Raw genomic sequence first — 53,268 nt, 5'->3', positions numbered from 1 at the left:
AAAACTAGCGGTGTAGCAAAAAGGAGAGGGAGAGGAGAGGGAAACAAACAATTGGAAACATTCAGTAGCGAGCTAACCAAATAGCCCGCTGGCAATCTCGTGTCCCAAAGTGTACCCATTTACAATAATTGTGGTATTCAGTAGCTTATAAATAGATAAAAAAGACAAAGACCAATCTCCAAAACAGCCAAACACCTCCCAAAATACAGCAAAGAGCACCCCAAAGTACCCCCAAATACTACCCCCAACAGCGCCGATCTATACTTTGCGGAATCTAGGAGGGTATTAGAAAAAGGCAAGAGATATAACTACGCTAATGTACCCTATTACGGACTGAATATAGGGCGAAACAGTAGTGGGTTTTCGTTAGCCACGCTTGAACTGAGGAATGGATCCAAAGCCCCCTTTAGGGGGTTTGGGGGCTGAAGGAGGGCGTGGATAAGATGAGCCCCCTCCCTCCACCTTACCTATGGGCTCCCCCTTTAGGGGGCTGGGGGGCTTTAGCTTCAATGTATAGGATAGATAAAACCAAAATAACCTGAAAAAACTCTTGCTGAAAAAAAATATTATTCGTAACTTTGAGGCACTCAAGCATCCCAATAAAGATGGAGGGCTTACCGAGCAAGGCAATGTAAAATGACGAAAGTCGTATAGTTATATAATATGGATAACAAGATTCAGGAATTAGCCGAAAAGATCTACAAAGATGGAGTAGAGAAAGCCAATAGCCAAGCAGAGCAAATAGTAGCTAAGGCGGAATCTCAAGGACGTGACGCCCTAGAGAAGGCCAAGAGTGAAGCGGAGCGCATCGTAACTGAGGCTCGTGAGGAAGCTGAACGCCTCAAGACTCAGTCTGAGACAGAGGTCAGGAATATGGTCTCTAGCGCTGAGGATGCTCTTCAACTCAAAATCACAAGCATGATTAATAGCGCTGCGGTAAATAAGGCTATCGATGCAGCCTTTGCCAAGCCAGAGGCTCTTTATGGTGTGGTACTACAGATGGCTAAGCAACTATCTGGTGGCGTAGAGATTTCGACCAGTGATGCGAAGGGGCTAGAGGAGTATTTCCGTGCGGAAGCTCAGGATGTGCTCAATCAGGGGGTTAAGATCACTGAGGTGGCAGGTAAGTCGGCTAATTTTGACATCTCTCCAGAGGGTGCAGACTACAAGATCAATGTAAGTAAGGAGGCATTCGCTGAGTACTTCAAGGAGTTTATGCGTCCTCGTATGCGTGAAATCCTCTTTGGTGGCGAGTGATGGCGGGTTACTATACACTTGGCGCCCAGCTACCCACGCTTAAGCAGGGCGACTATCGCACGCACCAACTGACTAGTCGTGAATTTGTGACGCTTCTAAAGGAGCAGGCAACAAAGAGCGACCGTAAGCAGATAGACCTACTATTACTAAGGGAAGACAACGCTCTCCTTCTGCAAATATTACGTGGCAAGGAGGTAGTAGTCCCCGAGCACAAGATGTATGTGCTGGGGGAGGAAAAGCTACGCTTCTTGGTGGAAGCAACTAGGCAGCGACTAGAGGCGGAACGTAATGCGGTGACGGAGTATCAAGAGCTGGAGTACCCTAGGCTCCCTAAGCGTGTGTACCCTCGCTATATGGAGGAGTTTGTAACGCGCTACCTAACGGAGCAGCACGAGGGGGTAGACCAACCTTTTTTCTATGCTGATTTACTCCTGATGTCTTACGCCGAACATGTGCAGAAGGAGGGTAATGAGTTCCTCCGCAGGTGGTTCAAACTGGAGCAAGACATTGCAGCTACTCTGGCAGCAGTAACGGCAGATAAGTTTAAGCTTGATAGAAGCCTATATATATTGGGCGATCGCCCTTTGTACCAGTTGCTGAAGGCTGGAGACTGGAGCGAGATTACCTACACCCCAGAGGGCGAACTAGTGAGTGCTATGCGCAAGATTGCAGAGGAGGACAACCTCGCTGTGCGAGAGCAGAAGATCGATGATTACAAATGGCGACTTCTCGATGAAGAGACCTTTGCCGACATTTTCTCTATCAATGCGATGCTCGTCTATCTCCTGAAGCTACAAATACTGGAGCGCTGGGAGAAGCTAGACAAGGTGCAAGGAGAACAGCAGTTTAGGGAGATTGTATCTTCGCTAAATAAGGACTTCAAGCAGGAGATGGACGACTTTAAGCAATCACTCAAGAGTCATGCCAAGTCCAAAAGGGTAAGGCAAACCTCGGGAGGAGAGGATGAATAACATAAATACAAAGATTAAGACAATATACCGATGAAGACAACTGGCAAGGTGATAGGAGTGGTCTCCAACCTCGTGACCATCCTTGCAGATGGGCCTGTAGGGCAGAATGAGATCTGCTTTGTAAATGTAGGCGGCAGAAAGCTGATGGCGGAGGTGATCAAGGTAGAGGGCAATCACGCTATTGTGCAGGTATTTGAAAGCACAAGAGGTATGAGAGTGGGCGATACCGCTACCTTTGAGCAACACATGCTCGAGGTACAGCTGGGACCTGGTATGCTCTCAAGGAACTATGATGGTCTGCAAAATGACCTCGATAAGATGGAAGGGGTATTCCTCAGCCGAGGCGAATATACCGACCCCCTAGATAGAGAGAAACTATGGGCTTTCAAGCCTATTGCGGAAGTCGGCGACAGCGTAGAGGCTGCGAGTTGGCTGGGTGAGGTGGATGAGAATAATCAGCCACACAAGATTATGGTTCCCTTTGTCTTCAAAGGCTCTTACCAAGTGAAGAGTATTGTGGGAGCAGGCGAGTATACTGTAGACAGTGTGATTGCGGTGCTCACCGATGCCGAAGGCAAGGAGCATGAGGTAACCATGGTGCAGAAGTGGCCTGTGAAGAGGGCTATCACTGCGTACAGCGAGAAGCCAAGACCATTTAAGCTACTGGAGACAGGTGTGCGCGTAATAGACACCATGAATCCTATCGTGGAGGGTGGTACAGGATTTATCCCTGGTGCTTTCGGTACGGGAAAGACGGTGCTGCAGCACGCCATTAGTAAGCAAGCTGAGGCGGATATCGTTATCATAGCTGCCTGTGGAGAGCGTGCCAATGAGGTTGTGGAGATTTTCAAGGAGTTCCCTGAGCTTGTAGACCCTCATACAGGACGCAAGCTGATGGAGCGTACTATATTGGTAGCCAATACGTCTAACATGCCAGTGGCTGCCCGTGAGGCATCGGTATATACTGCTATGACTATGGCAGAGTATTATAGGAGTATGGGACTGAAGGTGCTCCTAATGGCAGACTCTACTTCTCGATGGGCTCAGGCACTTCGTGAGATGTCCAACCGACTCGAGGAGTTGCCTGGACCTGACGGCTTCCCAATGGACCTCTCGGCAATTATTGCCAACTTCTATGCTCGTGCCGGTTATGTATATCTGAATAATGGTAAGACAGGTTCGGTAACCTTTATCGGTACTGTTTCGCCAGCGGGAGGTAACCTCAAGGAGCCTGTAACGGAGAATACCCAGAAGGTGGCTCGCTGCTTCTATGCACTTGAGCAAGACCGTGCCGATAAGAAGCGTTATCCTGCGGTGAATCCTATTGAGAGCTACTCTAAGTACATCGAATACCCTGAGTTTGCCGAGGAGATTGCCAAGATCATGGGTAAAGAATGGCTAGAACTAGTAGGTGAAGCAAAGCGCCGTATGCTTCGTGGTCGTGAGGTGGCAGAGCAGATAAACATCTTGGGTGATGACGGTGTGCCACTAGACCACCATGAGACTTTCTGGAAGTCGGAGCTAATCGACTTTATCATCTACCAGCAGGATGCCTTTGATGATATTGATCAGATTACCCCACTGGAACGCCAGCAATTCATGATGGAATTGGTCATGAGTATATGTGCTAAGAACTTTGAGTTTGAAGGGTTTGAGGAGGTAGCTGACTTCTTCAAGAAACTCATCAATGTGCTCAAGCAGATGAACTACTCTGTCTTCAAGAGCGAGGAATTTGAGAAGTACCACAACGAAGCTAAGCAGATGATTGCTGCTCAGGGTGCAGAATAATAGATAAGGAGTAAGTATGGCAACTACAGCTTTTCAAAAGATATATACCAAGGTAACCAAGATTACCAAAGCGACTTGTACCCTCAATGCTAAGGATGTGGGCTTTGACGAGCTTGCGCTAGTGAATGGTAAACTAGCTCAGGTGGTGCGCATCTATGGTGAGGAAGTAACCCTACAGATCTTCCAAGGTACAGAGGATATCCCTACCGATGCCGAGGTTATCTTCCTAGGACATGCCCCTTCACTAAAGGTGAGCGATCAACTTGCTGGTCGATTCTTCAACGCTTATGGTGATCCTATTGATGGCGGCCCAGAGGTAGAGGGAAAGAGGATAGAGATTGGTGGTCCTTCGGTAAACCCTGTTCGTCGTGAACAACCTTCGGAGCTTATCGCTACAGGTATCTCTGGTATCGACCTCAATAACACCCTAGTAACAGGACAGAAGATTCCATTCTTCGCCGACCCAGACCAGCCTTACAACCAAGTGATGGCTACTGTGGCGATGCGTGCAGAGTCGGATAAAATTATCCTGGGAGGAATGGGACTAACGAATGACGACTACCTCTATTTCCGTAACACGTTCCAAAATGCGGGAGCGCTGGATCGTATCGTGAGTTTTGTGAATACCACTGAGGATCCTTCGGTAGAGCGTCTGCTTATTCCTGATATGGCACTAGCTGCGGCAGAGTATTTTGCGGTGGAGAAGAAAGAGAAGGTACTGGTACTACTCACTGACATGAGTAACTATGCCGATGCTCTTGCCATTGTATCGAATAAGATGGATCAGATTCCTTCGAAAGACTCAATGCCTGGTTCGCTCTACTCAGATCTTGCTAAGATCTACGAGAAGGCAGTGCAATTCCCTGATGGTGGTTCGATTACTATTATTGCGGTTACGACGCTATCGGGAGGAGATATCACTCATGCAGTGCCTGATAATACTGGATATATCACTGAGGGTCAGCTCTACCTACGCCAAGATAGTGAGGTGGGTAAGGTGATTGTAGACCCATTCCGTTCGCTCTCACGTCTGAAGCAGCTGGTAATTGGTAAGGAGACCCGTAAGGATCACCCACAGGTGATGAATGCTGCGGTACGTCTGTATGCCGATGCAGCCAATGCTCAGACCAAGCAAGAGAATGGTTTCGACCTCACCAACTACGACCAACGTGCGCTCGACTTCGCTCGTGAGTACTCTAAGGAACTACTTGCTATAGATGTAAACCTCGACTCTACCCAGATGTTGGACACCGCTTGGTCGCTCTTCGCTAAGCACTTCAACCAAGCAGAGGTAAATATCCGCCAGGAATTTGTGGAGAAGTACTGGCCGACCAATGCTTAAGAGATAATCGATGGCGATTAAGTTTCAATATAACAAAACCTCCCTCCAGCAACAGCGCAAGCAGCTGAAGGTGCGTGAAAGAGCCCTCCCTACTATCAAGAGCAAGGAGAGCGCCCTCCGAATGGAGGTGAAGCGCACCAAGGAGCATGTGGAAGAGATGGAGCGACAGTTGGAGGAGAGCATGCGGAGCTACGATAGCATGGTGGCACTGTGGAGCGAATTTGACCCAACTATTGTACGTGTCAACGATGTACAGGTGGAGATAAAGCGCTTTGCAGGGGTACAGATACCAGAGCTTGGTGAGATAGACTTCGAGGTACGCCCATTCAGCCTTATGACCACGCCTTCGTGGTATATGGATGGGACACAGCTCATCAAGAGTATGGCATCTATCGGTATCGAAGCTGAGGTGGGACGTATCAAGCTGGATCTACTGGATCATGCCAGGAGGAAGACTACCCAGAAGGTAAACCTTTTTGAGAAGGTACAGATCCCAGGGTACCAAGATGCTATCCGTAAGATCAAACGCTATCTGGAGGATGAGGAATCGCTCTCCAAAGCGTCACAGAAGATTATGCGCTCCAATCTGGAGGCAAAAGCCAAAAACAAAATAGGAGAAGAGCTATGATAGTACCAATGAAGAGATACTCTTACTTCGTATACGAACCAGAGTATCAGCAATTTCTCCATAAGCTCCGTGACCTAGGTGTAGTACAGGTGCGGCAGTATACCAATCCTCTGAAGGTAGAGGAGTTTGCACAAAATGTATCGCAACAAAACGATATTAAGCACCTACAGCAACGACTGAATACGGTGCGTAATGGCAATAAGCTAGAAGAGGGGCAGACACCAGACACAATAGAGCACAGCGATCTACCAGAGGGAGTAATCAATGATTACGAACTCTTTACAGCAACCTATTCGGAAACTCTGGATAAGATAGCTCAGGTAGAGAGTAAGCTCGCAGAGGTGCACAACCAGCAAAAGGAACTGGAGGTATGGGGAGACTTTGACCTTTCACTGATAAAGAAGCTAGAAGAGGCAGGCTACTTTGTCCACTTCTGGGTCGTGTCTCCAGCTCAGTTCAAAGAGGAATGGGAGCAGCAGTATGACGCTCAGGTAATTCAGAGCGAAGGGAGGTATACTTACTTCGTAACGGTGACCAGGCAAGCGACACCCCCTACCCTTGACCAAGCTGAGCTCCAAAAACTCCCAACAGCCAGCCTTAGCCAGCTAAAAGCAAAGGAGGACAAGCTAATGGATGAGAAGCGGCTACTACTCGGAAGCCGAAGCTACCTCGCTTATCACCCAGATGTATTGGCAGAGAAGGTTGTGGAGCTACAAAATAGCTTCAACATGAAGAATGCCAACTTCCAAGGCACTCGAATGTACGATGACAAGCTGGTGGTCGTAGAAGGCTGGGTACCCAAAGACCTTGCGCCCAAGATGGAGCAAGACCTGATGGATAGCGGTATCGCTTTCACTGAGCTAGAAATAGATAAGATAGAGGATGTCCCTGTAAAGCTAAAGAACAATAGGTTTACACGAGTATTTGAACCCCTTGTGGAGCTATTCTCTATGCCCAACTATGGTGAGCTTGACCCTACCCCATACATTGCCCCTTTCTTTATGGTATTCTTCGGAATATGCTTTGGTGACTCGGGCTATGGACTGATGGTATTGATAGTGGCGTCACTACTGAAGAGAAAAGCCAAACCCGCTGCCAAGAAGACGCTCGAACTAGCGCAATGGCTCGGACTCGCTGGTGTTGTTATTGGCTTCTTTAGTGGATCATTCTTCGGTGTGGAACTGGTAAAGGTACCATTCCTAGCAAGTATAAGGGAGTACTTCATCTCGTCTGAAAACATGATGATTATTGCCCCTGTTCTCGGATTTATCCAGATTATATTTGCGAAGTACATTGGTGCACTGAAGCGCACCAAACAAGTGGGCTTTACTAAAGCACTATCGTCGTATGCTTGGCCCACACTTATCATCGTACTGGCAGTACTCGTAGGGCTACCGATGATAGAAGTGAGCATCCCTCAATGGGCTACTTATGTCCTCTACGGTATTACTGGACTGTGTGTGCTCTTGGTGCTCTTCTACAATACACCAGGGAAAAACATCTTTGTCAACTTCGGTGCAGGACTATGGCACACTTATAATATTGTGTCGGGATTACTGGGAGATACCCTTTCCTACATCCGTCTCTTTGCTATCGGACTTACAGGTGCCGTACTCGGTGGAGTGTTTAATAACCTTGCTGTAATGGCAACATCAGGACTCCCAATACTATTGGCTGTCCCTGTGGGAGCATTCATCTTGGTACTCGGACACGGTATCAACTTTGGGCTAACAACAATTGGCGCCCTAGTACACCCTATCCGACTGATCTACGTAGAATACTTCAATAACTCCGACTTTGAGGGAGGTGGTATCACCTATGACCCTCTAAGGAAACTTGAAGTAGAAAAAGACTAATCAGAAGAAAGAATAATAATTTATAACTTAGATAAACGAACACTTATGGAATTAAATTTGATTTTGGCATACCTAGGCGTATTCGCAATGGTAGGCATCAGTGGCATGGGTAGTGCATTCGGCCTATTCTTCACGGGACAGGCAACGATTGGCGCTATGCGCAAAGACCCAACACAGATGGGTAAGTACATCGGCCTCTCGGCACTGCCAGCTTCCCAAGGTCTGTATGGCTTCATCGGCTTTTTCCTAGCTAAGGATCTTATCAATCCTGAGATGTCTTTCATGGCATCTGTAGCCATCCTTATGATGGGTCTATTGGTAGGTATCGTGGGTATGGCGAGTGCTAATCGCCAAGGACGTATCCTAGCTAATGGTATCGCAGCAACTGCTGATGGTCACAGTGTGCTTGCATCTACAATGGTGATGGCAGCATTCCCAGAGCTTTATGCTATCCTTGGACTGCTTGTTTCTATCCTAGTATTTGGTGGTCTAGCATAATCAGATACTCATATAATAAAGGGTAGGAACTCAGACGATTTTCTACCCTTTATTGTACCCAGTAGCTGTACCTAATCAGAGCTCATACAAGAGGTTCCGCTGAGACCATTGCAATGGTAGTGGTCACATACCTAAGGAACCAAGCTCAATTAGTTATGGGGGAAAGGTTGTTATATGGCAAGGTTTTACTTATTTCCGAGGTTAATTGGTCTATAATGGGTACCTTTACTCGCAGAAAGCAAATTCAACATATAATTTATACATTTAATAACACAGTGACGATGAAAAAGCACAATTTCTACGCTGGCCCTTCGATCTTAAATGACGGGGTAATTAAGGAAGCAGCTAAGGCTGTTGAGAACTTTGCAGGTACTGGACTCTCTCTCCTCGAGGTATCCCACAGAGGTAAGGAGTTTGTGGCTGTTATGGACGAGGCTATTGCTCTATTCAAGGAGCTTCTCGACATTCCAGAGACCCACGAGGTAGTATTTGTAGGTGGTGGTGCTAGCCTCCAGTTCTACATGGGTGCGCTCAACTTCCTCAAGACTAAGGCTGCATATCTCGATACTGGTACTTGGGCAAGCAATGCTATCAAGCAAGCTAAGTATGTAGGTGAGGTAGTAGTAGTTGGTAGCTCTAAGGAGGACAACTATACTTATATCCCTGAGTACACTGTACCAAGCGATGTAGATTACTTCCACTACACTTCCAACAATACCATCTATGGTACTGAGATTAAGAAGGATCCAATCGTAGACGTTCCACTGATTTGCGATATGTCATCAGACATCTTCAGCCGTCCAGTAGATGTATCTAAGTACGACCTTATCTATGGTGGTGCACAGAAGAACCTAGCTCCAGCAGGTGTTACCTTCGCTATCGTACGTAAGGACAAGCTAGAGCAGGTAGATCGTCCACTGCCAACAATGCTTAACTACAAGACTCACGTAGATAAGGGCAGTATGTTCAATACACCTCCTGTATTCCCTGTATACGTAGCGCTACAAACCCTCAAGTGGTACAAGAGCCTAGGTGGTATCCCTGTAATGCAGAAAATGAACGAAGAGAAGGCTGCAGTACTTTATGATGCTATCGACTCTTCTAAGATTTTCCGTGGTACTGCTCGCGAGCAGGATCGTTCGCTCATGAACATCTGCTTCGTAATGAAGGACGAGTACAAGGAGCTAGAGAAGCCATTCCTCGACCTCGCTACAGAGCGTGGTATGATGGGTATCAAGGGGCACCGCTCAGTAGGTGGTTTCCGCGCTTCTACCTACAATGCACTTCCTATCGAGAGCGTAAGAGCACTCGTAGATGTAATGAAGGAGTTTGAGAAGAATATGTAAAAACTAATGGATGTGGAGCCACGGGACACCGTGGCTCTGCATCATTATATATAAGTAGATATGCAGAAAGTATTGATCGCTACGGAGAAGCCATTTGCTCCGATAGCAGTAGAGAAGATAAGAGGTATTGTAGAGAGCAACGGACTAGAGCTAGTGCTCCTAGAGAAGTACACCGAGAAAGCTCAACTACTTGAGGCTGTAAAGGACGTTGATGCTATGATTGTTCGTAGCGACAAAGTGGATGCAGAGGTTATCGAGGCTGGTAAGAACCTCAAGATTGTGGTTCGTGCTGGTGCTGGTTATGACAATGTAGACTGCGAAGCTGCTACTAAGCACAACGTAGTTGTTATGAATACCCCTGGTCAGAACGCCAATGCTGTAGCAGAGCTTGTATTTGCAATGCTACTATTCCACATCCGCAAGGGCTTTACTGGGGCATCTGGTAGCGAGCTTATGGGCAAGCGCCTAGGCGTAATGAGCTATGGTAATATCGGTGAGAATGCTGCTCGCATCGCTCAGGGATTCGGTATGCATGTCTATGCTTACAGCCGCTCTACCCCAGCCGACTACTTCGTAAAGGATGGTTTCGAGTTCTTCGTAAACCGTAAGGCGATGTTCGAGGTATGCGACATCATGGTACTCGCTATGCCATCTGCTGCAAATACCAAGGGTATGATCAATTATGAGCTGCTCAGCTCAATGCCAAAGGGCGCTATCCTTGTAAATATCGCTCGTAAGGATCTTATCAATGAGGCAGACCTAATGAGGGTGCTCGCAGAACGTCCTGACATCAGCTACCTTACCGACGTAAAGCCAGACGCAGAGGCTGAGATCATCGAGAAGTTTGGCAAGCAGTACTTCTCTACCGACAAGAAGATGGGCGCACAGACCGCAGAGGCAAACATCAATGCTGGTATGGCTGCTGCTTCTCAGATTGCTAGCTATCTACTTACTGGTAACGAAAAGTTTAGAGTAAATAAGTAATCGCAGACACATAGTGAATGGTGAAGGGGGTATACGCCTCTTCACTATTCACTTCACACTGTTCATTATATTATAATAGATATGATTGTAAAGCCATTTAGGGGCATTCGCCCTCCAAGGAATCTTGTAGAGAAGGTCAATTCTCGCCCTTATGACGTACTCAATAGCGACGAAGCACGCAAGGAGTCTGAGGGCAATGAGATGTCACTCTATCACATCATCCGTCCCGAGATCAACTTCCCTGTAGGTAAGGACGAGCACGACGAGGATGTATATGAGATGGCAGCTACACAATTTGCCAACTTCCAGAAGAAGGGCTGGTTGGTAAAAGACGAGAAGCCTAACTACTACATTTACGCTCAGACAATGGACGGTCGTACCCAGTATGGTATCGTCCTTGGTGCTTATGTAGACGACTACATGGAGGGCCGTATCAAAAAGCATGAGCTTACTCGTAAGGATAAGGAAGAGGATCGCATGAAGCATGTACGTGTCAATAATGCCAATGTAGAGCCTGTATTCTTCGCTTTCGAGGACAATGCTACCCTACAAGCTATCATCGATAAGTACAAGGCAACTGAGCCAGAGTACAACTTCGTGGTAGACCTTGATGGCTTCGGTCATACCTTCTGGGTAATCAGCGATGAGAAGGATATCGAAACCATCACCAAGGCTTTCGAGGCTATCCCATATATGTACATCGCCGATGGTCACCACCGCTCAGCTGCAGCTGCTCTCATCGGTGACGAGAAGAGGAGAAATAATCCTAACCATACTGGCGACGAGGAGTACAACTACTTCATGGCAGTTTGTTTCCCAGCTAGTCACCTTCACATCATTGACTACAACCGTGTAGTGAAGGACCTCAATGGCAATACCCCTGAGCAGTTCTTGGAGAAGCTAGGCGAGAAGTTTACCGTAGAGGAGAAGGGTACTGAAATCTACCACCCAACAGCTCTTCACAACTTCTCTCTATACCTAGGTGGTAAGTGGTATTCACTCACTGCTAAGGAGGGCACCTACGATGACAATGATCCTATCGGGGTACTTGATGTCACCATCTCTAGCGATTACATCCTTCGTGATATCCTCGATATCCAGGACCTCCGTACCAGCAAGCGTATCGATTTCGTTGGCGGTATCCGTGGTCTTGAAGAGCTCAAGCGCCGTGTAGATAGTGGCGAGATGGTAGCAGCCCTAGCGCTCTACCCTGTAACCATGAAGCAGCTCATCAATATCGCTGATAGTGGTAATATCATGCCTCCAAAGACCACTTGGTTCGAGCCAAAGCTACGCTCTGGTCTAGTCATCCACTCACTCGAGGAGGAGAAGTAAGACATACAGACAAAATAGAAAGGGGGTACTTCTATTCACACTCGTGAAGGAAGTGCCTGCTTTCTCCATTTATAAGCTTTATACAATATATGTCACAAAATAAGAGAATCGAGAGCGACCTTCTCGGCGAAGTAGAGCTCTCAAACGAACACCTTTATGGAGTGCAGACAGCACGAGCTATCGAGAACTTCAAATTCTCTCCCTTCAAGATTAACAACTACCCCCACTTTGTAGAGGGTCTAGCGCTAACCAAGAAGGGTGCAGCGATGGCTAATCATGAGCTTGGTCTCCTCACCGACGACCAAGCTAAAGCCATTGAGCAGGCTTGCGATGAGATTATCGCTGGTCAGCACCACGAGGACTTCGTAGTGGATATGTTCCAAGGTGGCGCAGGTACGTCTACCAATATGAATGCCAATGAGGTTATCACCAACCGTGCCCTCGAGATAATGGGCTATGAGCGTGGCGATTACAAGACCCTCAGCCCCAACGACCACACCAACCTCTCACAGTCTACCAACGACGCTTACCCTACCGCTATTCACCTAGGTCTGTATCGTACCTACCTAGACATGATTCCACACATCGAGGATCTAGTAAAGAGTTTTCGCAATAAGGGTGAGGAGTTCAAGGATATCATTAAGATGGGACGTACTCAGCTCCAAGATGCGGTGCCAATGACACTTGGGCAGACCTTCAATGCGTTTGCCTCCATCCTAGAGCACGAGATACCCAACCTCAAGCACGCAGCAGACCAGCTATTGGTCAATAACATGGGTTCTACCGCCATTGGTACAGGTATCTGCTCCGTACCAGGTTACCGTGAAGCCTGTGCAAAGGCACTTAGCAAAATCACTGGTTGGGACGTCACCGCAGCCGACGACATGGTAGCAGCTACCTCAGACACCTCTCACATGATAGGTTACTCAGCTGCCCTACGCCGTATTGCAGTTAAGCTCAGCAAGATTTCCAACGACCTTCGCCTCATCTCAAGTGGTCCCCGCGCTGGTCTAGGAGAGATCAACCTCCCAGCTCGTCAGCCAGGCTCTAGCATCATGCCAGGTAAGGTCAATCCTGTAATCCCTGAAGTGGTTACCCAGGTAGCAATGAAGGTGATTGGCAATGATGTCTGTGTCACCATGGCAGGCGAAGCATCCCAGATGGAGCTCAACGCTATGGAGCCTATTATGGCACAGTGCTGCTTCGAGAGCTCACACCTACTAGTACAGGCAATGGACACCCTCCGCACCCTTTGTATCGATGGCATCACTGCTAATCCAAAGGCAACAGAGGAGAATGTACACAATAGCATCGGTGTAGTGACAGCGCTCAACCCATACATCGGGTATAAGAACTCTACTAAGATCGCTAAGGAAGCGATGGCAACTGGTCGTGGTATCGTAGATATCGTGCTAGAGAAGGGCATCCTTTCTAAGGAGCAACTCGATGAGATCCTTGCGCCTAAGAACCTCATCCAGCCAGTAAGGCTCAATATCAAGCCTCTTAAGGACTTCGAGGACTAATCCCCTCCAGCATACAAATTTATAAAGGCTTCCCCACAACACGCTATGGGGAAGCCTTTCTCTATCCTCTCAAACCATCACCCATCGTTCGACCTATTACGTAATCATAATGTACTTTCTTAGCTGCGGGGATTTTTGTAGTTTTGTATGTAATATAAGGGAGGGGCAGGCTGAGATGATACAACTCGTCTTGCCGTGCACTGACAACCATTGAGGAGAGATAGATGAGCGAAATCGTATTGAAAGGTGTGAGGGTCAATAACCTCAAAGGGGTATCACTCGAGATACCTCGTAATCAATTGGTGGTACTATCGGGGTTGAGTGGTAGTGGCAAGACCTCCCTAGCATTTGACACCCTTTATGCCGAAGGACAAAGACGATATGTGGAGAGCCTCAGCGTGTACGCTCGCCAGTTTGTCAGCAAGATGGCAAAGCCCGAAGCCGATGTGATAACAGGCATCCCTCCTGCCATTGCGATCCAGCAACGCAAATTCAATAAGAGTCCACGCTCCACTGTAGGTACCGTCACCGAGATCTACGACTACCTGCGCATGCTCTATGCACGTATTGGTCATACCATTAGCCCTGTGAGTGGCAAAGAGGTGACTCGGCATACCACCAATGATGTCCTAGCCTTTGTGAATGCCCTCCCAGAGGGGACCAAGTATATGGTATGCGCCCCCATGAGTGTCCCTCGTGGGCGCCCCCTCTTCGACCACCTACAACTTCAGCTCGCCAATGGTTTCAGCCGTCTTCTGCTTGAGGATGGCACCGTTGCCCGAATCCAAGACCTCCTGGATAGTAAAGGGCTCGATAAGATGAAAAAGAGCGGAATGCACTTGGTCATCGATCGTCTTGTGGTACAGCCCGACAACGATGCTACCAATAATAGGCTCGGCAATTCAGTAGAAACAGCATTCTTTGAGGGCGGAGGCACGGCACTGATTAAGTACGACGGCGGAGAAGAGCTATTTAGTGACCGCTTCGAACTAGATGGAATCACCTTCGAAGAGCCTACCGATAAACTCTTCAGCTTCAATAGCTCCGTAGGGGCATGTCCGACATGTGAGGGCTATAGCCAAGTAATGGGTATCGACGAAGACCTCGTGATACAGGACAAGCGTCTCTCTCTATATGAAGAGTGCGTAATGCCCTGGCGAGGGGCGAAGATGAGTGAATGGCAAAAGGACTTTATCCAAAAGACAGAGAAACTAGGATTCCCTATCCATCGTCCCTACAAAGATCTCACCGATGATGAAAAAGACCTCCTCTGGAATGGCAATCAGCTTCCCGCCCACGGCTACAGTCGTGACAAGATATACGGCATTAATGATTTCTTTGAGCACGTAGAGCAAAGACAATACAAGATGCACTACCGCATCATGCTGGCCCGCTACCGAGGGCGTTCTCTCTGCCCCACCTGTAAAGGCAAGCGACTCCGCAAGGAGGCACTATACGTACAGATAGGCGGTAAAGACATCTCCCAGCTGGTAGTGCTCCCCATCTCAGACCTCCGTATATGGCTCGACCAACTACAGCTTAGTGAGCACGACCTATTGATAGGCAAAAGGCTCCTCGACGAACTGAAGTACCGAGTGGCTTTTCTCGATGACATCGGGCTTGGCTATCTCACCCTCGACCGAGTAGCTGGCACGCTATCGGGTGGTGAGGGGCAGCGCATCCAGCTAGCCACCTCACTTGGTGGCGGTTTGATTGGCACCCTCTATATCCTCGACGAGCCCAGTATCGGACTACACGCTCGAGACACTCATCTCCTCATCAACATCATGAAAGAGCTCCGCGACATGGGTAATACAGTAGTCGTGGTAGAGCACGACGAAGAGGTGATCCGTTCGGCCGACCTAGTTATCGACATTGGTCCAGAGTCTGGCATTGGTGGAGGAGAAGTAGTATGGCAAGGAAGCCCCAACAAGCTCCCCAAGAAGTCCAATAGCTACACCGTAGAGTACCTATCGGGCAGGAAGAGCATCCCTTGGCCTAATAAGCGACGCACCTCCAAGAGTAGTATCACCGTAAAGGGAGCCTACAAGCACAATCTCAAAGGGATAGACGTCACATTCCCATTAAGAATAATCACGGTAGTGACTGGGGTCAGTGGTTCGGGAAAGAGTACATTAGTCCGCGAGATATTCTACGAAGGTGTAGAGCGCTTGGTCAATCACGACCCTCTCACCAAGATAGCTTGCGACGGCATCACGGGAAGCATCTCCAGCGTGAAGCGCGTGGAGTATGTAGATCAGGACTCTTTGGGTATCTCTACTCGCTCCAATCCTGTGACTTATATAGGGGTGTACGACGACATCCGCCGGTTGATGGCGAACCAGCAATTGGCTCGTCAGCTAGGATTTACACATCAGTACTTCTCCTTCAATACCGAGGGAGGACGCTGCGAAACCTGCCGGGGCGAAGGAGTCATTACCATAGAGATGCAGTTCATGGCAGATATGACCATTCCTTGTGACGAATGCCACGGCAAGCGCTTCAATGAAGAGGTACTTGAGGTGACCTTCCACGACAAAAACATTGCAGATATACTCGAACTTTCGGTAGATGAAGCTATCTCTTTCTTTGGTCAATACACCGAAGAGACCTCCCATGCCCTCAAGATTGTAGAAGGGCTACAAGTCCTTTCCGATGTAGGTTTAGGTTATATCAAACTTGGGCAAAGCTCCAGCACTCTATCGGGAGGAGAGAGTCAGCGAGTGAAGCTTGCCTCACACCTTATGGACAAAGGCAAGAAGCCTACTCTCTTTATCTTTGACGAGCCAACCACTGGTCTCCATATCCACGATATCAATGTACTCATGCGCTCCTTCCAAGCCCTGATAGACCATGGGCATACCGTGGTAATTGTTGAGCACAATATGGAGGTTATCAAGTGCGCCGACTACATCATTGACCTAGGGCCTGAAGGAGGCGCTAAGGGCGGCAACTTAGTTTACCAGGGCACACCCGAAGGTCTCATGGAGGTAGCCGAAAGCTATACTGGGCGCTTCCTCAAGGAGAAATACCAGCAAGACCACAAGAAATGATACCCGAAAGCCACCTCCACTACATTTGGGCCAATAGGCTATACGATAGGATTTCCCTTGAGGGCAATCCCATTGAGGTGGTGGATGTGGGACAGCTCAATAGCCACGATGGTCCCGACTTCGAACTCGCGCGAGTGCGCATCAAGGGAATAGAGTGGGCTGGTGCGGTAGAAATCCATAGGAAAGCCTCTGAGTGGCAAGAGCACGGGCACCAGCACGATGTTCGATACAACTCGGTCATCCTACACGTAGTCCTCGAGAATAATCTTGCTGTCCGGGATCAGGCAAATAGGGCAGTACCTGCCGCCATCATGGAGGTAGATCCCTCTGTACTCGACGGTCTAAGTAGGTTGGAGGTAAGTAATCAGAGCCTCAGATGTATGCCCGACTTCCTCTATATGGGTAGCGAACGTTTTCTCGACGAGGCTTTGACCCTTCTACCTCAGAGGATAGAGGAAAAACTATCACTCCTCCGTGCTCGCTCCGATAGCGACCACTTCAATTCTATCTTTTACCTCACCCTGATGCGGTATGTAGGAGCGCACCAAAACAATGAGCAAATGGAGTCCATCGCTCGCGCCCTACCCTACCAATACCTCAAGAAACACGCTTCGGATGCCACTGCACTAGAAGCGATGCTCCTAGGACAAGCGGGGTTATTGGCAGAGACTCCTCGGGATGAGTATGAGGCAAATCTGATTGGGGAATATCAGTTTTACCGACAGAAGTTCTCCCTCACACCACAACCCAAAGAGCATTTCCGCTATCTGCGTCTGCGCCCATCTGCCTTTCCTGCCCGTATGCTAGGGATTGTAGCTCAGATTATTCACCACGAGGAGGAGCTACTCAGTGCTATTACCCGCTTAGACCATCGAGCCATTGTACACTGGCTGAGTGTGAAACCCTCCGAGTATTGGCAAAGACACTACGACTTTGGACGAACACTCCCAAAAGCATTAGGAGGCTTAGGTGAAAACAATCTTCGTTCATTAATCATTAATACCATAATCCCCACTGTCTACTATTATGCCCAGCAGACGGGCGACCAAATGCTGGCGCAAAGGGCAATGGACTGGCTATTCAGGTTGCCTCCGGAGTCCAATCAGTATACTAAGTTATTCACCTCACATGGCGTTTGCCCAAGATACTCAGCCGATAGCCAAGCCCTCTTGCAGCTCTACCACCGCTATTGCCAACCAATGTATTGCTTACGATGCCCCATAGCCATTACCCATTTCCAAGCACTCCGCAGCACAAAAGCATCCCATTCGTAACCCTTCGGTGGCCGCTTTGCTTCAGGGCAAACGCATGCAACGTACTCCACGTGGGAATTCACAGGAGATCTTGGTAAAATCATTTTTAGAGTGCAAGATACGCAACAGCCTGTTGCACAATTAGGTGAGGTTTCTTAAATACTTTCGACTATCTATCACCGCGACATCAGAAGAAAGGCGGCGTAAAGTCAAGTAGTTTAGTGTATTCTAGTCGTATAGCACTGAAGAAGGCAACCACTTAGTGCTGCATACACCCGCCCAACCTATATTCTTATTTTTGGTAAGTTTGTACAGTGTGTGAGGGGAGACAAATAAGATATTGTATGAAGGTAGCACTGATAACAGGGATTACAGGACAGGATGGCTCCTACTTGGCGGAGCTTCTATTGGAGAAAGGATATGAGGTACACGGTATTATTAGGCGTAGTAGCTCCTTTAATACCAGCCGTATCGAGCACCTCTATCTCGATGAGTGGATAAGAGATATGAAGCAAAAAAGACTCATTAATCTCCACTATGGTGATATGACCGACTCTAGCTCTCTGATCCGCATCATCCAACTCATAAAGCCCGACGAGATATACAATTTGGCAGCTCAAAGCCATGTAAAGGTCTCTTTTGAGGTGCCCGAATACACTGCTGATGTAGTGGCAACTGGCACACTCAGGCTATTAGAAGCGGTACGCATACTCGATATGACCAAGAAGGTAAAGATTTACCAAGCCTCTACTTCTGAGCTCTACGGAGAGGTGCAGGAAGTCCCGCAGCGAGAGACTACCCCATTCCACCCACGTTCGCCCTATGCCGTGGCGAAGCAATACGCCTATTGGATTAGTCGTAATTACCGTGAGAGCTACGGGATGTTTGTAGCAAATGGCATCTTATTCAACCACGAGAGCGAGAGAAGGGGTGAGACTTTTGTGACCCGAAAGATTACATTGGCAGCCGCCCGAATCGTTCAGGGCTATCAAGACAAGCTCTATCTGGGTAATATGGATGCGCTTCGTGACTGGGGGTATGCAGGGGACTATGTAGACTGTATGTGGCGCATCCTTCAGCAAGATAAGGCAGACGACTATGTGATTGCTACTGGCGAACAGCACTCTGTACGGGAGTTTGCCACGCTGGCTTTCCTCCACGCTGGCATAGAACTGGAATGGCTCGGAAAGGGAATAGAGGAAAAGGGAGTGGACAAGGCCACTGGTAGAGTACTCGTGGAGGTAGACCCGAAGTATTTCCGTCCTGCGGATGTGGAAACCCTTTTGGGCGACCCCACTAAGGCGAGAACCGAACTGGGCTGGAACCCTCAGGCAACCTCTTTTGAGGAACTCATAAAGAAGATGGTGACGCACGATATGAGATTTGTACGCAAGCTACACCTTCGCACAGAAATGGATGAATAATGATAATAGAAAAGAGTAGCAAGATATATATAGCAGGGCACAGAGGGCTGGTAGGGTCGGCTATTTGGCGCAACCTAGAGCAACGTGGATACACCAATCTGATTGGACGTACGCATGCTGAGCTAGACCTAAAGGATGCGTTGGCGGTACGGCAGTTTTTCGACCAGGAACGCCCTGAAGTGGTAGTACTTGCAGCAGCTAAGGTGGGAGGAATCCTTGCCAACAACACATACAGAGCCGACTTCATCTATGACAACCTACAGATACAGCAAAATGTAATAGGTGAGAGCCATAGGCATGGGGTACAGAAGCTCTTATTTCTAGGGAGCACCTGTATCTACCCTCGGACGGCACAGCAGCCGATGAGAGAAGAGGAGCTACTGACGAGCACCTTGGAGTATACCAACGAGCCTTATGCCATCGCCAAGATTGCAGGACTCAAGATGTGCGAGAGCTTCAATCTACAGTACGGCACTGATTATATAGCAGTGATGCCGACTAATCTATATGGGCCGAATGATAACTTCGACCTTGAGAATAGCCATGTAATGCCAGCGATGATTCGTAAGATACACTTGGCTAAGCTCTTGGGGCAAGAGGATTGGGCTGCAGTGGAGCGAGACTTGGCTAGACGACCAGTAAACGGTGTGGTACAACCTAGAGACCTAGAGCACTTCGGAATATTTCCCAATGAGGTACGGTTATGGGGTAGCGGCACGCCCTTGAGAGAGTTTCTCTGGAGCGAGGATATGGCAGATGCATCGGTACATATCCTATTAAACACTCGCTTTGAAGAGCTTTACCCTGAGGGAAGTAAGGAGATTAGGAATTGCCATGTGAATATTGGCACAGGCCAGGAGGTATCAATAGGCGCACTTGCCGAGCTTATTGCCAAAGTAGAGCACTACGAAGGGAAAATCCTATGGGATAGCACTAAGCCCGATGGCACACCCCGAAAGCTCACAGATGTTACTAAGCTCCACGCCCTTGGCTGGCACCACAAGATAGAACTAGAGGAGGGAGTACAGAAATTATATCAATGGTATTTAGAGCATTAAGAAGATGATAAAGAACGTACTCTTTGACTTTGGTGGGGTATTTGTAAAGATAGAGCGTGAGGAGGCGGTACGCCGTCTAGAAGCACTCGGAGTGCATGACGCTAATCACCTCCTCGACCCCTATATGCAGTCGGGTATCTTTTTAGAACTAGAGGAGGGCAAGCACGATAGGGTTCAATTCACTCAGCTCATCAACAATCGCTACGGTCTTCAGTTAGATGAGATGCAGATAGAGTATGCCCTACTAGGATTTGTTGCAGAGGTACATCAGGAGAAGTTCCGCTACCTACGTGAGGAGTGGCCTGAGGGGATTCGCTGTCTACTGGTGAGCAATATCAATCCTTTTGTATGGCGCTATGCTCAGTCCGGGGAGATGATTGATGGAGGGCACTCTATCGACGATTATTTCGAGATTATCTACGCTTCTTATCAGCGTGGTATGTGCAAGCCTGAGCGGGCGTTCTTCGACCTGATTATCAAGGATGCTAACATTAAGCCCGAGGAGACTCTTTTCATAGATGATGGCGCAAATAACTGCCGTATGGCAAGAGAGATGGGTTTTATTGCCTATTGCCCTGAGAATGGTGAGGACTGGCGTCCTCTACTTGATAAGTTGCTGAAGTAATGAGTGAAGAGAGGCACCGGTTCCATAGCTATCGGACGATAGCGAAGCGGAGTGAGGGACTATTTACAGATAAGCGCAGTAAGTTTATCTCCTTCATAATCCCAGTAGAGAGCGAAAACGAGGCCATGGCAGAACTAGAGGGTATCCGAAAGGAGTACTACGATGCACGCCATGCCTGTTGGGCTTATCGAATTGGCAAGGGAGAGATCCGAGAGCGTGCTAATGATGATGGTGAACCAAGTAGTACGGCAGGAAAGCCCATCCTTGGGCAGCTTCTCAGCAATGAGCTCACCGATGTGATAGGTATCGTGGTGCGCTACTTCGGGGGCGTCAAACTAGGACCTAGCGGACTGATCAATGCTTATCGTACAGCCACGGCTGAGGCAATAGCAGCAGGGGAGATAGTAGAGCACACATTGTATACTAGCTATCGGCTGTGTTTCCCTTTTGACCTTATCAACCCCGTGATGATGCTCCTCCGCCAATATGAAGCGCAGACAATCAACAACGATGCCACTTCTGAAGGACACCTTTGGGATATCCGTGTTGCCAACGCCAATGTTGAGGACTTTGAAGCCGCCACAAATAAAATCTACCAGCTAGAAGTAAATATCAACAAATAAAAAGCATAAGCATGGAGAGATAAAGAAAGAAGTGACTAATACCTCATGAGGGTTCTTCTTACGTCCTTATGGTATCATAAGTAGTTGACTTTGTTATCTAGTAATCTGATCTTTCAACTTATAACTTCATTCAAAGAAACTCCTTTAAAATACCTACAAAAGGGTATTGACCTATCCTAATTAATGCTTTATCTTTGCGAAAGAATATCGGATTGGGGTAATCGTAATGGGTGGGAGACGCACCTCGCCCGGTTATTTCAGTCTAGGAGAACACAATTAATCATCAAAACAAACAAATTCTTGTATATCATGAAGAAGCTATTTACACTTTTACTACTTACATTCGCTGCGGTGTCAGCGGTGTCTTGCGGGAGGAATGATAAGAAACCAGAGCCTGCAAAAGTGGCTTTGAACACAACGTCCCACTCGCTTAAGGTTGGAGAGACCTTAGAACTTGTTGCTACCATTACACCGGCTTCCAGCAAAGAGAAGGTTTCTTGGACAACAGACAAGAAGGAAGTCGCTACCGTAACTTCGGAAGGGAAAGTAGAAGCAGTGGGGGAAGGCAAAGCGATAATCTCTGCAGTACTCTCTGGTGGGAACAAAGCGTCTTGCGCTATTACGGTGGTGAAGAAAGAAGAGCCCAAGCCTACCCCTGAGCCTAAACCAAAAGAGGCGAAGAAGGCTACCATTACTTTTAAGAAAGCATCCTATAGCTTGGAGATTGGGAAAACTATGGATCTGGAAGAAGAGGTGAAGATTACCAAAGGCGATGATCCGAAGGAGAAACTTGTCTTTAGCTGGAAATCCTCTAATCCTAAGACTGTTACTGTCAATAAATCCACTGGGGAAGTTAAGGGTATAGAGCTCGGGGAAGCGACTATTACAGCAACGCTACCAAATGGCAATAAAGCTGAGTGCAAAATAAACGTGACAAAGTCCCAATCTCCCAAAAAGGCGAAGAAGGCTACCATTACTTTTAAGAAAACATCCTACAACTTAGAGGCGGGGAAAACTCTGGATCTGGACGAAGAGGTGAATATTACCCAAGGCGATGATCCGACGGAGGAACTTGATCCTAGCTGGGAATCCTCTAGCCCTCAGATAGCTACTGTCGATAAATCCACTGGAATAGTCTCGGGAGTAAAGCCTGGGGAAGCGACTATTACAGCAACGCTACCAAATGGCAATAAAGCTGAGTGCAAAATAAACGTGACAAAGTCCCAAGAAGGCGGAGGATCTGACAAAGAGATAATTATCAAAACAGGAAGTATCAAGGTTGAGGAAGGCAAGACTGCTCAGATAGAGATTGATTATAATGGGGTACCTAAGGATAAGGTCAAGATAGAATTTAAGAGTGTTAACGAGAAGATTGCTACCGTTACTCCAGATGGTTTGGTAAAAGGAGAGAGTGTTGGCGAGACACAAATTTCAGTCACAATAAATGGTAAACCAAAGCACCATGGGATACCCGTCTCTGTCTATAAAAAATCGGATGCTAAAAAGTATACTTATGACCTTCGCATGGTCAAAAGGGACATTCTTTCTGGGGAAGAAAAAACTGAGATCCTTAAACAGAAGACTATTGAGGTAGAATATATTAGGTCAGGTTCAGCCTCCACCAACAAGTTCTCTATATATGTAGACATTACAGATACGACAACAGGGGAAAAGACTAAAAACCTTGTCGGAGAAAGGAGGATAGTAGATGAAACTGGTGGTATTATAGTAAGCGCAGGATTCGATGGGAGCGTCTCGTATGATGGTGCTGGCTCCTTCTCTCTTAGGATAAAACTGGAAGAGTATGGTATTGAAGAGACCATCAAGGTCATAGTCAAAGAAGTAAGCAAAAAACAGTGAGACAATAGTTATTCACTGCTCAATGAAATAATAAAGAGACTTGCCCCGCCTTGTGCGGGGCTTTCTTGTTTAGTCTGTAGTTAAGGGACATTTCGTCAGAAGAATACAAAAGAAGGTTCAAAAAGCAATCACTCCTTCTCACATAACGCACAATTGCAACTTGAATCTACGAGAAGAAAACATTTAGGTATTATAATTGTTATACATACGAGAGAGAGTTGAAGCAGAATAATAACGATATATTACGACAAAACGGATGAAAACAGATATCCAGATAGCACGAGAGTCGGAGCTCAAGAAGATTGACCTAATCGCTGAGCAGGCAGGTATACCTGAGGATAAGATTTCACCTTATGGCCGCTATATGGCGAAGGTAGATAGCAACCTACTCAAGGAGGAGCACCAACAGGGCAACCTAATACTCGTAACAGCAATTACTCCTACCAAGAGCGGTAATGGTAAGACTACCGTATCTATAGGTTTGGCTTTAGGTCTTAATAAGATTGGGAAGAAGGCTTTTGTAGCACTGCGCGAGCCATCGCTTGGTCCTGTATTCGGCATGAAGGGTGGTGCCGCTGGCGGTGGTTACTCTCAAGTACTACCGATGGATCAAATCAACCTCCACTTCACAGGCGATTTCCATGCTATTACGACCGCAAATAATACACTTGCAGCACTAGTTGATAACTATGCTTATCAGAACCGCAACAATGAGAATGGCCTAAGCTCTATTGTGTGGAAGCGGGTATTGGATGTCAATGACCGCAGTCTCCGCAATGTGATTACTGGCCTGGGTGGTATCTCTAACGGCATACCTAGAGAGGCAGGGTTCGATATCACACCTGCGTCTGAGATTATGGCTATCCTCTGTCTGGCTACAGATATTGAGGATCTCCGCCGTCGTCTTGATAATATACTGGTTGGTTACAAAAAGGATGGTTCGGCATTTACTGTAAAGGATCTAGGCGTAGGTGGTGCCCTAACTATTCTACTTAAGGATGCGCTCGACCCTAACCTAGTTCAGACTACAGAGAATACGCCAGCCTTTATCCACGGAGGTCCATTTGCGAATATTGCTCATGGCTGTAACTCGATCATGGCAACTAAGATGGCGCTGAAGTATGGCGAATACGCTATTACAGAGGCGGGCTTCGGTGCGGATCTAGGTGGAGAGAAGTTCTTTGATATCAAGTGTCGACACGCTAAGATACAGCCAAAGGCAACTGTACTTGTTGCTACAGCACAAGCGCTCAAGATGCACGGCGGTGGCGATGAGAAGAACCTTAAGGTAGAGGATATGGAGTCACTAAGGAGGGGATTTGCTAATCTGGATCGTCATGTGGAGAACCTCCGTATGTTCGGACAGAGTGTTATCGTCTCTATCAATAGGTTCCCTACCGATACGGATGCGGAGATTGCTGTGATTCGTGAGCACTGTGAGATTAATAGGATACCATTTGCTATTAATACCGCATTTAGTGAGGGTGGTAAGGGCGCAGAGGAACTAGCTAGAATAGTAGTAGATACTGTGGAGAATAATCCTTCCAAGCCGCTTGAGTACCTCTATGACCTCGATATGAGCATCACCGATAAGGTGGAGGCAATTACTAAGAATGTATATCGTGCAAAGAGCGTGGAGTACGAGCTAAAAGCGAAGAAGGCGATTAAGAAGCTAGAGGAGCAGGGCTTTGATAAGTACCCAGTATGTATTGCGAAGACCCAATACTCGTTTACAGATAATGCGAAGGCGTATGGAGCACCATCTGACTTTGAGCTAACGGTTCAGGATGTCGTCGTCAATACAGGAGCTGAACTCATCGTGGTAATCATGGGTAGTATCATGCGTATGCCTGGTCTCCCTAAGGAACCAGCAGCGATGAAGATGGATATCGTGGATGGTATCATCGAGGGACTAAGCTAATCCTTATGCAAGATCTGCAAGACAAGAGGTCGGCAGTAGAGAGACTCCTTGAGGAGTTCGTCTCTACTGCCGACCTTTCTTATAGGGCTTTCAATATTAAACTCAAGGTTTCGTCAGACCCTGAGAGCATTCTCGGCATCCGCATGCCGGTGATACGCAAGAGCGCTAAACGAATAGCAAAGCTCCTTACCTACGATGATGCCATCGACCTATTGCTAGACAAAGCTAGGAGGCACTACGAGTACAAAATGCTCCTAGGGCTCGTACTTCAGGAAGTAACGGCTACCGAGGAAGTCCCTAAAGCGTTGTCGATTCTCTACGCCCTATGCGATGGCTGGGCGACAGCAGATCTATTCAAAGATGCTCTAGGACACTTTGCCCAACAGGGTGCGCTTGCAGAAGTGGAGGCATCTATTGAGCGCTACAGCCAAGACGTTAACCCCTTTGCACGCAGGCTCACTATTGTCGCTTTCCTTCCGCTAGTCAAGTACAAGCTGGTAGTGCCTGAAGTTGCACTCGCTCATATCACTAAGCTGCAGGCAGACCGAGACTACTACATAGAGATGGCTAATGCGTGGCTCTTGGCAGAGCTGAGCATCACCCACCCCGAAGTACCCCACTCTGTTACCAGTCCCACTCTATTACAGAAGTATCGCCAGAAGCTCCGCGACTCCTTCCGTCACCCTTGAGACAATAAACACAGAGGACTTAGAACTCACTAGTAAAGTGGAAAGTTATCTGAGGGAACTCCTCCTTTGCCATATTGAGGAGGTAACCACTATCAGCTAAGTACACGTCTCGTCCCTGAGTATCCACCGCCATGTACTGCATCTTACGGCGCTTAAACTCCTCTAGTACTGCGGGATCATCGCAAGATAGCCAGCAAGCCTTGTAAAGACTAATCGGCTCCCACCTACAGCTTGCTTGATACTCATGCAGTAGACGATACTGTATGACTTCGAACTGTAACTGGCCTACTGTACCCACTATACGACGACCGTTGAAAGAGTTGGTAAACATCTGCGCTACGCCCTCGTCCATGAGCTGATTGAGCCCTTTCTGCAGTTGCTTTTGCTTCTGTGGATCGGCGTTCTCAATATACTTAAACATCTCAGGAGAGAAGCTAGGAAGACCGCGGAAGTTGAGTACCTCGCCTGAGGTAAGGGTATCACCGATCTTGAAGTTCCCCGTATCGGGCAGACCGATTATATCTCCGGCATAAGCGTCATCCACTATCTCCTTCTTCTGAGCCATAAAGGCGGTGGGCGAACTAAACCTCATCTGCTTGCCGTGTCTTACATGGGTGTAATAGGTATTACGCTCAAACTTCCCAGAACATATCTTGAGGAAAGCAATACAGCTACGGTGGTTAGGATCCATATTGGCGTGTATCTTAAAGATGAAGCCAGTAAGTGGCTGCTCATAAGGATCCACTAGTCGCTCTTCTGCCTGTACGGAACGAGGCGATGGTGCAATCTTAACAAACGTATCGAGAAGTTCCTTCACTCCGAAGTTATTGAGTGCAGAGCCGAAGAAGACTGGAGCGAGCTCAGCTCTAAGGTAAGTAGGTACATCTAGTTCGGGATATACCCCTCCGATAAGTTCGAGATCGTCTTTGAGTCGTTTTGCTTGCGCTTCTGTCACATAATTCAGTAGCTCATCCGAATTAAGATCTACCTGAATACGCTCAGATATATGGCTTTTATCGGCACCCGAGAAGAGCTCCAACTCCTTATCATAGATATTATAAACCCCTTTGAAACGGTCACCTGAATCAATTGGCCAAGTAAGTGGAGTAGTCTTAATCTGTAGCTCCTCCTCCACCATATCGAGTAGGTCAAATGGGTCTTGCGACTCTCTATCCATCTTATTGACGAATACTATCACAGGCGTCTTGCGCATACGACACACCTCCATTAGCCTACGTGTCTGCTCTTCCACACCTCTTGCACCGTCTATTACGATAATAACCGAGTCCACCGCAGTAAGCGTACGATAAGTGTCTTCAGCGAAGTCCTGGTGACCTGGGGTATCTAGGATATTCACCTTGTAGCCCTCATAGTCGAACCCCATTACCGAAGTGGCTACGGAGATACCACGTTGCTTCTCTATCTCCATCCAGTCTGAAGTCGCAGACTTACGGATCTTATTACTCTTCACTGCCCCTGCCACATGGATCGCCCCTCCAAATAGGAGGAGCTTCTCAGTCAAAGTAGTCTTACCGGCATCAGGGTGGGCGATGACGGCAAAGGTACGGCGGCGGCTAATCTCTTCTACATTGTATTTCATTGCTTTGGATTATCGTAATGGTAGATCTCCCTAAGAGCTTCTTGCCATGGGCGTATCAGCGTAGGGAAATAGTGTTCTATCTTTTTCGTTTCTAACTTACTATACTGGGGGCGACGCGCTGGAAGGCTTAGCTCCTCCTGCAGGCACTCTTCTACCTTCAGGTGAGCAGTCCTAGGATCAAGCGCTACAATTGCCTCGGCAAAGGCATGTCGAGAGGCTTCTCCCTTATCACACACATGATATACTCCCACAGGGAGCTCCTCTTCGGAGCCATATAGAGTGGCGATACTGAGTATCACCCTAGCCAGAGTAAATACACTAGTAGGGGTGCTGATCTCATCAGTAACCACCCTTAGCGTACCTCCATGTACACCTTCCTCTAGTGCCTTACGGCGAATACTCTTGTAGAAGCTCTTATTCTTCCAGCTCTCAGGACCATAAAGCCAAGCGGTTCGGAGCAAATACAAGGGAACCTCGAACAGCCCTGTAGCATACTCTCCCAGGTACTTCGACAAGGCATAGGCATTAGCAGGGCTAGGCGTACCCTCCTCAGTGAAAGGCGTTCCTACTTGCCTTTTATCCCCACCAAAGACATGATCCGTACTCACATGGATAAGTGGCAGATGCTCCTGAGCAAGCATAGAACTAATCGTTGCTGGAATAGTTGCATTAGCTACTTTGGCTATCTCGTACTCCTTTTCAGCGCCATCCACATTGGTATAGGCGATGCAATTAACCGCTATATCGGGTCTATTCTCTCGAAAGAAAGCAGCTATTTCCACTGGACTAGTATAGTCCATATCCGCTCGAGTAGTCGGTAAAATCTCTAGCCAGGGGAATTCTCCCTTAGCTATCGACTGAATGGCTGTCCCAAGCTGACCCGCAGCCCCTGCCACCCACACCTTCTTACTCCTCGTCATCAGGAATAGAATTTAGCGTAAGCTCGCCCTCCTCCACCTCTCTAAACCGTGCGGCGAGCATAGCCAAGAAGGTACTAAACTGCTTTATTGCGCCCTCGGTAGCCTCAGTAACCTCTTCGCCTCTTGCCTTAAGAGTAAGGTAACCATAGATACCTACGAAACAACTCTCTATCTCGCCCATATTCTCACCTCCGCTCAATTCCCTCAGCTGGATAATGCTAGGCAGAGTCTGAAAGTATACAGACGAATAAAGCGTCTGGCTTGGCTCCCTCAGGAGCTTAGCCGATAGCTCTTGCAGCTCATCCATAAGTTCATTAAGCGCTCGCAGGTGTCCTACCTTGGTAATCCCTTGCTCCTTCATCTGGTCGGCAAGCGTTAGATACCAAAGCAGCACCTGATCCATCCGCTCTTGGTCTAGTTGATAACCTTGGCTCACATACTCCTTAATCTTAGCATCATCTAGCTCCAATGCACGGATGATATCCTCTATTTGCCACATATAGAGGATATACTCGGCTACGTTTTCTCTCCTCTTCGTTTCTGCTACTATCATAATATCTATAGTGTTACTACTGTAATACCTGCCCCTCCGAGGTCTACATGTTCATCCTCGAAGTGCTTAACCTGAGGGTTTCCTCTCAGGTAATCTCCAATGGCTTGCTTCAGTGCCCCAGTCCCTGTACCATGTAATATACGGACTGGAGAGTAACCGAAGTGATTAGCATCATCAATAAACTGAGTCACGCTACTCAGTGCTTCCTCCACCCTCATGCCACGACAATCGAGCTGAGGCTTGAAGTTGAGCCTCCTCTCATTGGCCTGCTCCGAAATCATCTGTGGTTTCCTAGCCACTACCTCCGTTGTCGCTCTCTGAGTAGGCAAGAGCTTATCCAACGCCACCGACATAGTGAGGTTCCCCAGTCGTACCCGCACCTTCTTGCCTTGGATCTCTACAACCTCACCTACCTCATTACCCCCCTCAAGGGTCACCCGACTACCTACTTCTATAGGCTGGTTCTTAGGTTTGGGCATAGCTATTGCCTTCTGCTTACGGTGTAGGTGCTCCTTTTTCTTCTCCAGCTTAGCACGAGCTTGCTGGGTCGCTTCCTTATCCGCCTTAGCCTCCTTTATCTCACGGATGGTTCGCTCAATAGTGGCATTGGCACTACTCACTATCTGTAGCGCTTCTTGCTCAGCTTTCGCTATCAATCCTTTGCGCTTCTGAGTAAGTTCCTCTAGGCGCTCATCGAGCTTCGCTTGCTTCTCCTGCAAGGAGCGCTCTGCTCGCTTTACCTCCTCTCGCTTACGCTTCCAGTACGCCTTATCACGGATGATATCTTGGAGGTACTTATCTTGCTGCAAGTAGTCCGAGCCCACCAAAGTACTCGCATAGTCGATAATCTCGGAGGGCATCCCTATCTTTCGTGCCACCTCCAGACCAAATGAGCTCCCTGGCTGTCCTATATACAGTTCGTAGAGAGGCTCTATCTTGCCCCTATCAAAGAGCATAGCGCCATTCACCACTCCGTCGTGAAGCTCGGCATAGGTCTTGAGGTTACCGTAATGGGTCGTAATCACCCCGAAACTCCCTCGTAGTCGGAACTGCTCTAGTACTGCCTCCGCTATAGCTCCACCTATCGTAGGCTCGGTACCCGAACCGAACTCATCAATCAGTATCAAGCTCTTGTCCGTCGCCTCGCGAAGTACACGCTTCATATTCTGCAAGTGACTGGAATAGGTACTAAGATCATTTTCCAACGATTGTGCATCACCGATGTCGATAAATACACTGTCGAAGAAGCGACATTCACTGTGCTCCATCATCGGCACCGCTAGCCCACACTGCAGCATATACTGGAGCAACCCCACCGTCTTGAGCGCAATAGACTTACCGCCCGCATTAGGTCCCGAGATGAGTAGTATCCTCTGCTCACCATCTAGCTTAAGCGTTAGGGGCACTAGCTTACGTCCTTGCTCCCTAAGGTGGCGTTCCAAAAGAGGATGCCTAGCCACCTGCCACTCCATACTGATACCATCATCCGCAATCGGTGGCACAATAGCTTCTAACCGCTCTGCAAGTCTAGCCTTCGCTCTATTAAAGTCGAAGATACCTATAAGCTGGCAATCCTGCTGTACCTGCCTCATATCCCTCCTCACGTACACGCTAAAGTCCTTTAGAAGTCGGACGATCTCCCTCAGCTCCTCGCTCTCTTTCTCTCGTATACGGTTGTTCATCACCACCATCTGCTCCGGCTCTAGATAGAGGGTACGCCCAGTAGACGACTCTTCATGCACTATGCCCCCTATCTCCCTCTTGGCAGAGGGTATGATAGGCAATAGCAAGCGTCCATCACGCACTGCTGGGGTAGCATCTTTCTCTACCCAACCTGCCGCCTGAGCTGAGCGCAGTATACCCTGCATGGTCTGCCCGAGCGAGCCTCGCAGCTGCCGAAGCTCCACTCTAATCTCCCTGAGGGTACGACTGGCAGTATCCTTGATTTCTCCCTCCTCATCAATCAAGTTGTGCAGACGCCTCCGTATATCCACTAGATCATCTAAGCGCTCAGCCAGCCGATACAGCTCAGGATAATCCTCCTCTCGCTCTTCCAGCATACGTTTGGTTTCCACTACAGACGCCAAGAGGTCGCGTAGAGGGCGAAGGGACTCTACTGGTAGATAGCTTCCCTCGGGGCGAAGCGACAACAACGCTTCCCTTATTGCGCCGAAACGAAAACTGGGCACCTCTGCTCCCGAGACCAAAAGTGTCATCATCTCGGACAGCTGATCCAATCTTCCTCTCAACTCTTTCCCATCGGGCAGGAATGCCATACGCTCCACGAGGAAGAGGCTAATCTCATTGTCGCAAAGGGTGCGAAGCTCCTGCCGAAGTTGTCCGAACTCCAGTTTCTGCTCCAGTACACCTAGACTATTGACTTGCTCCACTTCTAGAATAAGAACCTTATCACGTCATTGACATTAGCGTAGAGCACAAGTAGCAGCAGCAATATCATACCAATAATCTGAAAACGTGTCTGCCACTTAAGTGAAGGTGGGCGACCCGCTACAGCCTCATAGATAAGGAACATGATATGACCGCCATCCAATCCGGGGATAGGTAGTATATTCATCACCGCCAAGATGACCGACAAAAATGCCGTCATGCCCCAGAAGGCTCTCCAGTCGAAGGTAGAAGGGAATAGACTACCCATTGTACCAAGCCCACCAAGACTCTGAGCTCCTTCGGGCGTCGCCACATACTTCAATTGGTCGGCATAACTCACAACCTGCCTATAGGCTTCGCGAACACCTGCGGGGATAGATGCCAGCAGACCATACTCCTGGCGCTCCGTTATGAATATCTTATTGGGTGTGGCAAAAGCAATACCTATACCTTGCTCAGAGTCGGAATAGGTACGTATAGCAATCACCTCTCCCCCACGGAGGAGCGAAAGCGTAAGACTATCGCCCCTAAGCTCCTGTAGTTTAGTCATAATCTGGGAGAACTTATCCATCGGTGTACCATTGACCGCCACAATCTTATCCCCTTTCTCAATACCTGAAGATGCTCCTGCACCGCCTATCACTATAGAATCTACCAATGCCGGCATATCCATCCTGAAGAAGGTCTCTCCACTAGCCAGCACAGCGCGCATAAAGTCTACGGGGATTTCGATATCTACCTGAGCCCCATCACGAAGCACGGTAAGCTGCTCTCCATTGGCGATTTCCTGAAGCAGTGTACCCTCAAAGTACTTGAGCTCATTGCCGTCAACGGCTACAGGGAGATCACCATCCTCCAAACCCATCTCATGTCCTACAGATGAGTACACAAGATTGTCGCCTACATTCTTTAGCGGCAACTTCTCACTACCCCAGTAATAAGCAATACCACCATAGATAAGGGTTGCGAGTAGAACATTGAATAGGACACCGCCAATCATCACTAAGAAGCGCTGCCATATAGGACGGCTCCTAAACTGATGGGGCTCTGGTTCGCTCTCTAGCCCCTCCACTGCGAGCGACTCATCCACCATACCATCTATCTGACAATACCCTCCGAGTGGCAACCAACCTACACCATATTCCGTATCGCTCCCCTTAGGCTTATGGCGCCAAAGAGCCTTCCCTCCTAGGTCGAAGAAAAGGAAAAACTTATTTACCCTAATCCCGAACAGCCGAGCAAAAAAGAAGTGTCCCAGCTCGTGAATAAAGACGAGAATAGAGAGGGATAAGAGTAGTTGTATGACCTTTATCAGTATACCCATTGATTTATTTCTTAGTTATTTGATTCCACTGTACCACGCCTGCGCTATGCCTCTAGCCACCTCATCGGCATCCTGTAATACCGCAAGGTTAGACACGTTGCGCTCAGGAGCCTTATCCATCGTATAGCGCACAACCTTAGGAATATCTGTAAAGCCAATCTGCCCCTGTAAGAACCTCTGCACTGCCACCTCATTGGCAGCGTTCATCGTACAAGGGCTAGTGCCGCCTCTATGAAGCGCTTCATAGGCGAGGTCGAGACATGGGAAAGCATCTCGCCTTGGAGCTTCGAAAGTCAGTTTAGCCATATCCTCCACTTTTAGTAAAGGCTTGTGCCCCTCCAGCCTATGAGGATAAAGCAGGGCGTAAGCTATTGGATGCCGCATATCGGGATAAGACAACTGTGCTTTGATGCTACCATCACGATAGCCCACCATAGAGTGTACAATACTCTGGCGGTGTACCACAACCTCGATAGCCTCTGGGGCTACATTGAATAGGTGGTGTGCCTCAATCATCTCCAAACCCTTATTCATCAGCGTGGCAGAGTCTATCGTCACCTTTGGGCCCATAGACCAATTGGGATGCTTTAGGGCATCCTCAGCCCGCACCTGCGAAAGCTGCTCTATCGCCATATCCACAAAAGGACCACCAGATGCCGTTAGATAAATCTTCTCCACCTCTTTCATCTGCTCCCCCACTAGACACTGAAATATAGCTGAGTGCTCCGAATCTACGGGCAAAATCATAGATCCATGCGCTTTGCACAAGCGCTTGATAAGGTCTCCAGCCACCACTAGCGTCTCCTTATTTGCTAGAGCAATGATACGTCCCGACTCTATCGCACTAATTGTGGGTTCCAAACCCGCAAAGCCGACCATGGCAGTCAGCACTACATCAGCCTCTACCGAGGCAGAAAGCTCTATGATAGCCTGCCTTCCCGCCACCACCTCTATGGGTTCACCCTTCAGGGCGCGCTTCAGCTCTTTAACCAACTTATCATTACCTATAGCGACCACCTCGGGGTGGAACTTCCGAGCCTGTTCAACGAGCAGATCTATACTATTATTCGCCACTAGGGCATACACCCCGAGTTCTTCTGGGTGACGCTCTACCACTTGCAGTGCCTGGGTACCAATCGAACCAGTAGAGCCCAATATTGTTACTTTTCTCATCTCTCCGTATCTGTATATAGTAGGCGCAAATTTACCATTTTATTCGCCAACCGCATGATATCTATTCCATAAGCCTTTCACCTATCCACCCCAAGCCATCTCTATAGAGCACACGACCATTTAATATATACTAATCACTCCATTTGATATATATTAATTCACCCAATTAGTATATATTAAACTGATCAATTAGTATATATTAAATGGTCATGCGGTATACTGAGAGCGGTCAACGGGTAGCGGTGAAAGGTTTTTCTCCCCTACTATCTCTGTCTTTTCCTGAATTAATTGACCTTTTTCGGGGCAATTTAACTATCTAGTTGACCTTACGTGCCTGAGGTTTCATTGGTCTGTTGACTACTATTTCCTAATTTACTTGACTATGCGCACTAAGTGGTTGACTTTTTCAGAAGGAGAACAGAGCTAAAGATGACTTCATACAGGTCTAATTAACTCACCTAAACCATAACAAATCACTTCTGATATGCCCCTTAATTGTCATTACTAATGCGTTTTCCCTGATGCGAAGGTGGCTCGGCTTACGAAAAATAGTATCTTTGTGGCAAACGGTTTATTTTGTTGAACAAATAAAGAGGTTTATTATTTATGAAAAGAATGATTACTATGGTTGCGGTGGCTATCATCGCACTCGCTAGCACAATAAGTGCCAATGCCCAAGGTGGTTTCCGTTGGGGTATAATGGGCGGTGCCAACTTCAGTAAGTTTAGCACTAAGGCCGCAGACTACAAGAGTGACCTTTTTACCGCCTTTCACATTGGACCAATGGTAGAGTATGAGCTTCCTATCTTCCCTGTAGCTATAGAAGCAGGGCTTCTTTATAGTCAGAAGGGCTCTTCTATGGAGCAGGCTAGCAAGGAGATACTTAAGTTTAGGAGCAACCTTATCGAGGTGCCTGTCAATGTAAAGGGTTATGTATTCAGCATCCCAGCTGCTCGCTTCTTCGTGATTGCCGGTCCGAGCTTCAACTTCGCACTCAACACCAATGTGGAGGCGCTGAATATTGATGCTATCAAAGATGTGAAAGCTCAGAGATTCGGAGTGAACCTCAATGCTGGTATCGGTGTGGAGGTACTGAGGTATCTACAGCTCTCTGCTACCTTCAATGCCGCAATGACTGATAGTTATAAGTTCGAGAATGCTGGGAAAGTGATTAATGACTTCCTTTCCACACGAGAGAAAGGATTCTCTGTTACCGCCCGCCTACTCTTCTAAGAGCGGGTAATTAAGCAACGAGAGAGGTGTGTCCACATTTTGCAAAGCAAAATAGTTAGGGCGCACCTCTTTTCTGCATTAATCGCAAATAGGGTGTGTAAATGTGAAATTTACGCAACTTAGTGTGTTAAATATTTGGTGATATGCCGAAGTCTTTCTAATTTAGCACCCGAATAGAAGCATTACCGAATAATTATAATAAAAGGAGCATGGAAGAGCAGAAGCGCAAGGGACGTGAATGGGGAGGCTTTTTCCCACAAGTGATTCGGCTCTGGAAAGAGGGCTTGAAGTCTATGACATGGGGCAAACCACTATGGATACTCAATATCATCAAGCTATTGATTCTATTTGGGGTACTGAAGCTTTTCTTTTTCCCAAACTTCCTGAAACAAAAATCTGATACAGAGGAAGGGAAGCGCGACTATATTGTGAACGAACTGAAGCAGAGGAGTGCGGCGACTGATGGGCATGAGGTTTTTGCTCCAGAACAGCGACAAAAGTAAGAGACAATAATAACACAACTTAATAATCACGTAATCATCTATGTTACTAACGAGTACACTTATCGATTGGTCGCGCATGCAGTTTGCGATGACGGCGATGTACCACTGGCTATTTGTTCCCCTCACATTGGGAATGGGTATCGTGATGGCGCTTGCCGAAACGAAGTACTACCGCACGGGTGACGACTTCTGGAAAGAGGCTGCCAAGTTTTGGCAAAAGGTCTTCGGCATCAACTTCGCTGCCGGTATTGCTACTGGTTTGATACTAGAATTTCAGTTCGGTACCAACTGGTCTAACTACAGTTACTTCGTAGGAGATATCTTCGGAGCGCCGCTAGCGATTGAGGGCATGTTTGCTTTCTTTATGGAAGCCACCTTCTTTGCTATTATGTTCTTTGGCTGGGGCAAGGTCTCCAAGAAGTTCCACCTCACCGCTACTTGGCTCACTATCTTTGGAGCCACAATGTCGGCATGGTGGATTTTGGTAGCCAACGCTTGGATGCAGTACCCACAGGGTATGGTCTTCAATCCCGATACGGTTCGCCACGAGATGGTGAGCTTTGTGGATGTAGCCCTTTCTCCTGTAGCGGTGGTTAAGTTTTTCCACTCCGTTATCAGTAGTTGGATTCTTGGTTCGATTGTGGTGATGGGTATCAGTGCCTACTATCTACTAAGGAAGAAGAACCAAAGGTTTGCCATTGAGAGCATCCGCCTTGCAGCTTGGTTGGGGCTTATCTCGAGCGTCATCACCGCCTTCACAGGGCATCTCTCTGCCGGACAGGTAGCTAGTCACCAGCCTATGAAGCTGGCTGCGATGGAGAACATGTACGTAGGGCGCGCAGAAGCTCCGCTCAGTGCCTTTGGTATCGTAAACCCCGATAAGAAGAAGACCGACTGGGCGAGCGACAAACCAGACTACCTCGCAGGGCTCAATATAGAGCTACCTTATGGTCTCTCAATCCTTTCATACAACGACCCTAGTGCATTTGTCCCAGGTATCAAGGACATCCTAGAGGGTTACACGGCATACGATGGCACAGTAGTTCTACCTGCGAGTGAGCGAATAGAGAGAGGCAAGATGGCAATCCAAGCACTTGCCGACTACCGAGCAGCCAAGGAGATTGGCAATGAGGCTGAAGCTGAGATCCAAAGGGGCATCCTCGATGCCAATATGGAGCACTTCGGATACGGGTATATGTCGAGCGTAGAGGAGCTAATCCCTAATGTACCCATGCTCTACTACAGCTTCAGGACAATGGTAGGCTTGGGGATGCTCTTCATCCTCATCTGCCTATTGCCTATATTCTTCATTAAGAAAGACCGTGAGAAGTTTGCCAATATGCGCTGGTACTCATGGGTACTCATCCTGAGTGTACCGCTCGTATACATCGCAAGCCAATGTGGTTGGGTGGTAGCCGAGGTTGGACGTCAGCCATGGACCATACAGAATGCGCTACCAGTGCAGGCTGCTGTATCCAATATCGCCGCCGGTGCTGTGAAGACAACCTTTATACTCTTCCTTGTGCTCTTCTCGGTAATGCTCATTGCAGAGCTGAGTATCATGCTAAATGCTATCAAGAAAGGGCCTAATACAGAGGCAGAGAACATAACGAATGTAGAGCAATAATTGAGAAAGCGCTATGGATAAATTTATTATGCTACAAGACTACTGGTGGTTTGTGATATCCCTCCTCGGTGGTTTGCTTGTATTCCTGCTATTCGTGCAGGGTGGTCAGTCCTTTATATTCTCCCTCTCTAAGGACGCTCTCCAGCAGAGAATGCTGGTCAACTCTACTGGTCGCAAGTGGGAATTTACGTTCACCACGCTGGTAACCTTTGGTGGTGCGTTCTTTGCGGCTTTCCCATTATTCTACTCCACCAGCTTCTACGGAGCCTATTGGGTGTGGATGCTGATTCTTTTCTGCTTCGTAATACAAGCTGTATCCTTTGAGTTCCAGAACAAAAAGGGCAACGTTTGGGGCAAGAAGAGCTACCAATGGGCGCTATTTATAAATGGTGTATTCGGCCCTCTTCTGCTTGGTGCCGCTGTAGGTACGTTCTTCACAGGAGCCAACTTCGTCATCGACAGAAGCAACATCGCCAACCTCGGTGGCAATCTATCGGTATCTACCTGGATGCCTTTCGATGGGATGATGCTCCACGGGCTAGAGGCTGTGCTCAATCCTTGGAACCTTGTGCTTGGGCTAGCGGTACTTTTCTTGGCGCGCACCACTGGCTTGCTCTACTTTATCAATAACATCCGCGAGCCCGAGGTACGCGTGGCGGCTCGGAAGAGACTAGTGCCCAATGCTCTTATCTTCCTTGTATTCTTCCTCGCGTTCCTAGGTTATCTACTCACTGCCAATGGCTTTGCAGTAGACCCAGCCACTGGGTCGGTATCGATGGAGCAGTACAAGTACCTCCACAACCTTATAGAGCAACCGGTACTCTTGGTGCTCCTATTGCTCGGTGTGGTGGCTGTCCTCTATGGTATCGGCATGACCATCGTGAAGGATGGTTTCGTGAAGGGCATTTGGTATGAGGGCGTAGGCGTAGTAGTGGTAGTCACTATCCTATTCCTACTTGCAGGGTGGCACAATACCGCCTACTACCCATCCTTTGCCGACCTCCAGAGTTCACTCACCATCCGCAATAGTAGCTCCAGCACATACACCCTTGAGGTAATGGCGTATGCTTCGCTAGTGATTCCATTTGTGCTAGCTTATATCTTCTATGCATGGCGCAAACTAGACTTCCACAAACTGGATAAGGAGGAGCTAAAGAAGGGTAATCACTACTAACCCTTTTGGGTATTCGATAAAAAGGTCGACCCTTTCTCTAGAAAAGGTCGACCTTTTTCGCAGAAAGGGTCGACCTTTTTCACTGAAAGGGTCGACCCTTTTTTCTAGCTACGCAATCCCTCCTCTAGGAGCGCGTGCTGGCTCACTTCAAAATCTGCTCGATATAGGCTACTAGTTCCTCTCTTCCTGTGCCCTTTTCCGATGAGGTAACAAAGATAGGTGGCAACTCTTCCCAGCTCTCGCGAAGTACGTTTTGGTACGCCTCTACGTGCAGTTTGAGTGCCGACTTCGAGAGCTTGTCTGCCTTGGTAAAGACAATGGAAAAAGGAACACCTGCTTCGCCCATCTCATTGATAAAGTCTATATCTATCTTCATGGGATCATGGCGGACGTCTACGAGGATGAAGAGGTTCACCAACTGCTCACGACTCAGAATATAACCATAGATCATGCTCTTGAAACTACTTCTCATCCCCTTTGGAACCTTGGCATAACCATAGCCTGGGAGGTCGACAATGTAGAAGCTATCATTGACCAAAAAGTGATTAATCAGCTGGGTTTTACCCGGGGTAGACGAAGTCTTTGCCAAGCCTTTGGCGTTGGTGAGCATATTAATCAGAGACGATTTCCCGACATTAGACCTGCCGATAAAAGCGAGTTCCATGCGCCCATCGGTGGGGCACTCTTCTGTTTTGGAGCTGCTGGTTGCGAATGTTGCTTTTGTAATATCCATATTTCTTTACTTAAATAGGTCGGTCATATCCTCTGTTACTTCTTGAAAACTATTGGTAGCGTCCTTGAAGAAGTCAAAGACCGTCTTGGTTCTGTCTTTCTCCCCTCCATGGAGCACCCTCAGCGATGCGGGGATGACCTCTATCACCAAGTGATCGTTCTTGCTTTTGGGCTCACCATCGATGTGGTAATTGACGGGGCTATCCACCTTTATCTCTATCTTTTTCCCGCGGAAGAAGGAGGTGTAATCACTCTTAGCTAGCTCCTTGGAGAAGAGCTGGAGGACTATTTTTGCTGCTTCGCCTGTGGGGAAGTCCTTGAGAATGGTCACGTCGAGCTCGCCATCCTCCATGCTTGCTTTGGGTGCAATGAATGCGTTATTGCCGTACTGCGAGGCATTGGCGACCGCAATCACTAGTGCCTTAGCAGTGACTTCGTAGTCGTCGACAAATAGATGGTACTGGCGTGGCTTGTAACTGAAGTACTCCGAGATCACTTCACGCACATAGGTGGCGACACCTCGGATATCACTCTTGGCGAATTTCTTGGATACCTTGCCATCGAAACCTATGCCACAGGTGACGAAAAAGGGCTCATCATTGGCTCTACACGTATCTATCGTAGCCACTTCATGCCTGAGGAGCGTATCCACAGCCTTCATGGCATCCATCGGAATCATAAGCTCTCTGGCTAGCCCATTGCCGCTGCCATTGGGGATAATGCCCATGATTTTATCCGAATGCACTAGTGCATGGGCAACTTCATTCACTGTACCATCTCCCCCTACTGCCACTATTACATCGTAATCGGAGTGCAGAGCAGACTGTGCAATCTCGTAGCCGTGACCCTCTCTTTCGGTCACATGTAAGGTCACCACATGACCTTCGGCGGCAATCTTGGCGACAACTTTGCCCAGCAATGGCATGCTATCGCTCTTCGGTCCAGATACCGGATTGGCAATAAGTAGATACTTCATGGGACTATTAGTGGGAATAATGAGTCTGTAGGAGTAAGGTGGTAGGCACTTTATCTACAATATCGGGGTGTTTGCTCTTGAGGGTTATCCACAGTGGGTAAGGCATAATCAGGAGGTCATGGTCGGCAAAACTGTAATCTCCCTTCGCCATATCGGGATAGAAATAATGGTGTATTTCGGCATGGGAGTCGGCAAGGAGCTGCCCAGAGAGCAGTGTGAAGCCGCTCTTATGCTTATCGGATAGCACCGAAATGCTCCGTGCTGGCTCGGTCAACCCTCTGTCTATTACCACGCCTACAGCGCAGTTGGTGATACTAACGAAGTCGTTAGTCTTGTCTTTGAAAAGGTTGTGGACGTTGAATAGCTCTGTTGCCGACGCCAAAGTCCGACCAAAACGATTGACAAACCGTTCGCGCTTTGCCCGTATATCCTTATCCTCTGGATTAGTGGAGAGCTCCAGACTAGCACCTACGAGGAGTAGGTCGGTCTGCGTAACCTTCGTTGCTTTCACAATAGACTGAATGGGGTTATCGGTCACCTCATAATACTCTTCGACGTCGTACCCTTGGTTGTCGGCGTGCGACTGAATGGGTGCGAAGCTCTGAGCACGATAATGCTCTGCGTCTCCCCAACTGGTATCGCTACCAATGGTAAGGTGAAGCCCCACGAGGTTTATCTTCTGTTGGAGCTTGGGGAAGAAGCTCTCCACGATTCTCATCATGGTAATGCCCGTACGACTACGTCCAAAGGAGAAGAGAATGTGGAAGCCATCCTTCACCGCTTTCACTATCTTTGCCGGCCAAAGCTTATTCACTAGGTGGAGAATAGGCGTGGTCATAAAGGTGGTAACCAAGGTCATAATAACAAGTATCGCGTACATCACAGGAGAAAGGATTTCCAATTGCAAGCCCATGGATAGGATAACAAGCTCCATTAGTCCTCGTGTGTTCATCAAGACGCCCATGTATAGGCTGTCTCGCCTCGTTTCTCCCACTACACGACACGCACCGTATGTGCCACCTACCTTGCCAAGTATTGCCACAAGGGTGATGGCCAAGGTCACCCACCAATGAGCAGGTGTATTGAGTAGCCCTATCTGTGTGGAGAGACCACTAGAGACGAAGAACAAGGGAAGGAAGACGGCAAGGGAGACATCCTCAACCTTCTCGGTGAGCATGTGACGGAAGTTCAGATTGGTAGGCATCACCACTCCAGCTATAAACGCTCCGAAGAGGGCATGCAACCCAAGTATCTCGGTGACATAAGAGGAGATGAGTAGGACAACAAATGCAAGTGCCACGATACCTTTGCCCGCAACTTCTTTGGTATTGTAGGCGCTACCTATCACGGCAAATGCAGGGCGTACGATGAGGAACATCAACAGCATATACACCGCAGCGAAGAGCACTGTGAAGAGAGCGCTAAGTGGTGACCCCGCCTGAGCGATAGCCATTATCACCGCAAGCAAGCACCAAGCAGTAATGTCGCCATTGGCAGCACTCGCCATTGAGAGGACGCCAATGGGGTCTTTCATCTTGCCTTGTTCCTGAATAATCCTAGCGAGTACGGGAAAAGCGGTAACGCTAAGTGATATGCCTACGAAGAGAGCGAAGGTGAGGAGCGAACTTTTCTCCCCTCCATACGTATCATATAAGATAATGGACGCCATCACTCCTAGTATAAAAGGTGCCACGATGCCCGAATGTGCGATGACGAAACTCTTGCGAAGCTGCTTCCGTATCTCGTCGAGATCAAGCTCCATCCCTATGACAAACATAAAGAAGATAAGACCGAACTGACTCAGTAGGGAGATATTGTGCAGGCTCGCACTAGGGAAAAGGAACTGAAATCCCTCTGGCCATAGCCAGCCCATCACAGAAGGACCAAGGACAATTCCCGCTAATATCTCTCCGATAACGGAGGGTTGACCTAGCTTAGTGAAGAGCCAAGCTACTATTCTCGCAAAGATAAGGATGACTATTACTTGGAGTAATAGCAACCCAAACGGAGAAATTATATGCCCCTTGAACAAGTCTAGAAAGATCCCAAACGCTTCTCCGAGCGTACCATTTCCTCCTGTAGGCACCGCACTCGGGTCGGGAACTAGGGTAAGGAGGATAACCGCAACGACACCCACTATGAGCATAAGACCATAGTATATCAAGTCTCGGTTATTGCGCCACTTACTCATTATAATTACCTGAATTTGATTTTATCAATTATGTCTTTATAGGAAGGGAGTAACTCTAGAGACCTTCGCATCACTAGTTCGCGCGCACTCCTAAGGTCATTGGTAGCGCTCATCTCCTCTACCGATATGGGAGCGCCTACATATACATCTATATTAGTCCCCCTCTTGTTCGTGATCTCACGAGGCAGCAAGATAGAAGCTGGGAAGTAACCATATTTCTTAGCAAACCAATAGTAGCCACGAGAATTGTTCCCTTCAAACATTATAGGGAACATTGGCACGCCCGCCGACTTCATTATCTTCACGTTGTTCATCTGCCAAAGCTGTTCTACTGGACGTCCCAAGACATCATCAATATGAGGCACACCACCAGCAGGAAACATCCCCACGGGGTGATGCTCCTGTATCTGATGAGCTACCATACGTACTCCAGTAATATTCTTAGATGGGTCATGCACGTAATTCTTTTTATTTACTCTCGGCTGAACAGGTATCCAATAGTCCTTGAATGCAGTGATTCGATTAAGAAAACCATTGACCAATACTTTGAAATCATCACGGATATTGCCAATGATATCTATCAGTATGATGCCATCGAGTCCACCATAAGGATGATTTGAAATGGTAAAGAAACCACCAATATCCTTCATTAGCTCCAAGTTCTCTTCCCCATGGAGTGTGTAAGTAACATCAATACGAGCGTCCGCCAAAATCGCTTTGGTAACTTCTGTCCCATGAAGATGACAATATCTATCGTGAATCCTATTGAGATCCTTGACCTTCAATAGGCTCAGGAGCCCTTCACCCAGTAGTCTTCCAAAGGGCTTCTTAAATAGAGGGTGAAGGATATCTCCTAAATCATCTACTGTTACCAAGAAGTTGTCAGGATTTACTTGTCTCTTTTCACTCATGATTTAGCCACTCAAGATAAATCTTACACAAGGTCTCGTGCTGGGCACGAGAGACTAATAGTACAATATTCAGGAACAATATCTCATACACAAAGTAAAACCAAGGAAGCCCCACAAGAGCAGAGACGAAGAGCGCAAGTGTGCGACCATTGAAAGTCATTAGGTTGATGAGCTTCTGTATCAGCATACTCCCTTGTCTAAACCCTCGAGATTCCTCGTCCGTGAATGGACTGACCACCAATCGACTAGCCAGCCTCTGAAGTCTTGGACTGAGCTTAGCCTGCATTAGCGTGTAGTAAGAGTAGATGCGACTCAGGAGCTTAGAGAAACCTGCTGGCATCGCATCGACCTTCGCTTTCACCGTTTCATAGCTCTCAAACTCCTTGCCATTCCGACCACCAATCACCCAAAGGTGAAACGTCTTATAGAGATCAGTAAGTGCTGCTTGTGTCAAATGGCTCAACATTGATAGCCCAGCCACGACAAAGAACAGCCACTCCCCTGTCGTATCATACATACGTAGCGAAATGGCAATGTACAATGTGATAAACCATAAGTCACCAGCCATACCATCTAGGATGCGCCCTATCTTAGACTTGATGCCCGTAAGGCGAGCCAATTGCCCGTCTACACAATCAAGGATATTCGCTGCCACAAGCCCAGCAATGCCCAGAAGGGTCATCCCTATCGACTCGTAATAAAACAGCCAAGCGCCCATCATCCCCACCACAATACTAATTACCGTAATGGTATTAGGCGTAATGCCCGACCTTCTCAAAGACCATGCTATCCTAAAACCGACAGGACGGTAGAACACCCTGTCTATATAATTCTCTGTCTCCAAGGACTTCAGCGAGCTTAAGTACGCTTCACTCCTTTCTAGTCTATCTTTATTCATGAGTTCTCTCTTACTTATATGAATAACCGCCCGACAATGTGAGGATATCACCATTGAAGTAAGCGTTATCCAGTACGTAGGCAAATAGCGAGCCGACCTCTGCTGGTGTGGCGAAGCGGTGCAGCGCTACCTTCGCCTCAATATTTGCACGAATCTCTGCCGGTTTGGTCTTCTGCCATTCGGTATCTACAAACCCAGGGGCAATTCCCACCACTCTATGCCCATAAGGCTCTAGGTGCTTCACGAGATTAGTTACCAGTGCATGCACTGCACTCTTACTCACACCATATCCAAGCGACACCGAATGGGGTTGAATCGCCATCATCGAACCAGTGAAGAGGAACACCCCACCCTCTACCATCTTTAGGGCTAACCTCTTGGTCATCTCCACAGGGAAGTGAACATTGGCTTGAAATAGACGACGCCACTCCTCCATATCTAGCTCCTCTAGCGGAGACCTATTGGTCACATTGGCATTGAAGCACACCACGGTGGGCACGAAGTCGAGCTGCTCAAGGGCATCTTCTAGCGCCTCGCCCTCTTGTGCATCAGTCACATCCAGCTGACATAGGTGAAACGTCACATCATCATAGGTAGCCCCTAGCTGCTCCAGCACCTCCAATGCTCGCTCAGCATCGCTATTGTAGGTAAGAAAGATCTCCTCTACATCACCGCGCTTAGCCATTGCCTCGACAGCTGCTAGTCCGATACCCTTCGAACCACCAGTCACCAATACCTTATGTCCCATACGTACTACTTATTCTCCTTATCGCAGTTGTCATCAATCATCATACCAGGGCTAGGCTTCTCCCGCCTACGCTCGTGTAGATGCGCATTGTATGACTCCGCTGCAGCCTCCTTGATATTGCTACTAGTAACACCCACACCGTATGGGAAGTAAAATACCTGTACGCCCATCTTCTTGAGATAGTCGTACTTACCATACCAGTCATCCCCTACCACAAAGGCATCGATATTCAGTTTCTTTACCGTCTCCGTATGATCCAAAGTATGCTGAGGTATCACTAGGTCTGGGGTCTTCAATGCCTCAATAATCTGCATCCTCTGCTCAAATGGGATGATTGGTGCTGCCTTATAACTCTTCACCAATTCATCTGTACTCACCCCCACAATTAGAATATCAGCCAACGCTCTGGCGTAATTAATCATTCGAAGATGGTTGTAATGAAACATATCAAATGTTCCAGAAGTGTAGACTATAACTTTATCATTAAACATAACACTAGCATTAAATTAATCGATTATAACTCATCATCACTCTTGGAGAGATCCAGACGCACATTGTCTTTTCCTCTCTCTACATACTGCTTCTGCAGTGGATGGGCAGTAGTCTCTCGATAACGCACCCTATTTCTGTGAATATCTATCGCTCGGTAGATTGCGTTTCTAAACGACACTTCCTTTGCTATTCCTTTACCAGAGATATCAAAAGCCGTACCATGATCTGGCGAAGTACGAATGATAGGAAGCCCACATGTAATATTGACACCCTCATCCATAGCGAGCAACTTAAACGGAAGTAGACCTTGATCGTGATACATAGAGAGTACTACATCGAACTGTCTATAATTACCGCTACCCCAGAACCCATCTGCTGCAAATGGACCGAAGACATGGTAGCCCGATGTCCAAGCCTCACTTACGGCTGGTGCTATTACATCTACCTCCTCATGACCTAATAGTCCATTTTCTCCTGCATGAGGATTGAGCCCCAATACCGCTATCCTTGGCTTCTCCACTCCGAAGTCCTGCTGCATAGTATGCTCCACGGCAGAAATGGCACTCAACACCCTCTCTTTGGTAACATATTGTGGCACCTCTCTTAGAGGCATGTGTATTGTCATCAATGCTACTTTAACCTCATCAGCAGCGAAGAGCATCATAGGTTCAGCACTCCCCCTAAATGGCTCTGCGAAGAAGTCGGTATGCCCCACAAAAGGGAATCCCTGCTGTCCCATTACCTCCTTATTAATAGGAGCCGTTACCACAGCATCGATAGTGCCCCTCAACAAGTCCTCCCGAGCAGCCACCAATGCACGCTCTGCCAGCTTGCCTGCCAAAGCGCTCTGCGCACCATGCGATACGTTCACCTCTCCCCCATCGGTATTCACTTCCACGATATTGAGCTCACCCTCCACCGCATCAGCAGCACTCTTCACGATATTGTTACGGAGCGTAACATTAATCCCCAGCCCTTTCTTGTAATAGCTCAGCGCTTGGCTCGAGCAATACAATACTGGGGTAAAAAGCTCGACACAGCGATCATCCACAAGTGTCTTGAGGATCACCTCATATCCTATACCATTAAAATCACCGTGGGTGATTCCAATTTTTATCTTACTCATTCCTTATTACTTCCAATACAAAAGGCAATCATCAATATCTATTATTGCCCTGCCTTCCATCTATTCTCTAATTATTCCGTTACCGGACGCAAGGTGTACAGCTGAGACTCAGCATACACCATCAGACTTTTCTTCTTTCCCCCAGGGTTAAATATAGACATCTCTGCCACAACCACACGTCCATTTGCTACATCTGGCACCGCGTGCAGTACAAATGGACCACCCATCATATCGCCAACCATAGCCCAAAGACCACGAAGTTCTACACGCTGAGTACCATTGTATTCAAACTTCTTTACCTTCGGAGGGATTCTCTTCTCCGTCGTCATATAGGAGTCCTCATATTGTCCCTTCACATTCCGCTGCAATACACTATCACGCATCGCAATAATATGGCTTGGTTCGAGGCTCCCCACAGTCTCCAATGGATAAGTATAAATCATCAAGTCGGTACGACCCTTCTGCCCTTGGTCTGAAGCCCACACAAAGTCATCAGCCGTATTGGTAAACTTCAAAAGATTAGTAGCGTTGATAGTCCAACCTCCGATAGAATCCTGTATCAACTTCGCTAAGGCGCTTGAATAAGTAGTTTCAAAACTCATACTCATTCGCTTCATCTCTTCGCTATGGATTATGTCTGTAAGATATCCCCCCCTCTGCCTGAGCAATTTATAGAAGTCCTCTACGCTTCCTGCCTTCGCATGGATAATCAATTGCCCACTCGCATACTGATCATGTGCAAGACCCACAGAAGGTCGAGTATACATTTCAGGATCTATAGAGATATAGAGCACATTACGCATCGTTTTGAACATCTGAGTAAAGTTTTTCTCAGTTGTCGTCATGACAGTCACCATAGGCTCTGCCTGTGGTAATATAGGCATTGGTCTGCCGAAAGTTGCCTTGATGCTATCCCTCAGTGCCGGGGTATCATATTCCAATGGCACCACAGCCACCATCTCCATTGGTGTACCACTTGCACCAAATAGTCCTCCACTAGTTGATTGCTTTTGCTTGCCACAACTGCTTAGAAATAGGCTACCAAATAGCAATACTGCCACCACATAAAAATAACTATGCCCCTTATGATCCATCATCACGCATCCATTAATATTACACAATACGGGCAACGCCCCTTCACTCCCACAAATGTACCAAAAAAAGGTAGAAGAGCGCACGAGGGCACTAGACCATTCTCCCAGATACGATTCATCCTGAAATAGTAGACTACAACTACTATCTCAGGATGAAATCATCAATCGATATTTGCACAATAGAGCAAACAAACGATATCTCTTATTATTACAAATTACTCATCAAGTACTATAATACGATCGGCGAAGTAGCCTGGCTTTAGCTTAGCGGCCTCGGTCACTTTCTTGCTATCATACTCGAACTTGTAGAACTTAGTCTGCTCTTTATCACTGATACCGAGTAGAGCATAGTCCTTCTCCACCACGATAAGTTGGGTATAGTTACCACCTTGGCTAAATGGAATACCTTCAATACGGTACTGCTCTTTAGTCTCCAAATCCACTACAGCCCAGAAGAAACGGATAGGCTCTTTCCACCCCTTAGGAGCTTTAGTATATTCGGGATTCTCCAGATATACAATTAACTTGCTGCCCTTCATGTGGTGCATTGTGATGATCTTACTATGCTCCATGATATCAATCTTAAAGTTAGGATCTGCCTTATACTCCCCTGCCTTGATACGCAAGATATGACCATGCTGATGGCTTGAAGAAGTTGCCCCCTTATTGGTCGTGTTACAAAGCATATAATAGTCCCCCTTGGCATCAAAGAAACCATGGTCTTGCCTTAGAGAACCAAAAGAGACGAATCCAGGACGGTGTGCCCTAGTCTCCTTCTCTACATGCTTAACTGCCATTGTTGCGAGGTCAATAGTAGCGGTAAAGAAATATCCATGGCTATCTGGCTTCTTTTCCGACTTATCCTTGTTCCTATCCTCAAGCCTATAGTTGTACAATAGCACATTGTCTGCCCTTCTGAGTGCCATCAAACCACATGAGGAGTACATATCCTTTTCGCCAAGCTCTTCAGGGAATTTCAAAGTACCTTTCGCTATGACCTCCATCTTTTCGGCATCCACCTTCACCCAGTTCACAGATAGCTTATCCTCAGGCGCGCCCACCATGATCAATGTCTTATCATCCAGCCACGCATGTGCAAATCGTCTATCGCTCAGTTCATTAAGTGGGAACTGCTTAACAATCGCAACATTCCTGTGAGAGATCTTGTACTTCCCAAAGTTATAATCCCTATTCAGGCTATAATAGTAACCTTTATGATAGATTACAAAAGGCGTAATCTTCGATTCTGCAGTCTCAGCTCCTTTATTACGAATGTCATACTCCCCCTCTAGGAGGGTTGGCATCTTTTTCACTACGTGAGGGTCTTGTTTTGGGGTTGAAGAAGTACCCTCCCCTATAGCTAGCCACAAGTCGTACTTAGCTGGGAGAGCATCCTCGAAGTCATCTGGTGCTTCCTTTTTGCCACAGCTAGTAGTCATGGCAACCATCAATATTGCCACGAAAGAAATTAAAAACTTACACTTCATAAAATGTATACTCAATTAGTTTATAAATGTTGTGAGCTTAACAAATATCGAACGACCAGGCTTTTGCAGTTTGTAGTTGTCGTAATTAATCTCATCAAAGAGGTTATTACAATTGACAGAAATAGTTTGCCTACGGTTATTAAATGCCCAAGTCGCACCTACGTTAGTCGTCGTCTGAGTGGGTATCAGTGCTTTAGACTCCTTAGCCCCAAAGGCGGCCCAAGTAAGATAGAACCAATGCACATATCCAAATGAGGCATTCAACCTCAACTGGCTACGCTGTACTCCAAAAGGATGCTCCAAAGAAACACCCATACTCGCATTGGCATAGAAGAATGGCTTATTAGGGATACGGTTGTTATAGGTAATATCGAGTCGACCATCCGAAAGCCTCTCACTCCTATTACGTTCATCCGTATACGTTGCATTGACACCGAAGTCCAAGAGGTGCTTATACCGGTACTGCACATCTACCTCACCTCCCAGCACCCGAGCAGCGCCGACATTCTCATAAGTACTTATATCATCACTCGTAATCTTACGTCGTATGTAATTGGTCACATCGCGCATAAATAACGCTGCCTCATAACTCATTTGGTGCGCCTCACTTATCTGAATATTGCCATAGAGTGCGACATTCAGGTTGTGTGCCTGCTCTGGCTTTAGCTTGAAATTAGGGTAAATACTTGCGCCATTGCCCAGAAATTCGCGCGCAGTAGGAAGCCTTGTAGCACGCTCATAGGAAGCCTTTAGAGCCACCTCCTTTGCGAAGGTCACCCTAGTGCCCAGACCAAAACCTATTTGGTTACGCGTGAGATTAGGTTCCACATCCTTTGCCCCAGTAATCCAAGACATATCCTTTTGTTCCATCCTGGCTCGGAATATGTAGTCCTTTAGGAACAAAGTAGAATTGATCCTATCACCCCAAAAGTATCGACTGTACGAAAGCCCCAAAATATGGCGTGCGAGGAAGTCATTGGTCGGCACAAAGGTCTTATCGTAGTCATCGCTTCGCTTATTTTGATTGGCCGTTAGCGTATAATTAAAGTTGAGTGAACTAATTGGCGTCAGATGATATGCCAAATTAGCTCTTAGGATAGTAGTGGGGCGCTTAGTATGCCTGAGTATCTTATTGCCCCGCCCCATCACTTCGTTTCTATACACCTCTTCGTACGAGCCATCCCAACGGTACTGCCTAAACGTAGTATCAGCATACAAGACATGCTCCCAAGTATGAGAGGCAAAGAGCTTAGCGGTAAGCCCTTTTACCAACCAGTCCTTCTTACTATAGTTTAGGGAGAGACGAAGAGCATCCCTATGCCTCTCGGCGGCACCAATCACCCTTTGTTGGCTAAAACCAGTCTGTATCTCACTACGGCTCTTAGCATAGTAGACTCCTACGAGAGCTTCATCCGCCCATTTTGTCTGCGTAAATCCTACCTGTAGTTCTCCATTTATAGAGCGATAGCCATCGTGGAAGCGACGATAGTCTCCTTTCTGAAACTCATTTTTATCAGCATTCCAGACCTCCACACCTTTCATCATATAATCATTACGGGAGCTTGTATAGCTAGCGTCTCCTCGGACAGTAAAGCCATTATCGTTGTGCCTATACGAGCCATTGATATCGGCACCATAGGTATGAAACGAACCTCCATTGACAGAGACATCCAAGAAGTTTTTGCTTTCCTTACGGGTAACAATATTCACAGCACCACCTAGCGCATCAAGCCCCAGTTCTGGAGGGACAACCCCCTTGTACACCTCTACTCTATCCACAATATTAATAGGCAGATTGGCAATATTCGCCCCGCTCCCTAGAGACGTAAGAGGTACACCATCAATAAAGTACCGTATCGCATTACCCCCTAACCCACCTAGCGAGAGATCGAAGCTCGAGCCAATACCGCCATCTTCCCTGATACGCACACCACTCGTGTACGACATGAGCTGATTAAGACTACTATTGGACGCCACATATGGGCGGATACTCAAACTCTTAGCTGCATACACCCCCTCCTGCATCTGCTGAGTGTGGTCTGGGCCTACCACGAGCACCTCGCCGAGGAGCTTATAATCTTCCTTGAGGCTAAACGTAATATTGGTATCCTTATCCAACTGCACCTTCTGAACCTCTGTCTTATAGCCAAGTAGAGCAATCTCAAGCGTATATCTGCCTGGGGTTAACTGCATACTGAATGCGCCCTTGGCATCCGTTGCACACACTTTCCCTCTGCCCTCGATAGAGACAATAGCATAAGGGAGTGGTTGGTGTCTTTTATCATCTACCACCCTACCGCTTAGCACAAAAGACTGTGCCAAAGCTCCAATAGAGTAGATGAGACTAAGGGCTAACGATAATGCCAGTCTATTACTCATCGGCATGGAGTTTTTCGCCTGTAACCTCATAGACCTTCTTCTTCTCTCCAATCAACACTCGTCGATGATTGGAGTAGAAGTCAATCTTATCATTAATAACCTTCAGTATCTGTGGCAATTCTCCTAAGCCCTGAATAGTTGCTTCCACTTCGTAACCCTCCTTCGTTAATAGCTCCTGCCACTCTCCAGCAATATCCTCCTTTGCATGCTCTCCGGCTACAATCATAAGAGGTCTGAGCAGTACTTTTTTGAGCCCTGAAGCCTTAAGCCTCTGTAATGCTTGTTCGAAATGAGGATACCCCTCTACACATCCTATCATAATATTAGTATATCCTCCAATTTGAAGCATGTGATCGAGCATCGCATACTGTGCTGTAGCGACATCATAAGTACCATGACCTACCCATATCGTAGCCACATCTGGTTGCGCACCCTCTGTCATTACCTTTAGCATCTCGGAGTAGTCCGACTCATGATAGAGCAGCGGGGTTGCTACCCTTAGCCTTTTGAAGAGACCTTCTACCTGTTCTGCCTCTTGCCTTACCGATACCATCTCTACGCCATTAGTCAGCGAAGTAGAGATGATAAGTACATGGGTATAACCATCCTCATGTAGTTTATTGAGCGCCTGAGAAGGATTCAGCTTAATAATACCCTTGTGGTCGGCAAGTCTTTTAATAATAATCCTAGAGGTATAAGCCTCACGGACCTCAAGGTTGGAGTGCTGTAGTTTCACAGCTGCATTGATGGCATCTAGGGTAAGCGCCCTAGTATCATCGTGTGTCGTACCAAAGTGCACCATCAGTATGGCACCCTTGTCTCCTTGTTCGAGGTTTTCAAATAGGGGGTCACGCTCAAAGACTTTGTTCTGAGCATAGAGATCTTGATTACATAGCATAGCCACAACGACACAAACTGCCGTCAGTAGAAAACTTCTCATGGGTTGAAAAAAAATCCTCAAAATAATACCAGCACTCTGCTCCCCGAAGTGCAATAATACTCATTGGACATGGCAGGTCTCCTGGCTTGCTTACCTCGGACGACCTTCCCATCTTTATTCAAGACAGTGGTTGAATAGATTATCCGAAGGCATAATAATAGCTTACAGTAGCGGGCACTGCTCCAGAGTTCCACTGGATTCCCTCTTATGCACCATATAAACAAAGCGAATGCTTCTGTGCATCACCATCTCCACGAGTGCAAATGTAATAGTTTTTTTTGATGATTCTGAATTTTTCTCAATATGATTTAGTGAATGAACGATGTGTTAACACCCTAATTCGATTGTGGACACCAACTATTATCCAATCGAACAATCCTATTAACTACCATAATTGTCAACCACTTAATACAGACAGAACACACAATCGTAAGAGTGGATACACATACGACTCATAACGAAGACGTATCTCATCAAAAATAGCTCGCGCAATCACCAAAATTTATTCCTACCTAGATTCCGCAAAGTGTGCTTTAGCCCCTGATTATTAGTAGGTGGCGCTATTGATAATTAAAGCCCTGTATTCAAGGAGAATACAGGGCTTATGTCCCTAATTTTTTGTATCTTTACGTTGCAAAAAAAAGTTGCAAAAAATTATAGAGGACTTGTTATGGCAAAGGTACAATTTATTAGCACAAATCGCAAGACTGCGATAGGGGGAGCTCAATTTTTCATCTCATATTGGGAGAAAATAGGCATGTCGGG

42 protein-coding genes and 1 riboswitch are annotated in these 53,268 nt (G+C 47.5%); of the genes, 24 read left to right on the top strand and 18 right to left on the bottom strand.

Annotated elements, in window-relative coordinates; all coding sequences use genetic code 11:
* The first annotated feature begins 663 nt into the window (after nucleotides 1-663).
* From A3GG_RS0100995 to A3GG_RS0100900, 20 genes are all read left to right on the top strand, one after another.
* Nucleotides 664-1,257, top strand: a complete 594-nt coding sequence (locus tag A3GG_RS0100995) for a hypothetical protein (RefSeq protein ID WP_018357481.1) — start codon at nucleotides 664-666, stop codon at nucleotides 1,255-1,257.
* Nucleotides 1,257-2,228, top strand: a complete 972-nt coding sequence (locus A3GG_RS0100990; protein ID WP_018357480.1) for a DUF2764 family protein — start codon at nucleotides 1,257-1,259, stop codon at nucleotides 2,226-2,228. The genes A3GG_RS0100995 and A3GG_RS0100990 overlap by 1 nt, the downstream gene beginning before the upstream one ends.
* A gap of 30 nt (nucleotides 2,229-2,258) precedes the next feature.
* Complete coding sequence (locus A3GG_RS0100985; protein WP_018357479.1) at nucleotides 2,259-4,016, top strand: V-type ATP synthase subunit A; 1,758 nt, start codon at nucleotides 2,259-2,261, stop codon at nucleotides 4,014-4,016.
* A gap of 16 nt (nucleotides 4,017-4,032) precedes the next feature.
* Entirely contained in the window at nucleotides 4,033-5,358 is a 1,326-nt protein-coding gene (locus tag A3GG_RS0100980; protein ID WP_018357478.1) for a V-type ATP synthase subunit B, read from the top strand.
* A gap of 10 nt (nucleotides 5,359-5,368) precedes the next feature.
* Nucleotides 5,369-5,986 (top strand): V-type ATP synthase subunit D, encoded by a 618-nt coding sequence (locus A3GG_RS0100975; RefSeq protein ID WP_018357477.1) that lies wholly within the window; start codon nucleotides 5,369-5,371, stop codon nucleotides 5,984-5,986.
* On the top strand, nucleotides 5,983-7,842 hold the full coding sequence (locus A3GG_RS0100970) for a V-type ATP synthase subunit I (protein ID WP_018357476.1): 1,860 nt from the start codon (nucleotides 5,983-5,985) through the stop codon (nucleotides 7,840-7,842). Before A3GG_RS0100975 ends, A3GG_RS0100970 begins: the two co-directional genes overlap by 4 nt.
* Nucleotides 7,843-7,887: 45 nt before the next feature.
* Nucleotides 7,888-8,340, top strand: a complete 453-nt coding sequence (locus A3GG_RS0100965; RefSeq protein WP_018357475.1) for a hypothetical protein — start codon at nucleotides 7,888-7,890, stop codon at nucleotides 8,338-8,340.
* Between the two features lie 281 nt (nucleotides 8,341-8,621).
* On the top strand, nucleotides 8,622-9,686 hold the full coding sequence (gene serC, locus A3GG_RS0100960) for a 3-phosphoserine/phosphohydroxythreonine transaminase (RefSeq protein WP_018357474.1): 1,065 nt from the start codon (nucleotides 8,622-8,624) through the stop codon (nucleotides 9,684-9,686).
* Between the two features lie 60 nt (nucleotides 9,687-9,746).
* Complete coding sequence (locus A3GG_RS0100955; protein ID WP_018357473.1) at nucleotides 9,747-10,670, top strand: NAD(P)-dependent oxidoreductase; 924 nt, start codon at nucleotides 9,747-9,749, stop codon at nucleotides 10,668-10,670.
* Nucleotides 10,671-10,751: 81 nt separating this feature from the next.
* Nucleotides 10,752-12,005, top strand: coding sequence for a DUF1015 domain-containing protein (locus A3GG_RS0100950; protein ID WP_018357472.1), 1,254 nt, complete (start codon nucleotides 10,752-10,754; stop codon nucleotides 12,003-12,005).
* A gap of 89 nt (nucleotides 12,006-12,094) precedes the next feature.
* Nucleotides 12,095-13,528, top strand: coding sequence for an aspartate ammonia-lyase (locus A3GG_RS0100945; protein ID WP_018357471.1), 1,434 nt, complete (start codon nucleotides 12,095-12,097; stop codon nucleotides 13,526-13,528).
* A gap of 224 nt (nucleotides 13,529-13,752) precedes the next feature.
* Nucleotides 13,753-16,581 (top strand): excinuclease ABC subunit UvrA, encoded by a 2,829-nt coding sequence (gene uvrA / locus A3GG_RS0100940; RefSeq protein ID WP_018357470.1) that lies wholly within the window; start codon nucleotides 13,753-13,755, stop codon nucleotides 16,579-16,581.
* Nucleotides 16,578-17,855 carry a DUF2851 family protein gene (locus A3GG_RS0100935; RefSeq protein ID WP_018357469.1) on the top strand — a complete coding sequence of 426 codons (1,278 nt, stop codon included), beginning with the start codon at nucleotides 16,578-16,580 and terminating at the stop codon, nucleotides 17,853-17,855. Before uvrA ends, A3GG_RS0100935 begins: the two co-directional genes overlap by 4 nt.
* Nucleotides 17,856-18,178: 323 nt before the next feature.
* A complete protein-coding gene (gene gmd, locus A3GG_RS0100930) occupies nucleotides 18,179-19,258 on the top strand; it encodes a GDP-mannose 4,6-dehydratase (protein ID WP_018357468.1) in 1,080 nt (359 codons plus the stop codon).
* The gene (locus A3GG_RS0100925; RefSeq protein WP_018357467.1) at nucleotides 19,258-20,316 is read left to right on the top strand and encodes a GDP-L-fucose synthase family protein; all 1,059 of its coding nucleotides are present in this window, start codon (nucleotides 19,258-19,260) and stop codon (nucleotides 20,314-20,316) included. Before gmd ends, A3GG_RS0100925 begins: the two co-directional genes overlap by 1 nt.
* 4 nt (nucleotides 20,317-20,320) lie before the next feature.
* Nucleotides 20,321-20,941, top strand: coding sequence for an HAD family hydrolase (locus A3GG_RS0100920; protein WP_018357466.1), 621 nt, complete (start codon nucleotides 20,321-20,323; stop codon nucleotides 20,939-20,941).
* Nucleotides 20,941-21,564 (top strand): IMPACT family protein, encoded by a 624-nt coding sequence (locus A3GG_RS0100915; protein ID WP_018357465.1) that lies wholly within the window; start codon nucleotides 20,941-20,943, stop codon nucleotides 21,562-21,564. Before A3GG_RS0100920 ends, A3GG_RS0100915 begins: the two co-directional genes overlap by 1 nt.
* 309 nt (nucleotides 21,565-21,873) lie before the next feature.
* Nucleotides 21,874-23,424: an Ig-like domain-containing protein gene (locus tag A3GG_RS12710; protein WP_018357464.1), complete on the top strand. Its 1,551-nt coding sequence runs from the start codon at nucleotides 21,874-21,876 to the stop codon at nucleotides 23,422-23,424.
* Nucleotides 23,425-23,680: 256 nt separating this feature from the next.
* A complete protein-coding gene (locus A3GG_RS0100905; protein ID WP_018357463.1) occupies nucleotides 23,681-25,345 on the top strand; it encodes a formate--tetrahydrofolate ligase in 1,665 nt (554 codons plus the stop codon).
* A 5-nt stretch (nucleotides 25,346-25,350) separates the two neighbouring features.
* Nucleotides 25,351-26,034: a DNA alkylation repair protein gene (locus tag A3GG_RS0100900; protein ID WP_018357462.1), complete on the top strand. Its 684-nt coding sequence runs from the start codon at nucleotides 25,351-25,353 to the stop codon at nucleotides 26,032-26,034.
* Between the two features lie 19 nt (nucleotides 26,035-26,053).
* Here A3GG_RS0100900 and A3GG_RS0100895 read toward each other — a convergent pair whose 3' ends face one another.
* From A3GG_RS0100895 to A3GG_RS0100870, 6 genes are read right to left on the bottom strand one after another with little or no spacing between them, the layout of a single operon-like run.
* Entirely contained in the window at nucleotides 26,054-27,634 is a 1,581-nt protein-coding gene (locus A3GG_RS0100895) for a peptide chain release factor 3 (protein WP_018357461.1), read from the bottom strand.
* Nucleotides 27,631-28,554: an SDR family oxidoreductase gene (locus A3GG_RS0100890; RefSeq protein WP_018357460.1), complete on the bottom strand. Its 924-nt coding sequence runs from the start codon at nucleotides 28,552-28,554 to the stop codon at nucleotides 27,631-27,633. Before A3GG_RS0100890 ends, A3GG_RS0100895 begins: the two co-directional genes overlap by 4 nt.
* Nucleotides 28,541-29,107 (bottom strand): DUF4924 family protein, encoded by a 567-nt coding sequence (locus tag A3GG_RS0100885; protein ID WP_018357459.1) that lies wholly within the window; start codon nucleotides 29,105-29,107, stop codon nucleotides 28,541-28,543. The genes A3GG_RS0100890 and A3GG_RS0100885 overlap by 14 nt, the downstream gene beginning before the upstream one ends.
* Before the next feature lie 5 nt (nucleotides 29,108-29,112).
* Entirely contained in the window at nucleotides 29,113-31,497 is a 2,385-nt protein-coding gene (locus tag A3GG_RS0100880; RefSeq protein ID WP_018357458.1) for an endonuclease MutS2, read from the bottom strand.
* 2 nt (nucleotides 31,498-31,499) lie between these two features.
* Nucleotides 31,500-32,819: an RIP metalloprotease RseP gene (gene rseP, locus A3GG_RS0100875; protein WP_018357457.1), complete on the bottom strand. Its 1,320-nt coding sequence runs from the start codon at nucleotides 32,817-32,819 to the stop codon at nucleotides 31,500-31,502.
* Between the two features lie 15 nt (nucleotides 32,820-32,834).
* Entirely contained in the window at nucleotides 32,835-33,992 is a 1,158-nt protein-coding gene (locus A3GG_RS0100870; protein ID WP_018357456.1) for a 1-deoxy-D-xylulose-5-phosphate reductoisomerase, read from the bottom strand.
* 615 nt (nucleotides 33,993-34,607) lie between these two features.
* Here A3GG_RS0100870 and A3GG_RS0100865 point away from each other — a divergent pair.
* The 4 genes from A3GG_RS0100865 (at nucleotide 34,608) to A3GG_RS0100850 (ending at nucleotide 38,529) form a co-directional block, all read left to right on the top strand.
* Nucleotides 34,608-35,225, top strand: coding sequence for a porin family protein (locus A3GG_RS0100865; protein ID WP_018357455.1), 618 nt, complete (start codon nucleotides 34,608-34,610; stop codon nucleotides 35,223-35,225).
* Nucleotides 35,226-35,434: 209 nt separating this feature from the next.
* Nucleotides 35,435-35,728 carry a DUF4492 domain-containing protein gene (locus A3GG_RS0100860; RefSeq protein ID WP_018357454.1) on the top strand — a complete coding sequence of 98 codons (294 nt, stop codon included), beginning with the start codon at nucleotides 35,435-35,437 and terminating at the stop codon, nucleotides 35,726-35,728.
* Nucleotides 35,729-35,768: 40 nt separating this feature from the next.
* Nucleotides 35,769-37,355 carry a cytochrome ubiquinol oxidase subunit I gene (locus tag A3GG_RS0100855; protein ID WP_018357453.1) on the top strand — a complete coding sequence of 529 codons (1,587 nt, stop codon included), beginning with the start codon at nucleotides 35,769-35,771 and terminating at the stop codon, nucleotides 37,353-37,355.
* A gap of 13 nt (nucleotides 37,356-37,368) precedes the next feature.
* A complete protein-coding gene (locus tag A3GG_RS0100850) occupies nucleotides 37,369-38,529 on the top strand; it encodes a cytochrome d ubiquinol oxidase subunit II (RefSeq protein WP_018357452.1) in 1,161 nt (386 codons plus the stop codon).
* Between the two features lie 142 nt (nucleotides 38,530-38,671).
* Here the strand turns inward: A3GG_RS0100850 and yihA are convergent, their stop codons facing one another.
* The 12 genes from yihA to A3GG_RS0100790 form a co-directional block, all read right to left on the bottom strand.
* The gene (gene yihA, locus A3GG_RS0100845) at nucleotides 38,672-39,262 is read right to left on the bottom strand and encodes a ribosome biogenesis GTP-binding protein YihA/YsxC (RefSeq protein ID WP_018357451.1); all 591 of its coding nucleotides are present in this window, start codon (nucleotides 39,260-39,262) and stop codon (nucleotides 38,672-38,674) included.
* Nucleotides 39,263-39,268: 6 nt separating this feature from the next.
* Nucleotides 39,269-40,237, bottom strand: coding sequence for a diacylglycerol/lipid kinase family protein (locus tag A3GG_RS11515; RefSeq protein WP_018357450.1), 969 nt, complete (start codon nucleotides 40,235-40,237; stop codon nucleotides 39,269-39,271).
* Between the two features lie 7 nt (nucleotides 40,238-40,244).
* Nucleotides 40,245-42,428 (bottom strand): cation:proton antiporter, encoded by a 2,184-nt coding sequence (locus A3GG_RS0100835; protein ID WP_018357449.1) that lies wholly within the window; start codon nucleotides 42,426-42,428, stop codon nucleotides 40,245-40,247.
* A 5-nt stretch (nucleotides 42,429-42,433) separates the two neighbouring features.
* Complete coding sequence (locus A3GG_RS0100830; protein WP_018357448.1) at nucleotides 42,434-43,339, bottom strand: lysophospholipid acyltransferase family protein; 906 nt, start codon at nucleotides 43,337-43,339, stop codon at nucleotides 42,434-42,436.
* The gene (locus tag A3GG_RS0100825; protein ID WP_018357447.1) at nucleotides 43,332-44,237 is read right to left on the bottom strand and encodes a CDP-alcohol phosphatidyltransferase family protein; all 906 of its coding nucleotides are present in this window, start codon (nucleotides 44,235-44,237) and stop codon (nucleotides 43,332-43,334) included. The genes A3GG_RS0100830 and A3GG_RS0100825 overlap by 8 nt, the downstream gene beginning before the upstream one ends.
* A gap of 10 nt (nucleotides 44,238-44,247) precedes the next feature.
* A complete protein-coding gene (locus A3GG_RS0100820) occupies nucleotides 44,248-44,985 on the bottom strand; it encodes an SDR family NAD(P)-dependent oxidoreductase (protein ID WP_018357446.1) in 738 nt (245 codons plus the stop codon).
* A 5-nt stretch (nucleotides 44,986-44,990) separates the two neighbouring features.
* On the bottom strand, nucleotides 44,991-45,476 hold the full coding sequence (locus tag A3GG_RS0100815; protein WP_018357445.1) for an FAD synthase family protein: 486 nt from the start codon (nucleotides 45,474-45,476) through the stop codon (nucleotides 44,991-44,993).
* A 23-nt stretch (nucleotides 45,477-45,499) separates the two neighbouring features.
* Nucleotides 45,500-46,603: a 4-hydroxythreonine-4-phosphate dehydrogenase PdxA gene (pdxA, locus tag A3GG_RS0100810; RefSeq protein ID WP_018357444.1), complete on the bottom strand. Its 1,104-nt coding sequence runs from the start codon at nucleotides 46,601-46,603 to the stop codon at nucleotides 45,500-45,502.
* Nucleotides 46,604-46,674: 71 nt separating this feature from the next.
* On the bottom strand, nucleotides 46,675-47,700 hold the full coding sequence (locus tag A3GG_RS12705; protein WP_018357443.1) for a DUF4837 family protein: 1,026 nt from the start codon (nucleotides 47,698-47,700) through the stop codon (nucleotides 46,675-46,677).
* Between the two features lie 212 nt (nucleotides 47,701-47,912).
* A complete protein-coding gene (locus A3GG_RS0100800) occupies nucleotides 47,913-49,184 on the bottom strand; it encodes a hypothetical protein (RefSeq protein WP_033408058.1) in 1,272 nt (423 codons plus the stop codon).
* Nucleotides 49,185-49,199: 15 nt separating this feature from the next.
* Nucleotides 49,200-51,563 carry a TonB-dependent receptor gene (locus tag A3GG_RS0100795; protein ID WP_156808626.1) on the bottom strand — a complete coding sequence of 788 codons (2,364 nt, stop codon included), beginning with the start codon at nucleotides 51,561-51,563 and terminating at the stop codon, nucleotides 49,200-49,202.
* A complete protein-coding gene (locus tag A3GG_RS0100790) occupies nucleotides 51,556-52,503 on the bottom strand; it encodes a sirohydrochlorin cobaltochelatase (protein WP_033408055.1) in 948 nt (315 codons plus the stop codon). The genes A3GG_RS0100795 and A3GG_RS0100790 overlap by 8 nt, the downstream gene beginning before the upstream one ends.
* Nucleotides 52,504-52,557: 54 nt before the next feature.
* Nucleotides 52,558-52,768: riboswitch (cobalamin riboswitch) on the bottom strand.
* Nucleotides 52,769-53,268 lie beyond the last annotated feature (500 nt).

The sequence above is a fragment of the Porphyromonas levii DSM 23370 genome, from assembly GCF_000379925.1.
Lineage (GTDB): Bacteria > Bacteroidota > Bacteroidia > Bacteroidales > Porphyromonadaceae > Porphyromonas_A > Porphyromonas_A levii.
The sequence above is the reverse complement of the archived record's forward strand: the minus strand, read 5'-3'. Positions and strand labels throughout refer to the sequence as shown.

Coding starts and splice junctions, on each gene's coding strand:
- A3GG_RS0100995 (WP_018357481.1), top strand. CDS start 664: ATGGATAACAAGATTCAGGAATTAGCCGAAAAGATCTACAAAGATGGA.
- A3GG_RS0100990 (WP_018357480.1), top strand. CDS start 1,257: ATGGCGGGTTACTATACACTTGGCGCCCAGCTACCCACGCTTAAGCAG.
- A3GG_RS0100985 (WP_018357479.1), top strand. CDS start 2,259: ATGAAGACAACTGGCAAGGTGATAGGAGTGGTCTCCAACCTCGTGACC.
- A3GG_RS0100980 (WP_018357478.1), top strand. CDS start 4,033: ATGGCAACTACAGCTTTTCAAAAGATATATACCAAGGTAACCAAGATT.
- A3GG_RS0100975 (WP_018357477.1), top strand. CDS start 5,369: ATGGCGATTAAGTTTCAATATAACAAAACCTCCCTCCAGCAACAGCGC.
- A3GG_RS0100970 (WP_018357476.1), top strand. CDS start 5,983: ATGATAGTACCAATGAAGAGATACTCTTACTTCGTATACGAACCAGAG.
- A3GG_RS0100965 (WP_018357475.1), top strand. CDS start 7,888: ATGGAATTAAATTTGATTTTGGCATACCTAGGCGTATTCGCAATGGTA.
- serC (WP_018357474.1), top strand. CDS start 8,622: ATGAAAAAGCACAATTTCTACGCTGGCCCTTCGATCTTAAATGACGGG.
- A3GG_RS0100955 (WP_018357473.1), top strand. CDS start 9,747: ATGCAGAAAGTATTGATCGCTACGGAGAAGCCATTTGCTCCGATAGCA.
- A3GG_RS0100950 (WP_018357472.1), top strand. CDS start 10,752: ATGATTGTAAAGCCATTTAGGGGCATTCGCCCTCCAAGGAATCTTGTA.
- A3GG_RS0100945 (WP_018357471.1), top strand. CDS start 12,095: ATGTCACAAAATAAGAGAATCGAGAGCGACCTTCTCGGCGAAGTAGAG.
- uvrA (WP_018357470.1), top strand. CDS start 13,753: ATGAGCGAAATCGTATTGAAAGGTGTGAGGGTCAATAACCTCAAAGGG.
- A3GG_RS0100935 (WP_018357469.1), top strand. CDS start 16,578: ATGATACCCGAAAGCCACCTCCACTACATTTGGGCCAATAGGCTATAC.
- gmd (WP_018357468.1), top strand. CDS start 18,179: ATGAAGGTAGCACTGATAACAGGGATTACAGGACAGGATGGCTCCTAC.
- A3GG_RS0100925 (WP_018357467.1), top strand. CDS start 19,258: ATGATAATAGAAAAGAGTAGCAAGATATATATAGCAGGGCACAGAGGG.
- A3GG_RS0100920 (WP_018357466.1), top strand. CDS start 20,321: ATGATAAAGAACGTACTCTTTGACTTTGGTGGGGTATTTGTAAAGATA.
- A3GG_RS0100915 (WP_018357465.1), top strand. CDS start 20,941: ATGAGTGAAGAGAGGCACCGGTTCCATAGCTATCGGACGATAGCGAAG.
- A3GG_RS12710 (WP_018357464.1), top strand. CDS start 21,874: ATGAAGAAGCTATTTACACTTTTACTACTTACATTCGCTGCGGTGTCA.
- A3GG_RS0100905 (WP_018357463.1), top strand. CDS start 23,681: ATGAAAACAGATATCCAGATAGCACGAGAGTCGGAGCTCAAGAAGATT.
- A3GG_RS0100900 (WP_018357462.1), top strand. CDS start 25,351: ATGCAAGATCTGCAAGACAAGAGGTCGGCAGTAGAGAGACTCCTTGAG.
- A3GG_RS0100895 (WP_018357461.1), bottom strand. CDS start 27,634: ATGAAATACAATGTAGAAGAGATTAGCCGCCGCCGTACCTTTGCCGTC.
- A3GG_RS0100890 (WP_018357460.1), bottom strand. CDS start 28,554: ATGACGAGGAGTAAGAAGGTGTGGGTGGCAGGGGCTGCGGGTCAGCTT.
- A3GG_RS0100885 (WP_018357459.1), bottom strand. CDS start 29,107: ATGATAGTAGCAGAAACGAAGAGGAGAGAAAACGTAGCCGAGTATATC.
- rseP (WP_018357457.1), bottom strand. CDS start 32,819: ATGGGTATACTGATAAAGGTCATACAACTACTCTTATCCCTCTCTATT.
- A3GG_RS0100870 (WP_018357456.1), bottom strand. CDS start 33,992: ATGAGAAAAGTAACAATATTGGGCTCTACTGGTTCGATTGGTACCCAG.
- A3GG_RS0100865 (WP_018357455.1), top strand. CDS start 34,608: ATGATTACTATGGTTGCGGTGGCTATCATCGCACTCGCTAGCACAATA.
- A3GG_RS0100860 (WP_018357454.1), top strand. CDS start 35,435: ATGGAAGAGCAGAAGCGCAAGGGACGTGAATGGGGAGGCTTTTTCCCA.
- A3GG_RS0100855 (WP_018357453.1), top strand. CDS start 35,769: ATGTTACTAACGAGTACACTTATCGATTGGTCGCGCATGCAGTTTGCG.
- A3GG_RS0100850 (WP_018357452.1), top strand. CDS start 37,369: ATGGATAAATTTATTATGCTACAAGACTACTGGTGGTTTGTGATATCC.
- yihA (WP_018357451.1), bottom strand. CDS start 39,262: ATGGATATTACAAAAGCAACATTCGCAACCAGCAGCTCCAAAACAGAA.
- A3GG_RS11515 (WP_018357450.1), bottom strand. CDS start 40,237: ATGAAGTATCTACTTATTGCCAATCCGGTATCTGGACCGAAGAGCGAT.
- A3GG_RS0100835 (WP_018357449.1), bottom strand. CDS start 42,428: ATGAGTAAGTGGCGCAATAACCGAGACTTGATATACTATGGTCTTATG.
- A3GG_RS0100830 (WP_018357448.1), bottom strand. CDS start 43,339: ATGAGTGAAAAGAGACAAGTAAATCCTGACAACTTCTTGGTAACAGTA.
- A3GG_RS0100825 (WP_018357447.1), bottom strand. CDS start 44,237: ATGAATAAAGATAGACTAGAAAGGAGTGAAGCGTACTTAAGCTCGCTG.
- A3GG_RS0100820 (WP_018357446.1), bottom strand. CDS start 44,985: ATGGGACATAAGGTATTGGTGACTGGTGGTTCGAAGGGTATCGGACTA.
- A3GG_RS0100815 (WP_018357445.1), bottom strand. CDS start 45,476: ATGTTTAATGATAAAGTTATAGTCTACACTTCTGGAACATTTGATATG.
- pdxA (WP_018357444.1), bottom strand. CDS start 46,603: ATGAGTAAGATAAAAATTGGAATCACCCACGGTGATTTTAATGGTATA.
- A3GG_RS12705 (WP_018357443.1), bottom strand. CDS start 47,700: ATGATGGATCATAAGGGGCATAGTTATTTTTATGTGGTGGCAGTATTG.
- A3GG_RS0100800 (WP_033408058.1), bottom strand. CDS start 49,184: ATGAAGTGTAAGTTTTTAATTTCTTTCGTGGCAATATTGATGGTTGCC.
- A3GG_RS0100795 (WP_156808626.1), bottom strand. CDS start 51,563: ATGAGTAATAGACTGGCATTATCGTTAGCCCTTAGTCTCATCTACTCT.
- A3GG_RS0100790 (WP_033408055.1), bottom strand. CDS start 52,503: ATGAGAAGTTTTCTACTGACGGCAGTTTGTGTCGTTGTGGCTATGCTA.